The following is a 40,408-nucleotide window of genomic DNA, read 5'->3' on the forward strand; positions in this document are numbered from 1 at the left end:
CGGCGAACGCGGCCTCGCGGTCGGGCCTGACGACCATCCGGACGGTGCCGTCCCACGGGTACCGCGTCTCCTGGCGCACGGTCACGGTCGGACCGTTCTCCAGGGCAATGTCGGCGGATCCGGCCGCGAAGAGGTTGACGAAGATCGTCGAGCCGCGCCGCGCGTAGACGTACCCTGGAACGGACGCCATGAAGCGGGTCATGTTGCCGGGGCAGCAGGCGACGCCGAACCACGGGCTGCGGCCGTGCTGTCCCGCGGATTCGAGCGGGTTCGGGTAGAAGAACGATTTGCCGTCGAGCGAGACGCCCGAGATGAGGCCGTTGTAGAGCGTGCGCTCCATGACGTCGATGTACTTCGCGTCGGCGTGCAGCAGGAACAGCCGGTGGTTCCAGAAATCGTTGCCGATCGCCGCGCATGTCTCGTTGTAGGCCGTCATGTTCGGCATCTCGTAGTCGGCGCCGAACGCCTCGCCTCTGCCGGTCGCACCGATGCCGCCGGTGATATAGAGCTTCCTGGCGACCAGGTTGTTCCAGATCGTATCGACCGTCTTCAGGTAGGCGGCGTCGCCGGTGAGCGCGGCCACGTCGGCGATTCCTGAGTACATGTAGGTCGCTCGCACCGCGTGGCCGACCGCCTCGGTCTGCTCGACGATCTTCGTCTGCGACTGGTTGTAGGTGCGGCCGCCGCCCTTATCGCCGTCCGGGCCCCGCTCATCGAGCAGGAATCTCGCGAGGCGGAGGTACCGCTCGTCGCCTGTCACCCGGTACAGCTTCACCAGTCCCATCTCGGTGATTTGGTGGCCCGGCCAGATCGACCGCTTGCCGGGGCCGAAGGTGCCGACCAGCAGGTCGGCCGTCTTCAGTGCGATGTCGAGCAGCGTACGCTTGCCGGTCGCCTGGTAGTGCGCGACCGCTGCTTCGTAGAGATGCCCGAGGTTGTAGAGTTCGTGGCTGTTCACCTTCTCGAGCTGCCACCTGTTGGCGCCGGCCCACGGATGCGGGTGCGCGGGATCGATCGTGCGCGTGGTGTAGAGGTACCCGTCCCTCTCCTGCGCCGCACCGATCTTCACGATGAGTGCGTCCACGTAGGCATCCAGTTTCGGGTCCGGATGCACGCTGAGCGTGTACGACGCGCCTTCGATGACCTTGTAGAGGTCGGTGTCGTCGAACGGATAGCCGGGCGGCTTGCGGTCGATCAGTTCCTCGCCGCGCAGGGCCTTGGCTGCGCGCTCGAAGTTGTCCACACGGCCCGACAATTCGCACTGCTGAAACGCGAACGGGACGCTCACCTGGCGGTTGGTCTCGATTCGCGGAGTCCAGAATTCGTCGGTCAGGTGAACGGCAGTGAAGGGCACCGGCTGCACGGGGTAGTCGTGGGCGGGCGCTGGCTGAGTCTGAGCCACGCCGAGCAGGGGTCTCGACGCCACCCAGCATCCGATCACCGCCGCCGCGAGTGCCGCCGCGATCGGTGTTCGCAGTCGAGGAGTCATGGGTCCACCTTCCATCTGGCCGAGCGTCTTGGGCCGAGCGCCCTTCCGTTGTCCTGCCGACCGCGGATGTGTATTATACGTGAACGTTCACGTACGTCGACCCCCCGGCTCCGGGCGCCTGACTGCTGAATTCCGACTCCTGGCTTCTGGTTCCTGGCTTCTGTCCAAGGAGACAGCCGTGACCCTCTGGCGCTCCAGCCACTCGTCCATTCTGTTCACCACCGTGACCGCGGCTGCAGTACTCGTTGTGGCGCTGTCGATGTCCGGATCCACGCAGGCTCGCGGATCCAGGGCGGACATCGTCGCCTACCGGGCGGAACCATTTCCGCTCCAGGACGTCCGCCTTCTCGATGGTCCCTTCCGCGAGGCGATGCTCCGCGACCAGAGGTATCTGCTCGATCTCGACCCCGACCGACTGCTCCACAACTTCCGCGTGAACGCCGGCCTTCCGTCGACGGCACAACCGCTCGGCGGTTGGGAGGCGCCCGATGTCGAGCTGCGGGGCCACTCGGTCGGTCACTACCTGTCGGCGCTCGCGCTGATGTACGCGAGCACGGGTGACGGACGATTCAAGGCACGCGGCGACATCATGGTCACCGAGCTGGCCAAGGTACAGGATGCGCTCGCCGCCAAGGGCGCGAACAAGGGCTACCTCTCGGCGTTCCCAGAGGCGTTCATCGACCGCGTGGACGGCCGCCGCAAGGTCTGGGCGCCGTATTACACGCTCCACAAGATCATGGCGGGGCTGCTCGACACGTATCAGCTCTGCGGCAACCAACAGGCGCTCGAGGTGGTGACGAAGAGCGCCGACTGGGTGAAGTTCCGCATGGACCGGCTCACGCGCGAGCAGCAGCAGGCCATGCTGATGACCGAGCACGGCGGCATGACGGAAGTGCTCGCAAATCTGTCGGCCGTGACCGGCAACCCGGAGCATCTTCGGGTCGCCCGGCTGTTCGACCACGCGTTCCTGATCGACCCCCTCGCCCGACACGAGGACACCCTGAACGGCCTCCACGCGAACACGCAGATCCCCAAGGCCATCGGTGCCGCGCGCGAATACGAGCTGACCGGCGAGCCGCGCTACCGGGAGATCGCCACGTTCTTCTGGGAACGCGTCGCGCTCCGCCGGTCGTACGCGAACGGCGGACACAGCGACGACGAGCTGTTCTTCCCTGTGGAGAACTTCTCGGAGCACCTGGGCGCGTCGAGTTCCGAGACCTGCAACACCTACAACATGCTCAAGCTGACGCGCCACCTGTTCTCCTGGTCGCCGTCGGCGCGGTTGATGGATTTCTACGAGCGGGGACTGTTCAATCACATCCTGGCGTCGCAGGATCCGGCCACGGGCATGATGATCTACTACTGTCCGCTGCTGCCGGGCGGATTCAGGTCGTACTCCACGCCGGACGCCTCGTTTTGGTGCTGCGTCGGCACGGGCATGGAGAACCACGGGAAGTACCCGGACACCATCTACTTCCACGATGACAAGTCCCTCTTCGTGAACCTGTTCCTCGCGTCGGAGCTGAACTGGCGCGCCAAGGGGCTGCGCGTGCGCCAGGACACGAAGTTCCCGGAGGATGACTCGACGAGACTGTCGTTCACAGCCGACAGACCGATACGCCTGGCGCTGAAGATCCGATTCCCGTCGTGGGCGACCAACGGCATGACCCTCGCCGTGAACGGCGCGCCGCAGACGATCTCCGAACAGCCCGGGTCGTACGTCTCGGTCGATCGTGAATGGAAGAGCGGCGACACCGTGCAGGTCCGCCTGCCGATGGCGGTGCACACCGAGGCAATGCCGGATAATCCGAACCTCGTCGCCGTCCTGTATGGTCCGATCCTCCTGGCCGGAGACCTCGGCAAGGACGGTCTGACGCCCGCCGTGCGGTACGGACCCAGTGCGCCGCCGGTCCGCCGAATGGCGGTGCCCGCCGTACCCGCATTCGTCACGACCGTGGCAGCGGTGGCCTCCGCAGTCAAGCCAGTGCCCGACCACCCTCTGACGTTCCGCACGTCTGGCATCGGCCGCCCCACCGACGTGACGCTGATTCCTTTCTATCGCGCGTCCGACGTGCGCTACACGGTGTATTGGGAAGTCATGAACGCTGCGGCGTGGGAGAAGCGATCTGCCGAGCGCGCAGCGGCCGACGCGCGGCGCGCGCAACTGGGCACCCGGACGATCGACACCGTCGACACCGGCAAGCCGGAGAGCGAGAGCACGCATCACTTCCAGCACCAGGGCGCCGTGAAATCCGACTTCGACGGCCGCTTCGGCCGCGAGGCAACGGGAACCGGCTGGTTCAGCTACGAACTGAAGGTCGTTCCGGATCAGCCGCTGAAGTTGGTCTGCCTGTACCGCGGGAGCGAGGGCAGTACGCGAACGTTCGATGTCCTCGTGGACGGCGAGAAGGTGGCATCGGAGACGCTGCCATACCATCCGACCGAGTTCCTCGACGTCGAGTACGCCGTGCCGATCACGCTGACGCGCGGCAAGACGCGGGTGACGGTCAGGTTCCAGCCACGGCCGGGCGCGGCGACGGGCCAGGTGTACGAGATCGCGGTGGTGTCAGCCGGCAAGTGAACGCGAACGGCTCCGTGCCGCGGCTGGCGCGGTTGCCGTTCCCTGCGCGAGCGAGGTTCTCCGATGCCGTTCTTCCTCCTGGGTCTGTCGTTGGAATCGCCGTCCCGCCTCATCGTGCTGTCGCCGGTGGACATCGCGATCATCGCCATCTACTTCGCGATGGTGCTCGGGATCGGCTTCTACCTGAAGAGATACACGAAGACCGGTGACGACTTCTTCCTGGCGGGCCGCGAGATGACGGCCTGGGTGGCCGGGCTGAGCTTCCTGGCCGCCAACCTGGGCGCGCTCGAGTTGATGGGCTGGGCCGCGGCGGCCTATCAGTACGGCATCCTCGCCACCCATTGGTACTGGATCGGCGCGATTCCCGCGATGCTGTTCCTCGGCATCGTGATGATGCCGTTCTACTACATCTCGAAGACGCACTCGGTGCCGGGCTACCTGAAGCTCCGCTTCGGCGAGCCCTCGCGCGCGCTCTCGGCCGTGACCTTTGGCTTCATGACGGTCCTCATGAGCGGCATCAACATGTACTCGATGGCGCTCGTGATGAAGGTGGTGCTCGGCTGGGATATCAACTTCAGCATCTGGGTCTCGTCGATCACCGTGGCGATCTACGTCGGCCTCGGCGGCCTGCGGTCGGCCATCTTCAACGAGGTGCTGCAGTTCGTCCTCATCTGGCTCGGCGCGATGCTGATCTCGATCATCGGCCTGATCGAGACGGGCGGCTGGAGCGGGATGGTGGCGCGCATCCACGCCAATTTCCCCGGCGGTGACTACACGCACCTGTGGCGGACGATGGGGTCGTTCACCGACAACCCGATGGGCATCCACTGGACGGGGATCGTGCTCGGCCTCGGATGGGTGATCTCGTTCGGCTATTGGACGACCGACTTCCTCGTCGTCCAGCGCGTGTTGAGCGCGAAGGACCTGCGATCGGCGAAGATGGCTCCGATCATCGGTGCCGGCTTCAAGATGATGGTGCCGTTCATCGTCATCCTGCCCGGCCTGCTCGGCCTGGCGCTCCTCCAGCCGAAGCTGATGGGCGAGGCACAGGCGGTGGCGACCGGAGGACACAGCTACAACGAAGTGCTCCCGCTGATGCTCGCGCGATACTGTGGGCCCGGCCTCCTCGGCCTCGGCATCACGGCGCTCATTGCCGGGTTCATGTCGGGCATGGCGGGCAACGTCAGCGCGTTCGCCACGGTCTGGACCTACGACATCTACAAGGCGCTGATTCGGAAGGAAGCGCCCGACGCGCACTACGTGTCGATGGGACGCTGGTGCACGGTCCTCGGCGTCCTGGTCAGCATCGGGACGGCCTACCTCGTGATGCAGTTCCTCAGCATCATGGACTACGTGCAGGCGCTGTTCAGCTTCTTCATCGCGCCGCTGTTCGGGACCGTCCTGCTCGGCATGCTGTGGAAGCGGTGCTCGCCTGCCGGCGGGTTCTGGGGGCTGCTGGCGGGCACGGTCTCGTCGGTCGGGATGTGGGCGTGGGTGAAACTCGATCCGGCGGCGGTGCGCTACATCGCGCTTTCGTCGAACGCGCGTGACATGGCCGAGAACATGTACCGGGCGTTGTGGTCCTGGATCATCTGCGTCGTCGTCACCGTGGTCGTGAGCTTGCTGACGCGCCCGAAGCCAGACAGCGAACTGACTGGCCTCGTGTACGGCTGCACCGACGTGCCGTCCGAAGGCCATCTGCGGATCTACCAACGGCCGATCTTCTGGGCTGGCCTGGTCGGCGTCGTGTTCGTTGTACTCAACGTCCTGTTCTGGTAGCAGGGAGGAGGGGCCATGCATCGCCCAGGCTTGATCTCGATCTGGTTCTTCATCGGCGTGCTGCTGCTGGCGTACGGCGTGCTCATCACCGGCAGCGGTCTCTACGAACTCGTGGCGCCGCCCGAGCGGACCGTCGTCCTCGCCAACCTTCACGCCGGCATCTGGTGGGGGGCGCTGACCCTCGTGCTCGGCGCGTTCTACACCTTCCATTTCTCTCCATGGAGACAAAAATAGATGTGCGCTGCTGACGCTCGCATGACGCTGGGTCTGATTGTCGGCAACCGGGGATTCTTCCCGGACCATCTCGCGAGGAGCGGCCGCGAGGACATGAGTGCCGTCCTCGAGAAGGCGGGCATCTCGGTGGTCGCGCTGACACCCGGGGAGTCGAAGTTCGGGGCGGTCGAGACGCGCGAGGAGGCGGGGAAGTGTGCGACGCTGTTCCGCCGGCATCGCGACTCGATCGACGGCGTGCTCGTCACGCTGCCGAACTTCGGCGAGGAGCGGGCGATCGTCGACGCGCTCCGGATGTCCGAGTTGAACGTTCCGGTGCTCGTCCAGGCGACACCCGACACGCCGTCGCTGATGACCATCAGCGACCGCCGCGACAGCTTCTGCGGCAAGATGTCCGCCTGCAACAACCTGAAGCAGTACGGCATCAAGTACTCGCTGACGTCGCTCCACACCGAGACGCCTTCGTCCGACGAGTTCCGCCGCGACCTCGACTGGTTCACCGGGGTCTGCCGCGTCGTCAAGGGGCTCCGCCGCCTGCGCGTGGGCGCCATCGGCGCGCGGCCCGCGGCCTTCAACACCGTGCGCTTCAGCGAGAAACTGCTCGAGACCGCCGGCATCTCGGTCGAACCGATCGACCTGTCGGAGATCGTCGGCCGTATCGGCCGGATGAAAGACGACGACCCCGCCGCACAGGCGAAGCTGGCCGCCATCGAGGCCTACGTGGCGACATCTGGCGTTCCGGCGCCCGCACTGCTGAAGATGGCGAAGCTCGGCGCGGTCATCGACGGCTGGATGCGGGAGACCGAGGTGGCCATCAGTGCCGTGCAGTGCTGGACCTCCCTCGAGGAGTTCTTCGGCGTGGTCCCGTGCACGGTCATGAGCATGATGAGCAACGAGCTGATGTCCAGCGCGTGCGAAGTGGACATCTGCGGCGTGATCGCGATGCACGCCTTGCGGCTGGCTTCCGGCACGCCGAGCGCGCTGCTCGACTGGAACAACAACTACGGCGACGATCCCGACAAGGCTGTCTGCTTCCACTGCAGCAACCTGCCGAAGCACTTCTTCGAGGACGTGCGGATGGACTACCAGGCCATCATCGCGGGCACCGTCGGCCGCGACAACACGTACGGCACGTGCGTGGGCCGCGTGAAACCAGGCCCGATGAGCTTCGCGCGTTTCTCGACCGACGATGCGACGGGGCGGATTCGCGGGTACCTGGGAGAGGGCGCGTTCACCACCGACTCACTGCAGACCTTCGGAGGCGCGGGCGTCGTGCACATTCCCGGGATGCAGCGCCTGCTGCGCCACATCTGCGAGAACGGCTTCGAGCACCACGTGGCCGCGAATCTCTCGTCGGTCGCCGCCGTCGTGTACGAGGCGACGACGAAGTACCTCGGGTGGGACGTGTACTATCACGGGAAGTAGGCGGGCAGACTGGCAGGCGGCGGGCCGGATCGGTCCCTGGTCTGCCGCCTTTCCGCCTGACTCTGTTTGGGGGCGCGATTATGTCCATCGTGGCCGGCGTGGATTTCGGCACCTTGAGCGTGCGGGTGTCGGTTGTCGACTCGACGAAGGGCCGCCTGGGCTCCGGGGTGGCGGAGTATCCGCTCAATCGGAGGAAGAACGACCCCGACCACGCGACACAAAGCCACGACGCTCACATGGACGCACTCGTCCAGGCGACGCACCGGGCGATCGAGGCCGCCGGCGTGGACGGCCACCACGTGGAGGCCATCGCGCTCGACACGACGGGCTCGAGCGTGATCCCGGTGGGCGAAGGCCTCGTGCCGCTCGACGACTACTACCTCTGGTGCGACCACCGGGCGTGGCGCGAGGCGGCGCGCATCACCGAGGTCGCGCACCAGACCGGCCTCGACGCCATCCACTGGTGCGGTGACGTCTACTCCAGCGAGTGGGGCTGGGCCAAGCTGCTCCATTGGCTCCGCAACAACCCGGACAAGCGGCCGCGGTTCGTCACGGCGCTCGAGCACTGCGACATGGTGGCTGCGGTGCTGACCGGCGTCACCGACCCGGCACGTATCCCGCGCAGCATCTGCGCGATGGGACACAAGTGGCTGTGGAACGAAGCGCTGGGTGGGTTGCCGCCCGAGTCGTTCCTCGCCGCCGTGGACCCGTTGCTCGCCGGCGTACGCGACAAGATCGCCGGGGTGTACCAGACCTCGGACCGGCGCGCCGGCAGCCTGACGCCGTCATGGGCCGGACGGTTGGGGCTGAGCGCAGGCATCCCGATCCCGGTCGGGGCGTTCGACGCCCATTGGGACGCGGTCGGCGCCGGCGTCCGGCTCGGCGACATCGTGAACGTGATAGGCACGTCGACGTGCATCATCGCGGTGGGCGACAAGGCGGCGTGCATTCCCGGCCTGTGCGGCGTGGTTCCCGGGTCCGTGATCCCGACACTGACCGGCATCGAGGCCGGCCTGTCGGCAACCGGCGACATCTTCGATGCGATCGCGCGTCGCGCGCAGACAACGGTTGCCGCACTCAGCGAGGGACTCGAACGGTACCGCGCGGGAGAGACCGGGCTGTTGCGCCTCACATGGGACAACGGCGACCGGACGGTGCTGGTGAACCCGGAGCTCGGCGGCGTGACGCTCGGCTGGAACCTGTCGCACTCGCCGCAGGACGATCTGTTCGCGGCCATCGAGGGAACCGCGTTCCATACACGAATCATCCTGGAGCGGATGGAACAGCACGGCGTGCCGATCCGCCGCGTGATCAACGGCGGCGGCATCCCACGGAAGAACACGACGCTCAATGCCGTGTATGCCAACGTGCTGAACAAGCCGATCCTCGTCCCGAGGACCGAGGTCACCAGCCTCGGGTCGTCGATCTTCGCGTTCCTCGCCGCCGGCACCTTCGCCACAATCGAGGACGCGCAGGATGCGCTCTGCCCGGCATTCGACGTGATCGAGCCCGACCCGAAGCAGGCAGCCGTCTGCGAGCAACTGTTCTCGCTCTACCGCCGGCTGTACTTCGGGTTCGGCCGCCAGACGTCAGAGGCGATCCATGTCGGCGACGTGCTGCCGGCGTTGCGGCGCATCGCCGCGGAAGTGAGGCAGGCATGAGTACGATCGGACTGTTGCGCGGCGAAGTCCACGATGCCAACCTGGAGCTCGTCAGACGCGGCCTCGTCGTGCAGGCGTTCGGCAACGCCAGCGCGATCGACCGCGACACCGGTCTGGTCGTCATCAAGCCGAGCGGTGTGCCGTACGGGGATCTGTCGCCGGACCACCTCGTGGTCACGGACCTCGACGGGAAGATTGTCGAGGGGCCGTTCCGTCCATCGTCCGATCTGCCCACGCATCTGGCGCTCTATCGTGCATTCCCGGACATTGGCGGTGTCGTTCACACGCACTCCCGGTTCGCCACCGTGTGGGCGCAGGCCGGTCGCGAGATTCCCTGCCTGGGCACGACGCACGCCGACTACTTCCGGGGCGCCGTGCCGATCACCGATCCGATGACGCCCGACGAGATCGGGTCCGAGTACGAGTGGAACACCGGCCAGGCCATCGTTCGACGGTTTGCCCCACTCGACCCGGCAGAGATCCCGGCCGTCCTCGTGTCGGGCCACGGACCGTTCTGCTGGGGAACCTCCGCGGGATCGGCGGTGGACATCGCCGTCGTCCTCGAGGAGGTTGCGTGCATCGCCTGGCACACGATGGCGATTCGCCCCGACGCCGAGCCGCTTCCGACGCCGCTCCGCGACAAACACTTCCTGCGGAAGCACGGCCCCAAGGCATATTATGGGCAAGGTTGACGCGGTCACGATGCCCCTTACAGGAGATACGCATGACCATTGACAGGCGGAGGTTTCTTCAGACGTCGGCGGTGGCAGCAGGCGTTGGGCTGACAGGCGACGCGTTCGCCACCGCGCAGGCGTCCTCCGGACAGGCGTCGTCCGCAAGTCCCTTCGGGCACCTGAAGCCGATGATCGACGGCATTTCCAGAATCACCACGGATGACCGCAAGGCGCGTGTCGAGCAGGCGCGGCGGCTGATGGGCGAGAACAAGATCGACGCGATCATTCTCGACTCCGGGACGAGTCTCGGCTATTTCACGGGCGTCAGGTGGTGGGCGAGCGAACGGACGTTCGTCGCGATTCTCCCGGCCAAGGGCGAGGTGGCCTATGTCTGCCCGAAATTCGAGGAAGGCCGCGCGCGCGAGCTGATCGCGATCGGCAGCGATGTGCGCACGTGGGAAGAGCACGAGAGCCCGTTCGAGCGGATCGCGCAGGTGTTGCGCGATCGCGGCGCGTCGACGATTGGCTTCGAGGAGTACGCGCGCTTCTTCGTCTTCGACGGTCTCCGCCAGGCCGCACCGACCCTTCGGTACGTGAGCGCCACGCCGATCACCGCGGGATGCCGCGTGATCAAGTCGCCCAAGGAAATCGCGCTCATGCAACGGGCGACGGACATCACCATCGAGGCCTACCGGGCGCTCATTCCGCTGTTGCGGGCCGGGATGGCCGAGGACGAGGTCAGCGCGCTGGCGACCGCCGCTCATCGGGCGCTCGGCGCCGACGGCGGCATCGGCGCGAGTTTCGGCGAGATGACGTCTTCGCCGCACGGCAGCATCAAGCGGCGGCCGCTGAGGGAGGGCGACGTCGTGCTCATGGACGGCGGCTGCAAGGTGGATGGCTACAGCTCCGACATCAGCCGGACGGTGGTGCTCGGCAAGCCGACCAAGCGGCAGATGGAGATCTGGGATCTGGCCAAGCGATCGCAGGCGGCGGCCTTTGCCGCAGCAAAGCTCGGCGCGACGTGCGAGGACGTCGATGCCGCGGCGCGGAAGGTGCAGGCCGATTTCGGCTTCGGACCGGACTACAAGCTGCCCGGTCTGCCGCACCGCACCGGGCACGGAATCGGCCTCGACGGTCACGAGTGGACGAATCTCGTGCGCGGCAACACGACGAAGCTCGCGCCCGGCATGTGCTTCTCCAACGAACCAATGGTCGTCGTTCCCGGCGAGTTCGGCGTCCGAATCGAAGACTGCTTCCACATGACCGAGCAGGGACCGAAGTTCTTCAGCACGCCCAGCCCGGCCATCGACAAGGCGGTGGCGTGAACACCATGAAGAACCGACTCATTCTCTCCATCATCCTCGTTGGCCTTGCCGCAGCGGCCGTCGGCCTCCTGGCTCAGACACCAGCGCCCGCGGTTTCGGAGTCCAGCCTCGCCGGCTTCACGTACCGCAACCTCGGACCGTTCCGTGCCGGATCGTGGATTGCCGATATCGCGGTCCCCGACACGCCGCTCAAGTCGCACCTCTACACGTTTTATGTCGGCGTGCGCTACGGCGGCATTTGGAAGACGACGAACAACGGCACCACCTTCCAGCCCGTGTTCGACGGGCAGGACGTCACCGGCATCGGGTGCCTGACAATCGCCCCCTCCAACGAGAACATCGTGTGGGTCGGGACCGGGGACGCCGCGAGTGTCCGCGTGGCTTACCCAGGCGACGGTGTCTACAAGTCGGTCGACGCCGGCAAGTCGTGGCAGAAGATGGGGCTCGGCGACACCCAGCACATCGGCCGCATCGTCGTACACCCGACAAAGCCGGAGATCGTCTACGTTGCGGCAATGGGACGCCTGTGGTCACCGAACGAAGAGCGCGGCGTCTACAAGACGACCGACGGCGGCAAGACGTGGAAGAAGGTCCTCTACATCAGCGACACGACCGGCGCAATCGACATCGTCATCAACCGTCGCGACCCGAACACGCTCTATGCGGCGACGTATGACGTGCAGCGGCGTCCGTGGAAACTCATCGAAGGCGGCGCCGGAAGCGGCATCCACAAGACGACGGATGGCGGCAAGACGTGGACGAAACTCGCGGGCGGATTCCCCTCAACCCCACAGGGACGCATCGGCCTCGACATCTACCAGAAGAATCCGAATGTCCTCTACGCCGTGACCGAGAACTTCGGCAAGCGGCCGCCGACCGAGGAAGAGGCCAAGCGCGACCGCGCACGGAAGATCGAGCCGCAGGAGCGGAACATCGGTGGCGAGGTGTACCGGACCGACGATGGCGGCCGGGCGTGGCGAAAGGTGAACGCCGCGAAGGACGACGTCAGCTCGAAGGCCGGCTATTCCTTCAACCAGCTTCGCGTCGACCAGAACAACGACAAGCGTCTCATCATCAACTGCGACTCCCTCCTCAGTTCGGACGATGGCGGGAAGACGTGGGCCGGCCTGACCTGGAATTCACGGAGCCTGTTCGGGAAGGGATTCGGCGATTTCCGCACGATGTGGATCGACCCACAGAACTCCGACCGGTGGATTCTCGGCAGCGACGGCGGGGTACACATCTCGTACGACGCCGGGAAGACGTGCGATCACTACGCCAACATCCCGGGCGGCGAGATCTACTCGATCGATGTGGACATGGACAACCCGTACCACATCTACGCCGGTCTCCAGGACCACGACTCCTGGCGCGGACCGATCAACGGTCCAGCCGGCCGGGTCGGCCCCGAAGATTGGGTCACCGTCGGCGACAACGACGGGATGTACAACCGTGTCGATCCGACCGACAGCCGCTGGGTCTACAACACGTTCCAGTGGGGCGGCCACTACCGGGCCGATCAACGCACGCATACGCGGAAATCGATCGCGCCGACGCGGCCGGCCGGCCAGCCGCCCCTGCGCTACAACTGGACGCCGCCGCTCGCGCTGTCGCCCTTCAACAGTCACATCCTCTACACCGGTGCGCAGGTTCTGTTCCGATCGCTGGATCAGGGCGACCACTGGGAGGAGATCAGCCCCGATCTGACGACGAACGACGCGTCGAAGATTTCGCCGCCGGGGAGCACTGTTCAGTACTGCACCATCACGACGATCTCGGAGTCGCCCATGACCGCCGGCGTAATCTGGGTGGGCGCCGACGACGGCAAGGTGCAGGTGACGAAGAACCACGGCGCGACCTGGACCGACGTCACACCGAAGATCGCCGCCGCCGGGGGACCCGAGAACTACTGGGTGACGCGCGTAGTGGCCTCGCGCCACGCGCCGGGAGCCGCCTACGTCACGAAGTCGGGCCGCCGTTTCGATGAGTTCCGTCCCGTGGTGATGAAGACGACGGACTACGGTGCAACGTGGACGTCGATTGCGGCAAACCTCCAGCAGCGCGCGGTGGATGTCATCGTCGAGGACGTGAAGGACCCGGAGATCCTGTACCTGGGCACGAACCGCGGTGTCTACGTCTCGCTCGATACGGGACGGTCGTGGACGGCGCTGAAGGGCAACATGCCCACGGTGCCCGTGACCGACATGCTCATCCACCCGCGGGAGCGCGACCTCGTTGTGGCGTCGTACGGTCGAGGCCTCTGGGTGGCGAACACCTCGTGGCTCGCCGAGGTGAAGCAGGGCGCGCTCTCCGGGGACTCCCACTTCTTCGCCGTGATCCCCCGACCGCTCCCGGGAGACGGCGCCTGGGGCAACTACGAGCTCTATGGCGACCGCCACCTGGTCGTACCGAATGACGACGGGTTGAACTTCGACTACTTCCTCAAGAACAAGGCGGAAGGGAAGATCACGGTGAGCGTGAGCGACGCCGCCGGCAAGGAAGTCCGCGCGCTCGAAGGCACGGGTGCGGCGGGGCTGAACCGCGTCAGCTGGGACATGACGACCGGGCGGAACCGGCAGGCACAGCCGGGCGAGTACACGGTGACGCTTCACGTGGGGGACAAGACACTGACGCAGAAGGCCCGGATCCTGGTGGCAGGCCATCGATAGGGACCGTGGACGAGACTCGTTCTCACGCCGGGATCGCGAAGATCGCAGGGACACGATCTGCAAGATACACAGATACAGCTCTCTGCGGCCTGGGTGCCCTGTGTTGAATGACAGAAGGAGCGCTATGTTCGACCGTGAGATCTACACAGCGAGACGGGCGGCTCTTCAGAAGCAGTTCAGGAATGGTCTGCTGTTGTTCATGGGCAACAACGATTCGCCGATGAACTACACGGACAACACGTATCACTTCCGCCAGGATTCGTCGTTCCTCTACTACTGGGGCGTCGACGATCCCGAACTGGCGGCGGTGATCGATGTGGACGCCGGCCGGCACACGATCTACGGCCACGACTTCACCATCGACGACATCGTCTGGCGGGGACCGCAGCCGACCATCGCCGAACGCGCGGCCAGGGCCGGGGTGACGGGCACCGGCTCACGTGACGAACTGGCGAAGGCGCTGAACGAGGCGGTCCGTCAGGGACGCCGAATTCACTACCTGCCGCAGTACCGCGCCGACAACGTGCAGTGGCTGACGCACCTGATTGGGATCAGGGCGGAGGCCATCAATCAGCACGCGTCGGTGTCGCTCATCAAGGCCGTCGTGGCACAGCGGGCGTACAAGGGCGCCGAGGAAATCCAGGAAATCGAGACCGCCCTCGAAGTGTCCCACGACATGCACGTCCTGGCGATGAGGATCGCCCGGCCGGGCATGTACGAGCGCGAGGTTGCCGGCGCGATGACCGGGTTGGTGGAGTCGCGCGGCGTGCAGCTCGCGTTCCCGATCATCTTCTCGGTGCACGGGGAGACGCTGCACAACCACTACCACGGCAACCGGATGGAAGCCGGGCAGATGGCGGTGAACGACTGCGGCGCCGATTCTCCGCTGCACTACGCCAGCGACATCACGCGCACGGTCCCGATCGGCGGGAAGTTCGTCGGCCGGCAGCGCGACCTGTACCAGGCCGTGCTGCGCGCGCACAAGAAGGCGCTGGCCGCCGCGAAGCCGGGCGTGAAGTGGATGGACGTCCACCTGCTCGCGTGCCGCAGCCTGGCCGAGGACCTCAAGACGATCGGCTGCATGAAGGGCGATCTCGACGCGGCGGTGCAGGCCGGTGCGCACGCGATGTTCTTCCAGTGCGGCCTCGGCCACATGATGGGCTATGACGTGCACGACATGGAGGGGCTCGGCGAGCAGTACGTCGGCTACGACTCCACCGTCACGCGGAGCACGCAGTTCGGCCTCAAGTCCCTCCGCATGGGGCGCGCACTCGAGCCGGGCATGGTGATGACGGTCGAGCCGGGCATCTACATGATCCCGACGCTGATGGACAAGTGGCGGGCCGAAGGGAAGTTCACCGATTCTCTGAACTACGACGCGATCGACCAGTTCCGCACGTTCGGCGGGATCCGTGTGGAAGACGATGTCGTCATCACCGAGACTGGTTGCCGCGTCCTCGGCAAACCGATCCCGATCGAGATGGAGGACGTCGAGGCGCTGGCGGGGTAGTCCGGCCCTCGTGTCCCGCAATCCGTCCAGGCGGCCGGGGTGTTGCCAGCCGAGAGCCGCTCAGTCGATGCGGTAGTGGCACCCCCGGCTTTCACGCGACTCGATCGCGGCGAGGAGCACCGCCAAGGCCGTCTGGACTCCGTTGCGCAGGCTGATCAGCGGGTCGCTCAGCTCGGACCGCGCGTAGAACCGGCCGATCTCGAGCTGCAACTCCCTCAGGATCTGATGCGCGCGGTCGAGGCGCCGCCGGCTTCGCACCAGGCCGACGTAGTTCCACATGGTCTGGCGAATCGTCAGCCAATCCTGTGCGACGAGCGCCGGATCGACCGGCTCGTTCTCGTTCTGCCAGGGCGCGATCTCCGGCATGTAATAGCCGGCCTTCGACGTGACGTTCTGCGCCGCATCCCGCCCGGCCCGTGTCCCCCAGACGAGACACTCGAGGAGCGAGGTGCTGGCCAGCCGGTTGGCTCCGTGCAGGCCCGTGCACGACACTTCGCCGACCGCGCGGAGGCGGTGCATGCTCGATCGACCCCAGCCGTCCACGGTGATACCCCCGCAGCTGTAGTGCGCGGCGGGCACGACCGGAATTGGCTGGCTCGTGATGTCGATCCCCACCTCGCGGCACTTGCCGTAGATGAGCGGAAAGCGGTGGCGGATCCAATCGGCGGGCTTGTGGCTGATGTCGAGATAGGCGCACGGCAGGCCGGTCTCGTGCATCATCTGATGGATGCCGCGCGCGACGATGTCGCGGGGGGCGAGCGAGCCGTCCGGGTGGTACGCCGACATGAACTCGCGCCCCGTGTCATCGACCAGACGCGCGCCTTCTCCCCGCAGCGATTCCGAGATCAGGAACCGTTCGTCGCTGTGGAAGAGCGTTGTCGGGTGGAACTGCACGAACTGCATGTTGAGGCAGTGTGCGCCCGCACGATAGGCCATCGCGACGCCGTCACCGCACGCCCCCGGCGGATTCGTCGTGTGCAGGAAGATCCGGCCGAGGCCGCCGGTGGCGAGGATCGTCTCTTTCGCCATGAGCGAGCGGACGCGGCGGCTCTCGTGGTCGAAGACGTACGCGCCGACACACGTTGGCTCCCGGTACACGTCGAGCGGGTTGCGCGAGTGGTGCGAGAGGGACAGCAGGTCGATCGCCGAGTGCCTGGTGAGGATCGTCACGTTCGGCTCGCGACGGACCGCCGCGAGCATCGATTCCTCGATCGATCGGCCCGTCCCGTCCGCGCGGTGGATGATTCGCGGGACGGAGTGCGCGGCTTCGGCGGTCAGATCCAGATCGCCGTTCGGCGTGCGGTCGAAGGGGACGCCGGCGTCCTCCAGCAGAACCTCGCGAACGAGCGTCGGGCCCTCTTCCGCGAGCAGGGCCACCGCGGCGGGATCGCACAGCCCTGCACCAGCCGTGATGATGTCGGCGGCGAGACGATCGGGCGAGTCGTTCGCGCCGCGGTAGATGATGCCGCCTTGCGCGTCCCAGGTGTTGCACTGCTCGGGGCGCTCCGCCTTGGTGAGCATCAGCACCTGTGCCCCGGTCCGCGCTGCAGCCAGCGCCGCGGCGCATCCGGCCAGTCCGCTTCCGAGCACGAGCACGTCGATCTGGTCGTTGTTGGCCATGGTCTGATCAGACGTCGAAGTCCAGGGCAATGTCGACTGACGGGGCCGAATGTGTCAGGGCGCCGACCGAGATCGTGTCGACGCCGGCCTCGCCGTACGCCCGGATGTTGGCCAGGGTGATCCCGCCGGACGCCTCGATCCAGCACGAGGCGCCGGCGGGCGTCGAACGAATGCGAGCGACCGCGGCTGCCACCTGCGCGGGCGGCATGTTGTCGAGCAGCACCGCGTCCACGCCGATGTCGAGGGCCTCGGAGAGCTGGTCGAGCGAGTCCACCTCGATCTGCACCGGCACGTCACGGTTGCGATGCTCCAGAACCGATCGAAGCGCGGAACCGATCCCGCCGGCGGCCGCGATGTGGTTGTCCTTGATCAGCACCGCGTCGAACAGTCCGACCCGATGGTTTCGGCCGCCGCCCATGCGCACCGCGTACTTCTCGAGTTGTCGCAGTCCAGGTGTCGTCTTGCGGGTGTCGGATACCGACGCACCCGTTCCGGCGAGGGCCTCGACATAGCGTCTCGTGACGGTCGCGATCCCGGACATCCGCTGCAGCAGGTTCAGTGCGACGCGCTCGCCGGTGAGGATTGGCCTCGCGTCACCGGCCAGGCGCAGGAGCCTCGCGCCGGCTTCAACGGCAGCACCGTCTGCCATCTCGGCCGTGGCCGCGAGGCGACCGTCGAGTTCGTGGAACACGAGACGCGCGATGTCGAGGCCGGCCACCACACACGCCTCCCGCGCCACAATCCAGGCCGTCGCGACGGCGTCCGCCGGGACGGTCCACTCGGTGGTGATGTCGCCCGTGCCGACATCCTCCGCGAGGAAACGGCGGGCCTCCTCGCGAAGCGCGGCGGGTGAGAGCGCATCGGTCGCCATGGTTTCCGGACCCCTACCCGCAGTCGAGCATCCGCTGGAGCGGCACGAGACATTGCGCCCGCAGGGTCTCCGGGAGCGTGATCTCCGGTCGCCGGTCACGCATGCAACGGTACACCTTCTCCAGCGTGTTCAGCCGCATGTGCGGGCACTCGTTGCACGCGCATTGGTTCTCGGGCGGCGCCGGGATGAATGTCTTGTCCGGGCACGCCTTCATCATCTGGTGGATGATGCCGGGCTCGGTGACGACGATGTAGGAGGAGGCGGGGCTGGCGGTCGCGTAGTTCAGGATCGAGGTCGTCGATCCGATGTGATCCGCCAGGCGCAGGATGCGCTCCTCGCACTCGGGATGCGCCAGGACGAGCGCGTCTGGATGCTCGGCTTTCAGCCGCAGCAGCCGGCGCTCGGAGAACGTCACGTGAACCGAGCACGACCCCGGCCACAAGAGCATCTCGCGGCCCGTCTTCTTGATCAGGTACCGACCGAGCTGCTGATCCGGTGCGAAGATGATCGGCCGATCGGCCGGAACCTGCCGGATGATCCGTTCGGCGTTGCTCGACGTGCAGATGATGTCGCTCAGCGCCTTCACGCCCGCGCTGCAGTTGATGTAGCTGATGACGGTGTGCCCCGGGTGCGCTCGCACGAACCGCTCGAACTCGGGCGCCGGGCAACCGTCTGCCAGGGAGCAGCCGGCGGCCAGATCGGGCAGCAGGACCTGCTTGTCCGGGTTGAGGATCTTCGCGGTCTCGGCCATGAAGTGCACGCCGCAGAAGACGATGACGTCTGCCTGCGTCTTCGCGGCCGACTGCGCGAGTGCGAGGCTGTCGCCGATGACGTCCGCGATGTCCTGGATATCGGGTTCCTGGTAGAAGTGGGCGAGGACGATCGCGTTCAACTCGCGCTTGCGCCGGGCGATCTCCTCGAACAGATCGAGCGTCGGTGAGGTACCGCCTTCATCCTTCATCCTACCGCCTTCATCCTTCAACCTACCGCCTTCATCCTTCAAAAAGTCTGTTGCTGCGGCCTGCTTGTAGTCTAACGTAAACTCGAGGACTGTTGGAGCCAGCAGCTGGAGTCCCGGAGCCGTCTTCGTGATCTTCTCGACCCGCGTGCCGTCCAATCTGACGCACAATCGGCTCACCGAGGTCGAGCTCGGCCTTCGTGCGCGCGGCGTCGCGCTCGTCGATCTCACCGAAACCAACCCGACGCGCGTCGGCCTGGCCTACCCGGACGGATTGCTCCAGCCGCTCGGCGACCCGGCATCGCTCCGATACGAGCCTCAGCCGTTCGGTCTTCCCTCGGCTCGCGAAGCGGTGGCGCGCGAGTACCGCGGACCTGGCGCCACCGTCGAGCCGGCCCGCGTCATCCTGACCGCCAGCACGAGCGAGGCCTATTCGTTCCTCTTCAAGCTCCTGTGCGAGCCCGGCGATCAGGTTCTCGTCCCGGTGCCGAGTTATCCGCTCTTCGAGTACCTGACGCGCCTCGACCTCGTCGATGTCCGGCCCTACCCGCTCGAGTACCACGGCACCTGGTCGGTGGATCTGCCGGCACTTCGATCGCTGGTGACGCCGCGGACCCGGGCGATTCTGGTCGTCTCGCCGAACAACCCGACGGGATCGGTGCTCGGTCGCGCCGATCTCGACGGCCTGGCGGGGATCTGCGCCGAGCTCGATCTGGCGCTCATCGGCGACGAGGTGTTCGCCGAGTACCTGATCGATCCACGCGCCGATATGGTCCGGGTTCTCGACCAGGAGCGGGCGCTGACCTTCAGCCTTGGCGGCTTGTCGAAGTCCGGCGGCCTGCCGCAGGTGAAGCTGGGCTGGATGATCGCGGGCGGACCCGAGGCGCTCGTCGACCGGGCGCTGGCCCGGCTCGAAATTGTCTGCGACGCGTATCTGTCCGTGTCCACGCCGGTCCAGCAGGCAGCGGGCGCACTCCTGGCCGCGTCGCGCGACGTCCGCCAGCTCATCGCGGCCAGGACTATCGAGAACCTCACGACGCTGACGCGTCTCGTCCTGGCGTACCCCGCGTGCAGCCTGCTGCGCGTCGAAGGAGGGTGGTCGGCGGTCATCCGGGTGCCGGCCACGCAGAGCGAGGAGCAACTCGTCGTCGATCTGCTCGAACACGATCACGTGCTCGCACATCCGGGCTACTTCTTCGATTTTCCGCGCGAAGCCTACGTGGTCGTCAGCCTGCTGCCGCGGCCCGACGAGTTCGGCCGCGGCGTGAGGTGCCTGCTGGCGCGCGCATGCCCATGATCAGCCCCTCCGCTCACCTCCGTGCCGGCCGCCATGCCGGCCTGCTCATCCCGTTGTTCTCGATGCCCTCGCGTCAGAGCTGGGGCATTGGCGAGATCGGTGACATCCCGCTGATGGCCGCCTGGCTCCGCGGGGCGCACCAGGACCTCCTGCAGTTGCTGCCGATCAACGAGATGGCCGTGGGGCAGCGATCGCCGTACTCGGCGATGACGGCGATGGCAATCGATCCGATCTTCATCAGCGTGCATGCGGTCGAGGAATTCCGGGCGATCGGCGGGGAGGCCGGGATGACGCCCGATTGGCGCGACCGCCTGATGGCGGCCCGCCGGGCGCCAGCCATCGACCACGCGACCGTGCGGAGCGTGAAGGCGGAAGCCCTCCGGGCCGCCTTCGCGCGGTTCAAACGCGAGCACTGGGCGCCCGCATCGTCGCGCGCGGCCGCTCTCCGCGCCTGGAGCGAGGACCAGTCGTGGTGGCTCTCCGACTACGCTTTGTATCGGGCGCTCCGCGCCGCCGACCGCGATCGGCCGTGGCTGGAGTGGCCCACGGCGCTGCGCGATCGAGAGCCGGGAGCGCTCGCACTCGCCCGCCGGGACCTGCGCGACGAGATCCTCTACCGCCAGTGGCTCCAATGGATCGCAGACACGCAGTGGTGCGAAGCCAAGGAGCTGGCGCGGCCCGTTTCGCTCATGGGCGATCTGCCCTTCATGGTCGACGGCGACAGCGCTGACGTCTGGGCCAACGCGGAGGCGTTTCGACTCGACGCGTCGGTGGGCGCGCCGCCCGACGCGTTCAGCGTGACTGGCCAGAACTGGGGGATGCCCGCGTATCGCTGGGACGTGATGCAACGCCAGGACTACCGGTGGCTGCGCGAACGCGCGCGCCGGAGCGCGGCAATCTTCGACGGCTACCGCGTCGACCATCTCGTCGGTTTCTACCGCACGTACCAATTCCCTCTGGACGGCAGCCCGGCTCACTTCTCGCCGGCCCTCGAAGATGAGCAGTTGCGCCTCGGCGAAACCGTGCTGACGATCTTCGCCGAGCCTGGCGCGCGCATCATCGCCGAGGATCTCGGCACCGTGCCGGACTTCGTGAGGGCTTCGCTCGCGCGGCTGGACGTGCCCGGCTACAAGGTCTTCCGCTGGGAGCGCCATTGGTCGAAGGATGGCCAGCCCTACCGCGATCCGGCCGCATATCCGGCCTCATCCGTGGCCACCTCCGGTACGCACGATACCGAGCCGACGGCGGCTTGGTGGGACGGCCTCGACGACGTGGAGCGCAGGAAGGTGCTCGAGGCGCCTGGAGTGGCCGAGCGCCTGGCGGCAGCGGGCGGGCGGGACGCCCGTCCCACTCAGTCATCGCAGGACACCGGATCCACGCAGGCCTTCACGCCCGCCCTGCGCGACATCTTCCTCGAAGTCCTGTTCGCGTCCGGGTCCGACTTCCTGCTCCTGCCGATCCAGGATGTGTTCGGATGGCGCGACCGCATCAACGTGCCCGGGAGCCAGGGCGACCGCAATTGGACCTGGCGCCTGCCCTGGCCAATCGACGATCTGGCGTCCCAACCGGACGCGCGTGAACGATGTCGGGCCCTCCGTGCCTGGACGGAGCGCTGCTCGCGGCAGATCACAGCTTTTGGTGCGCCGGACCGAAAACTGTAACCACCCGCTCGCGGGCCCCGGCCTGCCCTTTTTTTCGATCGCCTGAAATCTCCTGTTTTCAGTCAGCTTCGCCTTGTCTTCGCGCCTCGACCTTGGAGCCGGTCTTGCACAACGTCCGTTCGGTTCCAATGCCCGGACCTATGAACACTTCATTCTTCGACGATGGATTCGGACGACGGTCTCGCGGAACGGACGCTGACGGCGTCCAGACGGAATCACTCCGCCTGTGTCGCGAGTTGTCCGATTCCCCGACGACCGAAGCAGCGCTCGTCGAACGAGCGGGCCGCCTCGCCGGCTTCTCGCACCCGGCGTTTCCCGCGGTCAGGCGGATCGAGCGCGTGCAGGCACCGTCCGGCGGTCTTGTGATCGTCGCGGATGCCGTCGGGGGAGTGAGGCTGTCGGACGTGCTGCGTGGAGCCGAAAGGCGATGGGCCGAGCCGAACCACGACGCGGCCGTCGAAGTGGTCCGCCAGGTGACCGCCGCGATTGCGGCGCTCCATCGCCATTCACGTGACCTGGCCCACGGCGCGATCGGCCCCGAGCGAATTGTCCTCGGGCCCGACGGCAGGTCATCGGTCGTCGATGGCGTCCTCGGTCCGGCTCTCGAGGGCCTGCAGAAGGGACGCACGCCGCTCTGGACGCAGTTCCGGGTGCCCGTCCCCTCGGTCGCCGGTTTCGCGCGATTCGATCAACTGACTGACGTGATGCAGATCGGCGTGCTCGCGCTCGCGCTCGTGAGCGGCAGGCTGCTGGGCCGCGACGAGTTCCCACGCAGCCTGTTGGACCTGCTCGCACAGGCGTCGACGGCCGATCCCTTGACGGCACGTCCGGTGCTGTCGCGGTCGATGCGTTCGTGGATCACGCGGACGTTCCAGCTCGAGCCGCGTTCGTCGTTCCGCACGGCGATCGAGGCGGAGTCCGCGCTGACCGAGATCCTCGGGCGAGAGCCTGGCTGCAGGCCGTCGCCCGCCGCTGTTCGGCAGTACCTCGAGGCCTGCCTGCCCGAATCGAACGCGGCGCCGACACCGGCCGAGGACGACGGCCGCGCGGGAGCGCCGCCACGCGACGGGCGTCGCGGCGAGTCGGCCAGCGAGACCGCCCGCCAGGCCGAGCGGTTCGCGACCGTCCGGATCTTCAACGCGACGGTGCCTCATCCGAAGCCGACCGCCTCGCGCACGGTGGCGATGCTGCCGGCTGCGGCCCCCGCCGCCTCGTCAGCCCTGGACAGACGGGCCACGCGGGCGGTCAGGACCGGCGCGGTGTCTCTCGATGCCCTTCAGTCGGTCTTCCGCTGGATGGCCGGGCAGATGTCGTGGTTGAACTGGATGTCGGTACGCGCGGCGCTCCGTGTCGCCGTGGTCGCGTGCGGGCTGATGGCGCTGTTCGGCGTCACCTACCTCGGCGCACGCGGATACCTCGGGTTGTCCGGGATCGCGGGCGGCACCGGCACCCTGGTCGTCGAGTCACGACCCTCCGGCGCCAGCCTGATCGTGGATGGCTTTGCCAAGGGAGCGACTCCGGCCACGCTTCAATTGAGCGCCGGCGACCACACGATTGCGCTCCACACATCGCGCGGCACCACGCTCGTTCCAGTGACCGTCGTCGCCGGGACGCGCAAGGTCGAGCGCGTCGAGATTCGCCAGCGTGGCCGCTCTCCGAAGTCGGGATTGACGCCAGCATTGCCTGCGGCTCGACTCCAGCAGTAGCATGGTCCTTTGCGGGTCCACCGCCAAAGGAGAGTCGAGCCATGAAGCGTTTGCTGCCGCTCGTCCTGTTCGCCGCACTCCTGGCCCTGCCTGCCGCCGCGCAGACCGCACCGCCGGCCGGCGCCGCGGCGCCGAGCCCCGACGGTTTCACCAAGATCATCAAGACCTCGTTCGACGGCATCACGCGGTTCCTCGCCGCGTCGGCCGAGAAGATGCCCGAGGCGCAGTTCGGGTTCAAGCCGACGCCCGAGGTTCGGAGCTTCGGGGAGATCCTCGGCCACGTCGCGAACTCGCAGTTCAGCTACTGTGCGCGGATCAAGGGCGAGAAGAACCCGAACGAGGGCAATGACATCGAGAAGAAGACGGCCAAGGCGGACCTCGTCAAGGCGCTGAACGACTCGATCACGTACTGCTCCACGGCGTATGCCGACATGACCGACGCGAAGGCGCTCGAATTGCTGCCCGTGCCGCCCGCGCCGGCTGGCGTGGCCGCGAACCGACCCGCCCCGGCGCCGGCTCCCAAGGTCAGGCTGCTACTCGGCAACATCACCCACGACTGGGAGCACTACGGCAACCTGGTGACCTATATGCGGCTCAAGGGCATCGTGCCGCCGTCGAGCGAGCCCAGGCGCTAGCGGCGTTTGTTGGCCCAAGTAAGTTCTACACACTGCATTGACGCGATGCGGCCGTGAGCGTCCGGGCCTCGGCCGCCCGGTCGCCGCCCGGCTCGCGATCCCACAGGATTTCCGACACTCTCACGTACCGCCGCGATCGTCCGCGGCTGGCGTGTCTTTCGCTCTGATCGTGCGGCGTGAGGGAGGGCTTTCCCGTCAGCATCGCCGACCTCGTGGCGTCGGGACAGCGGCCGAGCCCGGCGGAAGCGGTCGCGGTCGTCCTCGAAATCTGTACGCAGGTCGTCTGTCACGAGCCCAGCCACGCGGTTGCGCGTCCCATCTCCTCGAAGACGACATTCCTCGACCCGAGCGGCGCCGTGATCGTCGCCGGTGGAGCGCCCGGGGAAGACGACCAGACCGTGCCCCTGCTGGGGCACCTGTTGCGTGAGATGCTCCCTGGGTACGACGGGGACGAGGCCGTGCCACCCAGGCTCCGGGAGATTGTCTCGGAGACCACGCGGGCCGGGCTGGCGTCGCGGGCAAGGTATCGCTCGGTAACCCTGCTGGCTTCGGCGCTCGCGCGCCTCGGCCCGAACCAGCGCCACGCGGCGGTTCGGGCGCTCTACGAGCGCTGTCGCACCGCGGCGGCGAGACCGGGCGAGGAGACCGGCGGCCAGCCGCGCGTTGAGACCGCACGGCCTCCGCAGCGGGGTCGCCGCCCGTCGGCTCGCCGGCGGGCGGCCACGGCGGCATTCGTCGGTGTGCCGCTCCTGATGCTCATGGGCGCTGGCGCTGCCTACTGGTGGTCCGACGAGCATCCCACGAGGCTGCCTCAGCGGCCCGGCCTCACGCGTCCCCAACTCACCGCACCGCACGGCCAACCTGGACGGGAGCTGTTGCAGGCGCCGATCCAGGCCCCGGCGCGATCCGCCCGCAGGTCATAGACGCCCCATTCGCCTTTTCGATACACTGACCCCGCATGCGTTGTCCAGCGGCCAGCCGGTTCTGTTTCGGCCTCGCTCTGCTTCTCGGCGTCTCAGGGTGTGTTCAGGACGCCGAACGGCCGCGATCCGGGCGGCCCGACATCTTCCTGGTATCGGACACCGAGACGATCGAGGGGCGGATTCCGCGCGCGGCAACGCTGGCGAGCCTGCTCCACGACGTCCGCCTGCGCGACGATCTCGTCCAGCGGATGGTCGCCCTCTCGAACGCGCTCTTCGACCCGCGACGCCTCAAGGCCGACAACCGGTACCGTCTCGAACGCACGGTGGACGGCCTGCTCCGCAGCTTCGAGTGCCAGATCGACACTGACCGGTTTCTGCGGATCGTCGGCCAGTCCGACGAGCGGCCGGTGGAGCTGAAGGCCGAGTTGGTCGCGTATCACAAGCAGCGCGCCCTCGTCTCGCTTCGCGGGGAGATCAACGAGTTCGCACCATCCCTCTTCGCGGCCATGGAAGAAGCCGGGGAAGGTCCGGACCTGTCCGTCGAACTGGCGGACATCTTCGGTGGCGAGATCGATTTCAACTCGGAACTGCAGCCAGGTGACGAGTTCAGTCTGACCTTCGAGAAGATCTATCGGGAGGGTCAGTTCTCGGGCTACGGCGGCATTCTGGCGGCCGAGTTCAGCAACAGCGGGCGGGTGCTCAGGGCGGTCCGCTATACGCTGCCCGGCGGCAAGCCCGGTTACTACGACGCCGACGGGCGGTCGTTGCGGCGGTTCTTCCTGAAATCCCCGCTGAAGTTCGCGGCGTCGGTCAGTTCCGGGTTCTCCAGGGCCCGCCAGCATCCGATCCTCCGCATCGTACGGCCGCATTTTGGCGTGGACTACCGGGCGCCAGCCGGCGCGCCGGTCGTCGCGGTGGCGAACGGGACAGTCGTGGCGGCGGGCTGGAGCGGGGAGGCCGGCCGGCTCATTCACTTGCGGCACGCCAGCGGGTACGAAACGCTCTACATGCACCTGGCATCGATCTCGGCCGGCGTGCGGGTCGGCGCGCACGTGAGCCAGGGAGACGTTATCGGCCGGGTGGGGATGACCGGCCTGGCGACCGGCCCCCACCTCGACTACCGCGTGAAGAAGGGCGGCAGCTATCTCAACCCGCTGGTCGTGCACCGGTCGCTACCGCCAGGCGAACCGATTCCCCCGGCACTTCTCGCGCAGTTCAGGACCGCACGCGACCGAGTGCTGGCGTGGCTCGTGCCCTCCACCCGGGCGGCGACGGCCGACGGCCACTGATTCGGAATCGGCCGGCCATTCAACGGCCTCGCGGGTTGGCGCGTCTTCAGGAAGACTTCACGAAGCCTCACTTGCCTAACGTCATTTGGTTCGTTAGGCTATTCAGCGGCCGTTTATTCGGCCCCGCCCCGTGTTCAGGCGTGTAACCCTCTGCGCGACCCGACGTGCGGGTCGCCCGCCGCGAGCCAACAGATGTCTACCATTCGTCCGTTCAACGCACTGAGACCACTTCCGGCAAACGTCGATCGCGTGTCGGCCGTTCCATACGACGTCGTGAACACCGAAGAAGCGCGCGCGATGGCCGCCGGCAATCCTCTGAGCTTCCTGCACGTGTCGCGCGCAGAGATCGATCTGCCCGCGGCGACGGATCCCTACTCGGATGCCGTCTACAACCGTGCGCACGCGAACTTCAACGCGCTCCGCGCGAACGCCCCGCTGGTGGTGGAGGAGACGCCCGCCGTCTACTTCTACCGTCTGAAGATGGGCGACCACTACCAGACCGGCCTGGCGGCCTGTTACTCGGTTGACGAGTACGACCGCGACTTGATCAAGAAACACGAGAAGACCCGCCGCGACAAGGAGGACGACCGGACGCGCCACATCAGCACGCTGCGGGCGCAGACGGGGCCGGTGTTCCTCACCTACCGCGCGTCGAAGAGCGTCGACGCGATGGCCGCGAAGGTGACGTCCGGAGCGCCGCTGTTCGATTTCGAATCCGCCGACAAGGTGCGCCACACGATCTGGGCAGTGACTGGCGCCGACCTCGACGCCGTGATCGAGGCCTTCGGCGAGCTGCCGTGCCTGTTCATCGCCGACGGTCACCACCGTGCGGCGAGCGCGGGCCGCACGCGGAAGTACCTCGCGGAGAAGTCGCCGGACACGAACAACGCGGAAGCGGACTGGATGCTCGCGGTGGCGTTCCCCGACAACCAGACGCAGATCCTCCCGTACAACCGCGTGGTGAAGGACCTTGCGGGTCACACGCCCGAGACGTTCCTGGCGGAGTTGAACAAGCGCGTGTCGGTGGCCGACGGCGCGGCGACCCCGACGAAGAAGGGCGATGTGTCGATGTACCTCGACGGCCGCTGGTACGCGTTGAAGCTGCGGACGCCCGCAGGCAGCAAGGACGTCGGCAGCACGCTCGACGTCAGCCTGCTGCAGGATCAGGTTCTTTCCCCGCTGCTGAACGTCGGCGACCCGCGCACCGACAAGCGGATCGATTTCGTCGGCGGGATTCGTGGCACCGGCGAGCTGGAGAAGCTCGTGAAGAGCGGCAAGGCGGCGATCGCGTTCTCGCTGTTCCCGGTCGGCGTGGACGACCTGATGCGGATCGCCGACGCCGGCGAGATCATGCCTCCCAAGTCCACGTGGTTCGAGCCCAAGCTTCGTGACGGTCTCCTAACCCATCTCATCTAACAGGACCGCGGCCGGCCGCGGACCAAGGATGCGCAGCCATGAAAGTGCTCGTAGCTGACAAGTTCGAGAAGAGCGGAATCGAGGGACTGAAGGCGACCGGGTGCGAGGTCATCTTCGAACCGGACCTCAAGGACGCGACACTGACCGAGGCGATCGGCAAGACGGGTGCTGAAGTCCTCGTCGTGCGCTCCACACAGGTCACCGAGCCGATGATCGATGCGGGCAAGCTGAAGCTGATCGTCCGCGCGGGTGCCGGGTACAACACGATCGACGTGAAGGCCGCGAGCAAGCGCGGCGTCTACGTGTCGAACTGCCCCGGCAAGAACTCGATTGCCGTCGCCGAGCTGACGTTCGGGCTGATCACGGCGCTCGATCGCCGGATTCCGGACAACGTGGCGGAGCTCGCGCGCGGCAAGTGGAACAAGAAGGAATACTCGAAGGCCAAGGGGCTCTACGGTGCCACGCTCGGCATCCTCGGCTTCGGGAAGATCGGCCAGGAAGTGGCCAAGCGCGCGATGGCGTTCGGCATGAACCTGGTGATCTGGAGCGAGATGGGCGTCACGGTGGATCGCGACGCCATCCCGGTTGACCTGCCGCTGCTGCTCCAGGTGCGTCCCGGTGCGGGCGCCCTCATCGAGGAGCGCATCACCGTCGTCAAGACACCCGGCGAAGTGGCGGAGAAGTGCGACATCCTCACGATCCACCTCGCGTCGAGCCCGCTGACCAAGAACATCGTCAACGCCGACGTGCTCGGCCGCCTGAAGCCCGGCGCGTATGTGATCAACACCGCGCGTGCGGACGTGGTGGACTACAAGGCGCTGGCGAAGGTCGTGAAGGAGAAGAACGTTCGCGCGGGCGTCGACGTGTACCCCGGCGAGCCGGCGGGCGCGACGGCCGATTTCACCACCGAGATCCTCGGCCTGCCGGGCGTGTACGGGACGCACCACATCGGAGCGTCCACCGACCAGGCCCAGGAAGCCATCGCGGCCGAGACGGTCCGCATCGTCAAGACGTTCAAGGAGACCGGCCGCGTACCGAACGTCGTGAACCTGGTGAAGAAGACCCCCGCCAGCTACACGATGATCGTGCGCCACAAGGACCAGCCCGGCGTGCTGGCGTGCGTGTTCGGCAAGCTCGGGTCCGCCGGCATCAACGCCCACGAGACCGAGAACATCGTCTTCGAGAGCGCCGAGGCGGCGATTGCCCGCGTGAACATCGACAAGGAACCGCCGGCCGACATGGTCGAATCGCTCAAGACCTGCAACGGCATCATCGAAGTGAGCGTGGTCGCCCTGTCGGCGAAGTAATCACTGTCGCGCGGGTCCCCGGACCCGCGATCTCAGGAGTTCAGCTGTATGTCCACAACCGCCCGCATCTTCAACTTCGCCGCCGGCCCCGCCGTCCTGCCGCTGCCCGCCCTCGAGGAGGCACAGCGTGATCTGGTGGCGCTGCCCGGCGTCGGCATGTCCGTCCTCGAGATCAGCCACCGCTCGAAGGTGTTCGAGGCCATCATCGGCGAGTGCGAAGCGAACATCCGGAAGCTCGCGAACATCCCCGAGAACTACCACGTGCTGTTCCTCCAGGGCGGCGCGACGACGCAGTTCTCGATGGTGCCGATGAACCTGCTCCCGGCCGGCCAGTATGCCGACTACATCGTGACCGGCGCGTGGTCGTCGAAGGCCGTGAAGGAAGCCAGGAAGGTTGGCGCCGTCAACGTGGCGTTCGACAACAAGGCCGAGAACTACCTCCGCCTGCCGAAGAAGGAAGAGGTCAAGCTCACGCCGAACTCGGCCTACGTGCACATCACGACGAACGAGACGATCCACGGCGTCGAGTTCCACAAGCTGCCGGACTATTTCGGCGACGCCACCGTCGTGGCCGACACCTCGTCGCACATGTTCAGCCGCCCGCTCGACATCCAGAAGTACGGGATGATCTACGCGGGAGCGCAGAAGAACATCGGCCCCGCCGGCGCCACGCTCGTCATCATCCGTGACGACCTGGTGAAGAAGGCCGCCGAGCGGCCGTCGTACGCCAACCTGCCGGTCATGCTGCAGTACGGCACGCACGTGCCCGAGAAGTCGCTGTACAACACGCCGCCGGTCTTCACGATCTACATGGTCGGCCTCGTGATGAAGTGGCTGGTGTCGCTCGGCGGCCTCGACGCGATCGACAAGATCAACGAGCGCAAGGCCGGCAAGCTCTACGCCGAGATCGACCGCACGGGGTTCTTCAAGGGGCACGCGGCGAAGGACTGCCGGTCGCGGATGAACGTGACGTTCCGGCTCCCGAACGAGGAGCTCGAGGCGAAGTTCGTGAAGGAGTCGAAGGCGGCCGGGCTCGACGGCCTCAAGGGCCACCGGTCGGTGGGCGGCCTGCGCGCCTCGATCTACAACGCCTTCCCCGAGGAGGGCGTGGACGCCCTCGTGTCGTTCATGAAGGAGTTCGAGAAGAAGAACGGGTAGCGGACCGACTGGTTGCGGGCCTGCCGCCTTCGCCGGACGGCTCCGGCGAGGCAGGCCGCGCCCGCGGTCGGATTCTCAGGGGCGGGTCTTCGGGCCCGCCTCTCTTCTTGTACGCCCGGGCCGGGGGGAACGCACCTGTCCCGCGAGGGCAAGTGATGGGCACGCTGCGGATCGAAAAACGATGGAGTAGAGGGACGAAGGACAGAAACGCCGGCGGAAATCATGCAGCCGTTTTGACGCCCCGACCAAGGCGATCCAGCCGCTGATAGTGGCCACGTTGCGTTGAACGTTTCTTGATTCTTGTACTACCCTTCGTACATGAGCCACACGGTCCGAGCCGTGATATACGCCAGGGCCTCGACACTCGATCGGGAGCCGGGGGATCAATCACAGGAACTTCGGCGCCAGGCTGAAGCGCGCGGTTGGACGTGATGCGAAGCGCCGTCGTGTCGAAGTCCGAAGGCATCGGCGCCACCCCGCCAGCAGGGTAGCCGCAATTGCACAGCCTCGGCGCCATCGTGGAGATCCAGCCGGAACGTGCCGCAAGCAGGCCCACGCCGGGCTCGCGGGGCGAGGGCGCAGGCCACCCGACTCGGGCGACATGTCGCGGTTGGCAGCCCGTGGTGGAAGTCGCGGCGCAGCACCGAGGGCGACGATGCGCCCAGCCGGCCAGGAGCGACGACCGAGAATATCGGGCCATATTCGAGGGAGGAGCAACGCAGCCGGGTGGGATGCAGCGTCGGCCGAATGCCGGCGGGACTTTCACCATGCTGTTAGGCCTGTCGAGCGCATGCCGTCGGCGAAAAGGCCCTCCGTACCGCAGGCTGCCGAGCAACGAGGTGTCTCACAATCCACGGCGCAACGGTCGCTGGTGTCCCAGAAGACCCTGTCGTCCGGTGCTGCCGTTCCGCCTGCTCCGTCGAACGGTCTCTATACCGGTGATCACACGAGTTGACGAGGAACCGTTCAGGTGGTGGGATGCCGCAAGTGGCGACTGCCCGAACAGGACCCGCCCGGACGTCAACTCGAGTGAGATGGAGTACCGTCACGTCGGCAAGCCGGTCTCCATCATTTCTTCACAACTTCCATGTAACCTGTCTGCGTTGGAGGTACAGGTCGATGATGAATGGACGCAGGGTCGGGATCGTGGAAGTGCTGGTGATCGCCCTGACGGGCGTGTTGATGACCACGCTCGGAGCGCAACAGGCGCCGCCGCCTCTCGCGACCGGCGCGGAGCCGCCCGCGCAAATGCGCGAGAGGGCGAACGCTTTCTTCGAGGCGCTGGCCAGCGGCGACGCCGGACGATTCGAGAAGATGGCGCAGGAGAACTTCACACCGGAAGCGCTCGCGCAACGCTCGCCCGAGAACCGGAAGCAGCTCGTTCAGCGGGTCGCCTCCGACTTCGGCAAGCTGACGCTCGCCAGCGTCGCGGTGGACGACCAGAACCCGGTGAAGATGGCCGTGACGGGCGCCACCGGCATGGAGGGGACCATCGAGTTGACGCTCGAGCCGGCACCGCCGTACCGCATCGTCAAAGTGGGGATGAGGGTCGAGGCGGGAGGCGGGCGCCGAGGTGACCCGCGTCCGGATCCCGAGCCGGCGGGCCCACCGCCGCCTGTCAACGGTGCGATGACGACCGCGCAACTCTCGCAAGCTCTCGATGGACACCTGGCGAAACTTGCAGACGCTGGAGCGTTCTCCGGAGCCGTGCTCGTCGCGAAGAACGGCACGACCGTCTACGAGAAGCCGTTCGGCCTCGCAGAGCGAGACAAGAAGGTCGCGGTCACGCCGGCGACCAGGTTCAACCTCGGATCGATCAACAAGAGCTTCACCAAGGTCGCAATCGCCCAGTTGATGGCGCAGGGCAAGGTCGCCCTGACCGACACGATCGGGAAGCTGCTGCCCGACTACCCGAACGAGAAGGCACGCGCGGCGACAATCGATCAACTGCTGCATCATCGGGCCGGCATCGCGGACTTCTTCGGCCCCGACTTCGCCAAGGCCCCGAAGTCCGGGTTCCGGTCGAACAACGACTACTTCCGCTTCGTCGCGGCCAAGCCGCTGCTCTTCGAACCGGGCGCCCGCATGCAGTACTGCAACGGCTGCTACATCGTCCTCGGTGCTATCATCGAGCGGGTTTCCGGCATGCCCTACGAGGACTACATCGCCCGGCGCGTGTTCGAGCCTGCCGGGATGAAGAGCGCGGCATTCCTTCAGACCGACCGGTCTCCCGCCGACATGGCGGTCGGCTACACACGCCGCGGGCCCGACGGACCCGTCGACCTGCACAGCAACGAACAGATGCACGGCGCCGCGGGCAGCGCTGCCGGCGGCGCCTACGCGACGGTTGCCGACCTCCTGGCGTTCGACAACGCCCTCCGGGAGAAACGGCTGATCGACGACAAGATGACCGCGTGGGTGCTCGATGTCGATGGCGTCGGTGGGGGGCGGGCCATGGGCTCGCTGGGGATTGCCGGCGGGGCGCCTGGCTGCAACGCCGTGCTCGAGTCCGACGGCACCTGGACGGTTGTCGTGCTCGAGAACGCCGACCCTCCGGCCGCCGAGCAGTTGGGCGCCGCGATATACCGGCAACTCGCGGGCGGGAACAAGGGATAGAGCCGCAGTGTCGCTGGTGCTGATCGTGGAAGACGACGAGGTGGTGGCCAACACGCTCGTGCTGTATCTCGAGCACGCCGGCCACACCGTGGCCACCGCGCGGGACGGCATCTCGGGACTGGAACGGGCCACGCAGTCGGACGTCTCCCTCGTCGTGCTCGATTGGATGCTTCCCGGACTGAACGGCTACGAGGTGTGTCGTCGCCTTCGCGCGGTGTCCAACGTGCCCATCATCATGCTGACGGCGCGGACGTCCGAGGAGGATCGCGTCCGCGGCCTCGATGGCGGCGCCGACGACTACGTGCCGAAGCCGTTCAGTCCCAGGGAAGTGGTAGCCCGCGTGCACGCGCTGCTCCGCCGCGCGGGCGACCCCGGCGCCGAGCCTGCCGAACCGACCCGCGTCGGCGACCTCGAAGTGGATCACTGGCGGCGCGAGGCCCGCCTGGCCGGCCAGGCGGTCGGGCTCACACCGACCGAGTTCCGACTGCTCGAAACGCTGGCACGGCATCCGGGTCGAACGTTCACGCGCGAAGAACTCATCGCGAGGACCTTCGGGCCCGACTACGAGGGACTCGATCGCACGGTCGACACGCACGTGACCAATCTGCGGCGGAAGCTCGAACCGCAGGGCGGACATCGCTACATCGTCACGGTTCACGGGCTCGGGTACCGCCTGGCGCTGTCCGATGACGACTAACCTCCGGACCAGGCTGCTCCTGACCGTCGGCGGCCTCGCGCTCGCCGCGCTCGTCGCGGTTGCGCTGGCCGCCCGGCAGGGCGCCCGTCAGGAATTCATCCGATTCCAGGAAACCGAACGGCGTGCCGAGTCCTCTGGACTGCCGGATCTGGCACGCGAGCTGGCACACGAACTCGACGGCCATTGCTGCGCTCCGGTGCCCATGGCGGCAATCGGGCGACGCGTGCCGGCGACGGCGCTTCTGGTCGTGACCGGCGCCGACGGCGGGTTGGTGGCGTCCGCCGGGAAGGCGGTCGCCCAACTCGAAGACCTGTCAGTTCACGTCGCGGGAGACGTCATCAGCCTCGACGCCACCCGACGCGGGGGGCGGATCGTGAACCGGATTGGCCTTCGGTTCCGGCTCAGCCCGCTGCCCGTTCGGCTTGGCGATGGCCGACCGGCCTTCCTGTTTCTGCTGCCACTCCCGGACGAGCAACGAGATCGAAATGCGAGCGCGTTTCTCGGCTCGCTCGATCGACGTCTGCTCGTGGCGACGGCGGTCGTGGCCGTGCTTGCCGTGTTCCTGACCTGGCTGCTGGCCCGGGGAGTCGTTCGCCCGCTGCAGGAGTTGCGTGCAGCGACGGGGGCCCTGGCGCGCGGCCACCGCTCGCATCGCGTGGTGCCTCGGGGCAGCCGTGAGACCCGAGATCTCGCCGCGTCGTTCAACGACATGGCGTCGGCACTCGAGCGCGAGCACCAACTGCGGCAGGATCTCGTGAACGACGTGGCCCACGAGCTTCGCACGCCTCTCACGGCTCTCCGCTGCCGCCTCGAGACCGTGCTCGATGGCCTCTCGCCCGATCCCGCCGCGGCCATTCGCGACCTGCACGAGGAAGTGCTCCACCTCGGCCGCCTGGTTGACGACCTCCAGGAACTGGCCACCGCGGAGGCACGCGAACTCAGGTTGCAGATCCAGGACGTCGGCGTCGATGCGGTCGTACGGTCGGCGGTGCGGGCGGCTGGTCTCGACGAGGACAGCCGCGTGCGCCTTCTTCTCGCACCAGGCCTCGTCGCCCGCGCGGACGCCGCCCGTCTCCGGCAGGTCGTGTTGAACCTGCTCACCAACGCCGTCCGCCACACGCCCCAGACCGGGCGCATCGAGGTTCGAAGCCGCGCCGACGGCAGCGAGGCGGCGATCGAGGTTGAGAACACCGGCAGCCATCTCGACGAGGACCAGCTGAAGAGGATCTTCGATCGCTTCTATCGTGCGGATCCGGCTCGCCAGCGCGTGACCGGCGGCTCGGGGCTCGGCCTGGCGATCGTGAAGCATCTCGTCGAGGCACAGGGCGGCCGGGTCCGGGCCGCGAGCGGCCGGGACACTGTCACGGTTGGCATCGCCCTGCCCGCGGCGCGCGAGTAGCCGCACGAGCGCGTCCTGCCTCTCCTCGCGACGGACCGTAGTTCTTGCAGCCGGCCCCGAAGCTCGTCAGAATGGGCACGCGACACGGTTCAGGGGACTGGCGCTCATGTCTCAACCAGGGCAGACAGCGCGCGATCGCGCTGAAGATTTTCTGACGATCGCCGCCGAATTCCACCTCGGCGACCTCCTCACCGAATCGTCACATCCGCGTTCGGCCGGTCTCTGCGGCGTCGCACGAGAGAACGCGGCGGCGGGTCTTGGCGTGCTCTTCGACGTGGACCGCGACGTGGTGGAGACGTACGACACGTGGTCGCGATCGAATCAGCCGGAACAGATCGTCCAGGAACTCCTCGGGGCTCTCCTGGGCGGCGGCCGCGTGTTCTTCACGGGCTGCGGCGCCACCGGCCGTCTCAGCATTCAACTCGACGCCGCCTGGCGCGCGTTCTGGCAGGAGCGGCGCGCGTGCGGCCGGGCCACACCCAGTCCCGACCGCTGGGAGAATCGTACCCGCAGCGTGATGGCCGGGGGTGACTACGCGCTGATCAAGTCGGTGGAGGGGTTCGAGGATTTCGCCCCGTTCGGTCGCAAGCAGATTGGCGACCTCGGCGTGAAAACCGGCGACGTCGTCTTCGCAATCACGGAGGGCGGCGAGACATCATTCGTCATCGGCACGGCCTGGCAGGGGCTGGATGCCGGCGCTCGCGTCTTCTTCGTCTACAACAACCCCGATGACCTGCTGCGTGCGCACGTCCGCCGAAGCCGTGAGGTGCTGGACGAGGCGCGCATCCAGAAGGTGAACCTGACGACCGGGCCGATGGCCATCACCGGATCGACGCGCATGCAGGCGACGAGCATCCAGCTCGCGGTGATGCTGACGATCCTCGAGATGGTGCTGCGGGAGATCCTGGCCCGGGAAGGCGCGCTCGATGCGGGTTTCGGCGCCGCCGGCCAGGTCCCGGGCGCGGTACGGGCGGCGCTCGCAGACGTCAACGCGGAACTGGCCAGCGCCCGGGTGCGGGAGGCCCTCGGGCGCATCGTCGAGACCGAAGAGCGGGTCTACCGGTCTGGCGCGCGCACGTCGTACTTCGCGGATTCGCTCGGCATCGATGTTCTCACCGACACCACCGAGCGAAGCCCGACGTTCTGCACGCCGTCGTTCCGCAAGTGGGACGATCACGATGCGTCCGAGTCGTGGGCGTTTCTCTTCACTCCGGTCGAGTCCACCGGCGAGGCGTGGACACGCCTGCTTCGCAGGCCGCCGCAGACGATCGAGTGGAGCGATCGGGACCTGGCGGCCCTTCTCGACGCGGAGGCCGCGGTTCGGCAGAAAGCCGTCGTTCGGGAGATCGGCTGCCGCGAACTGATGCGGTTCCGCATTGGCCTGGACGGACTCGTCCAGCGTCCGACACGACCGCAGGACGCCGTGCTCGCAGTCGTGTGCGAACGCGACATGGTGCTGATGGGCGATGCCGACTCGACATTGTCGTCCAGGCTGGCGGAGGCCCGCGAGGTCGGTGCCGCGGCCCTGCTCGTCGCGATCGGTCGCGCGGCCTTTCTCGAGGAACTCGAGCGGTCAGCGGCGTTTCAGTTGGCTGGTTTGACGGTGACGCTTCGCATTCCCGACGGCCGGTTCCTGCTCGACCCGCTCACCCGCGTGGGAGCCAAGATGCTGCTGAACGCGCTATCCACCTGCACGATGGTGCGGCTGGGGCGCGTCATCGGCAATCGAATGATCTGGGTGGTGCCGAGCAACCTGAAGCTGATTGACCGGTCCGCGCGCTATATCCGCGACCTGGCCAACGTGAGCTACGAACGGGCGTGCGAGGCGCTGTTCGAGGTCATCGACTTCATCGAGCCGCGTCGCCGTGCGGGGAAGGCCTACCCGCCGCCCGTCGGTGTTGCCACGATGTGTCTGCGTCACGGCCTCGACCTCGAGGCCGCTGAGGCGCGCCTGCACGAAGAATTGGCGTGACCGAACCCTCGACGTCGCGGCGGCTCACGCCCTGATCTTCTTCCGGGCTGTCGGGCGCGCGGGCGTCTTGCTCGTCGCGGCGGCCGCGCGGCGCCGAGCCCCGGCGGTGCGGCGGCGCCCCGCCTCGTACTGGCTGACGTACTCGTCCACCGACACGCTGCCAATCGTTTCTTCGATGACCTCGATGGGCACATCCTCCAGCGTGCGGAAGCGGAGACACGCTTTGCCCTTGTCGAGTTTCTTGCCGGCCTTCCTGAAGCCGCTTTGCAGCGCCTTCTCGGCGGCCGGGTTCATGTAGACGGACATCAGGTGGAGCGCGACATAGCCCTTCTGAGAAGCGAGCGCCGCGTAGCAGAGCGGCTGACCGTTGTAGGTCTTCGGATAGCGGCTGAGCGGGATGGCATAGCTGATCATGCCGTAGCCCATCGACTCACGGTAGCCCTTCGGCAGGCTCCGGACGATGGCGTTCCTGAGCGCGGCCACAAACTCGCGGCGCTCCGGGGACAATTCGGCCAGGTACTCCTTCACGTTCGCCGCTGTACTCTTCGCCATCAGCGCCTCCACTGGCCCTTCAACGGATCCCGCCCGAATCGAACGTGCCAGCCAACTGGATGGACATCCCGGTTCGGACCGCTGTCGCGTGTGACGGTGGAAGCATCTTAACAGAAAGAAAAGGCCGCCCGTCCCGAAGGACGAGCGGCCGAGCGATCACGAGGCGGGCACGGCCTGCCTACTTCTTGACGAACTTCTTCACGAACTGGCCAACCGTCTGGTCGAGATTCGGCGTGCCGATCTCCTGCAACTGGTAGGTGACGCGCACGGTGGGCTTCTTGATCTTGATGATCCGGTTCAGATCAATCGGGGTGCCGATCACGACCACGTCGCACGGAACCTTGTTGATCGTCTCTTCCAGGTCCCTCACCTGGCCGGCTCCATATCCCATCGCGGGCAGCAGCGTGCCGATGCCGGTGTACTTCTTGAAAGTGTCGGTGATCGACCGGACCGTGTACGGACGCGGGTCGACGAGTTCTCGGGCGCCGTACTTGTTGGCCGCCACCACGCCGGCGCCGATCTTCATCTCACCGTGCGTGAGCGTCGGGCCGTCCTCGACCACCAGGGCGCGCTTGCCGGTCAGGCGTTCGGGGTGGTCGATGAAGATGGGCGACGCGGCATCGATCATCACCGCCTTCGCATTGACCTTGCGGATGTTCGCGCGCAACTGATCGACGGCCTTCGGCTCCGCGCTGTCGATCTTGTTGATGATCACGATGTCGGCCATCCGGAGGTTGGCCTCGGCCGGGTAGTAGCTCAGTTCGTTTCCGACCCGCAGCGGATCGGCCACGACGATCGCGAGATCCGGCCTGTAGAACGGCATGTCGTTGTTGCCGCCGTCCCACAAGATGACGTCCGCTTCGGCCTGCGCCTGCTCGAGGATGGCGCCGTAGTCCACACCGGCGTAGATGATGATGCCCTCGACGATGTGCGGCTCGTACTCCTCCATCTCCTCGATCGTGCACTTGTGCTTCTTGAGGTCGGCGAGGCTGCCGTACCGCTGGACCTTCTGCTTCTCGAGGTCGCCGTAGGGCATCGGATGCCGGATCGCCGCCACCTTGAGGCCGTGCGACTGCAGCAGGTGCGCCACGCGCCGGCTGGTCTGGCTCTTGCCCGATCCCGTCCGAACCGCGCACACCGAAATCACCGGCTTCGTGCTCTTGATCATCGTCGGCTGCGCGCCGAGGAGCTTGAAGTGGGCGCCGGCGGCATTCACGACCGAGCCGCGGCTCATCACGTAGTTGTAGGCGACGTCGCTGTACGCGAAAACCACTTCCTCGATCTGGTGCTTGCGGATGAGCTTTTCCAGCTCGTTCTCGGCGACGATCGGAATGCCCTTCGGATAGAGCGTCCCCGCGAGCGATGCCGGGTACTTGCGGCCGTCGATGTTCGGAATCTGGGTGGCGGTGAAGGCAACCACGTCGTACCGCTCGTTGTCGCGGTACACAGTATTGAAGTTGTGGAAGTCGCGCCCCGCGGCTCCCATGATGACGGTCTTGATCCGATGCATGCGGTTCCTCTCTGAGAGTGAAGTAGGAGTCAGGAGCCAGGATTCAGGAGCGAGGTACGCGACGAATTCCGAATCCCGATGCCCGATTCCCTTGTGATGACGCCGTAATGACCTTCTCGATACGCTCGATCGCCCAGTCGATATCCTCTCTTCCTTCAGCCTCTCGCAGCCGGGACGCGCAGGCCCGCTCGATGTAGTCCTGCACCTGCATCGAGCGGATCTCCTTCACTGACCGTCCCACAACATGGTGAGCAGCGCCATCCGGACGTACAACCCGTTTGTCGCCTGCCGGAAGTACATCGCGCGCGGATCGGCATCAACAGCCTTGTCGATCTCGACCGTGCGCGGAAGCGGATGCAGGATCAGGGCATCTCGCTTCATGGTCTGGAGGACGGTGCTATCTATCGTATAGCGTCCATGTGCGCCACGATCGGCCATTCGCTCCGGCCTGATCCGCGTCTGGTAGACCACATCCACCTGCGGCAGCACCTTGCCGGCTTCCCGCTCCAGCGCGAACCAGACGTCGTGCTCGTCGAGGTGCTCGAGGATGTCCGCCTTCATCTGCATCTCGGGCGGACTGACGAAGTAGATCTTCACCCGCTCGAACTTGCTCAGAAGGTAGGCGAGCGATCGCGCCGTGCGCCCGCGATCCAGCTCGCCGATGAACGCGATGCTCAGCCCCTCGATCGGCCGCTCGCGGTAGATGGTGTAGAGGTCGAGCAGCGCCTGTGTCGGATGCTGGCCGCCGTTGCCGTCGCCGGCGTTGATCACCGGCACCGCCGAGACCTGTGCTGCCCGGCGCGCGCCGCCCGCCTGCGTGTGGCGGATGACGATCACGTCCGAGTAGCCGCCGATGATCCGGATCGTGTCCTCGAGCTGTTCGCCCTCCACCTCGGACGAGAAGAACCCCGCCTGCTCGGTGGACAGCACGCGACCGCCCAGCCGGTACATGGCAGCCTCGAACGAGAAGCGGGTCCGCGTGGACGGCTGGTAGAACAGCGACGCCATGATCTTGCGCTGGTAGTCGAGGGTCCCGCCGCGCGCGGCCACCTTCTCCATCTGGCGCGTGCGGTCGAACAGCTCCATCAGAAGCGGCACGGTGAACTGCTGCGACTCGACGACGTGGTCAAGCTTCATGGCGGTCTTTCAGGCTCCTGAACCCGGGCTCCTGACTCCTGGCTTCCCTGACGGCACGATGTGCGTGCCCGCCTCCCCGTGCACGGCAGCCCGAAGGTAGTTGTACGACGTGATGATGACTTCCTTCCCGCCGTTCCTCATGAACCGGAGCGCCGACTCGATCTTCGGCCCCATGTTCCCCGGTGGGAACTGGCCGGCCGCCTGGTAGGCCTCCATCTCCGCGACGGTCGCGCGGTCGATCGCGCGCTGCGTTGGCTTCCGGTAGTCGGTGTACACCTTGTCCGCGTCGGTCGAGATGATGAAGTAGTCCACAACCAGTCGGCTGGCAACCAGCGCCGAG

General features: G+C 66.8%; 30 protein-coding genes (1 of these 30 running past the window's edge). 22 read left to right on the top strand and 8 right to left on the bottom strand.

Annotated features, from left to right (window positions below):
* A protein-coding gene (locus VGK32_18230) for a glycoside hydrolase family 127 protein (protein HEY3383706.1) crosses the window boundary here: on the bottom strand, positions 1 to 1,489 show its 5' portion. The gene continues 977 nt to the left of window position 1, outside the view; only the first 1,489 of its 2,466 coding nucleotides appear in the window; it begins with the start codon at positions 1,487 to 1,489; its stop codon lies off the left edge, out of view.
* A 178-nt stretch (positions 1,490 to 1,667) separates the two neighbouring features.
* Here VGK32_18230 and VGK32_18235 point away from each other — a divergent pair, with 178 nt between their 5' ends.
* The 9 genes from VGK32_18235 (at position 1,668) to VGK32_18275 (ending at position 15,344) form a co-directional block, all read left to right on the top strand.
* Entirely contained in the window at positions 1,668 to 4,070 is a 2,403-nt protein-coding gene (locus VGK32_18235; GenBank protein ID HEY3383707.1) for a beta-L-arabinofuranosidase domain-containing protein, read from the top strand.
* A gap of 63 nt (positions 4,071 to 4,133) precedes the next feature.
* The gene (locus tag VGK32_18240; GenBank protein HEY3383708.1) at positions 4,134 to 5,849 is read left to right on the top strand and encodes a sodium:solute symporter family protein; all 1,716 of its coding nucleotides are present in this window, start codon (positions 4,134 to 4,136) and stop codon (positions 5,847 to 5,849) included.
* Positions 5,850 to 5,864: 15 nt separating this feature from the next.
* On the top strand, positions 5,865 to 6,083 hold the full coding sequence (locus tag VGK32_18245; protein ID HEY3383709.1) for a hypothetical protein: 219 nt from the start codon (positions 5,865 to 5,867) through the stop codon (positions 6,081 to 6,083).
* Positions 6,084 to 7,505, top strand: coding sequence for an L-fucose/L-arabinose isomerase family protein (locus VGK32_18250; protein ID HEY3383710.1), 1,422 nt, complete (start codon positions 6,084 to 6,086; stop codon positions 7,503 to 7,505). It abuts the gene before it with no gap.
* A gap of 80 nt (positions 7,506 to 7,585) precedes the next feature.
* A complete protein-coding gene (locus VGK32_18255) occupies positions 7,586 to 9,166 on the top strand; it encodes a ribulokinase (GenBank protein ID HEY3383711.1) in 1,581 nt (526 codons plus the stop codon).
* Positions 9,163 to 9,858, top strand: a complete 696-nt coding sequence (locus VGK32_18260) for an L-ribulose-5-phosphate 4-epimerase (GenBank protein HEY3383712.1) — start codon at positions 9,163 to 9,165, stop codon at positions 9,856 to 9,858. Before VGK32_18255 ends, VGK32_18260 begins: the two co-directional genes overlap by 4 nt.
* Before the next feature lie 32 nt (positions 9,859 to 9,890).
* Positions 9,891 to 11,165 carry a Xaa-Pro peptidase family protein gene (locus VGK32_18265; GenBank protein ID HEY3383713.1) on the top strand — a complete coding sequence of 425 codons (1,275 nt, stop codon included), beginning with the start codon at positions 9,891 to 9,893 and terminating at the stop codon, positions 11,163 to 11,165.
* Between the two features lie 5 nt (positions 11,166 to 11,170).
* Positions 11,171 to 13,834, top strand: coding sequence for a FlgD immunoglobulin-like domain containing protein (locus VGK32_18270; GenBank protein HEY3383714.1), 2,664 nt, complete (start codon positions 11,171 to 11,173; stop codon positions 13,832 to 13,834).
* Positions 13,835 to 13,958: 124 nt separating this feature from the next.
* Complete coding sequence (locus VGK32_18275) at positions 13,959 to 15,344, top strand: Xaa-Pro aminopeptidase (protein ID HEY3383715.1); 1,386 nt, start codon at positions 13,959 to 13,961, stop codon at positions 15,342 to 15,344.
* A 60-nt stretch (positions 15,345 to 15,404) separates the two neighbouring features.
* Here the strand turns inward: VGK32_18275 and nadB are convergent, their stop codons facing one another.
* Genes nadB through nadA form a run of 3 tightly spaced genes read right to left on the bottom strand, consistent with a single transcriptional unit; the run spans position 15,405 to position 18,796 of the window.
* A complete protein-coding gene (gene nadB, locus VGK32_18280; GenBank protein HEY3383716.1) occupies positions 15,405 to 16,964 on the bottom strand; it encodes an L-aspartate oxidase in 1,560 nt (519 codons plus the stop codon).
* Positions 16,965 to 16,971: 7 nt separating this feature from the next.
* The gene (nadC, locus tag VGK32_18285; protein HEY3383717.1) at positions 16,972 to 17,835 is read right to left on the bottom strand and encodes a carboxylating nicotinate-nucleotide diphosphorylase; all 864 of its coding nucleotides are present in this window, start codon (positions 17,833 to 17,835) and stop codon (positions 16,972 to 16,974) included.
* 13 nt (positions 17,836 to 17,848) lie between these two features.
* A complete protein-coding gene (gene nadA / locus VGK32_18290; GenBank protein ID HEY3383718.1) occupies positions 17,849 to 18,796 on the bottom strand; it encodes a quinolinate synthase NadA in 948 nt (315 codons plus the stop codon).
* Positions 18,797 to 18,923: 127 nt separating this feature from the next.
* Between nadA and VGK32_18295 the strand changes: the two genes are divergently transcribed.
* The 13 genes from VGK32_18295 to VGK32_18355 all read left to right on the top strand — a co-directional run bounded on the left by VGK32_18295 (position 18,924) and on the right by VGK32_18355 (position 36,869).
* Complete coding sequence (locus VGK32_18295; GenBank protein HEY3383719.1) at positions 18,924 to 20,090, top strand: pyridoxal phosphate-dependent aminotransferase; 1,167 nt, start codon at positions 18,924 to 18,926, stop codon at positions 20,088 to 20,090.
* Complete coding sequence (gene malQ, locus VGK32_18300; GenBank protein ID HEY3383720.1) at positions 20,081 to 21,751, top strand: 4-alpha-glucanotransferase; 1,671 nt, start codon at positions 20,081 to 20,083, stop codon at positions 21,749 to 21,751. Before VGK32_18295 ends, malQ begins: the two co-directional genes overlap by 10 nt.
* Before the next feature lie 140 nt (positions 21,752 to 21,891).
* A complete protein-coding gene (locus tag VGK32_18305; GenBank protein ID HEY3383721.1) occupies positions 21,892 to 23,457 on the top strand; it encodes a PEGA domain-containing protein in 1,566 nt (521 codons plus the stop codon).
* 41 nt (positions 23,458 to 23,498) lie between these two features.
* Positions 23,499 to 24,092 carry a DinB family protein gene (locus VGK32_18310; GenBank protein ID HEY3383722.1) on the top strand — a complete coding sequence of 198 codons (594 nt, stop codon included), beginning with the start codon at positions 23,499 to 23,501 and terminating at the stop codon, positions 24,090 to 24,092.
* A 176-nt stretch (positions 24,093 to 24,268) separates the two neighbouring features.
* Complete coding sequence (locus VGK32_18315; protein ID HEY3383723.1) at positions 24,269 to 25,015, top strand: hypothetical protein; 747 nt, start codon at positions 24,269 to 24,271, stop codon at positions 25,013 to 25,015.
* Between the two features lie 35 nt (positions 25,016 to 25,050).
* Positions 25,051 to 26,304 carry a M23 family metallopeptidase gene (locus VGK32_18320; GenBank protein ID HEY3383724.1) on the top strand — a complete coding sequence of 418 codons (1,254 nt, stop codon included), beginning with the start codon at positions 25,051 to 25,053 and terminating at the stop codon, positions 26,302 to 26,304.
* 192 nt (positions 26,305 to 26,496) lie between these two features.
* Positions 26,497 to 27,720, top strand: a complete 1,224-nt coding sequence (locus VGK32_18325; GenBank protein HEY3383725.1) for a DUF1015 family protein — start codon at positions 26,497 to 26,499, stop codon at positions 27,718 to 27,720.
* A gap of 38 nt (positions 27,721 to 27,758) precedes the next feature.
* Entirely contained in the window at positions 27,759 to 29,027 is a 1,269-nt protein-coding gene (locus tag VGK32_18330) for an NAD(P)-dependent oxidoreductase (protein HEY3383726.1), read from the top strand.
* A 48-nt stretch (positions 29,028 to 29,075) separates the two neighbouring features.
* The gene (gene serC / locus VGK32_18335) at positions 29,076 to 30,185 is read left to right on the top strand and encodes a 3-phosphoserine/phosphohydroxythreonine transaminase (protein ID HEY3383727.1); all 1,110 of its coding nucleotides are present in this window, start codon (positions 29,076 to 29,078) and stop codon (positions 30,183 to 30,185) included.
* Positions 30,186 to 31,304: 1,119 nt separating this feature from the next.
* A complete protein-coding gene (locus tag VGK32_18340) occupies positions 31,305 to 32,801 on the top strand; it encodes a serine hydrolase domain-containing protein (GenBank protein ID HEY3383728.1) in 1,497 nt (498 codons plus the stop codon).
* A gap of 7 nt (positions 32,802 to 32,808) precedes the next feature.
* Positions 32,809 to 33,498 carry a response regulator transcription factor gene (locus VGK32_18345; GenBank protein HEY3383729.1) on the top strand — a complete coding sequence of 230 codons (690 nt, stop codon included), beginning with the start codon at positions 32,809 to 32,811 and terminating at the stop codon, positions 33,496 to 33,498.
* Positions 33,488 to 34,897: an ATP-binding protein gene (locus VGK32_18350; GenBank protein HEY3383730.1), complete on the top strand. Its 1,410-nt coding sequence runs from the start codon at positions 33,488 to 33,490 to the stop codon at positions 34,895 to 34,897. Before VGK32_18345 ends, VGK32_18350 begins: the two co-directional genes overlap by 11 nt.
* Before the next feature lie 106 nt (positions 34,898 to 35,003).
* Entirely contained in the window at positions 35,004 to 36,869 is a 1,866-nt protein-coding gene (locus VGK32_18355) for a hypothetical protein (GenBank protein ID HEY3383731.1), read from the top strand.
* Positions 36,870 to 36,893: 24 nt separating this feature from the next.
* Here VGK32_18355 and VGK32_18360 read toward each other — a convergent pair whose 3' ends face one another.
* The 4 genes from VGK32_18360 to VGK32_18375 form a co-directional block, all read right to left on the bottom strand.
* Complete coding sequence (locus VGK32_18360; GenBank protein ID HEY3383732.1) at positions 36,894 to 37,421, bottom strand: DUF1801 domain-containing protein; 528 nt, start codon at positions 37,419 to 37,421, stop codon at positions 36,894 to 36,896.
* A gap of 178 nt (positions 37,422 to 37,599) precedes the next feature.
* A complete protein-coding gene (locus VGK32_18365) occupies positions 37,600 to 38,931 on the bottom strand; it encodes a cyclic 2,3-diphosphoglycerate synthase (GenBank protein HEY3383733.1) in 1,332 nt (443 codons plus the stop codon).
* A 225-nt stretch (positions 38,932 to 39,156) separates the two neighbouring features.
* Positions 39,157 to 40,068 (bottom strand): aspartate carbamoyltransferase, encoded by a 912-nt coding sequence (gene pyrB / locus VGK32_18370; GenBank protein HEY3383734.1) that lies wholly within the window; start codon positions 40,066 to 40,068, stop codon positions 39,157 to 39,159.
* A 9-nt stretch (positions 40,069 to 40,077) separates the two neighbouring features.
* On the bottom strand, positions 40,078 to 40,408 hold a 331-nt coding region (locus VGK32_18375), incomplete at its 5' end, for a hypothetical protein (GenBank protein ID HEY3383735.1).

Source organism: Vicinamibacterales bacterium (assembly GCA_036504215.1).
GTDB lineage: Bacteria > Acidobacteriota > Vicinamibacteria > Vicinamibacterales > Fen-181 > FEN-299.

Excerpts from the sequence above, each read along its gene's own strand:
- VGK32_18240 (HEY3383708.1), top strand. The coding sequence starts at position 4,134 with ATGCCGTTCTTCCTCCTGGGTCTGTCGTTGGAATCGCCGTCCCGCCTC.
- VGK32_18245 (HEY3383709.1), top strand. The coding sequence starts at position 5,865 with ATGCATCGCCCAGGCTTGATCTCGATCTGGTTCTTCATCGGCGTGCTG.
- VGK32_18250 (HEY3383710.1), top strand. The coding sequence starts at position 6,084 with ATGTGCGCTGCTGACGCTCGCATGACGCTGGGTCTGATTGTCGGCAAC.
- VGK32_18255 (HEY3383711.1), top strand. The coding sequence starts at position 7,586 with ATGTCCATCGTGGCCGGCGTGGATTTCGGCACCTTGAGCGTGCGGGTG.
- VGK32_18260 (HEY3383712.1), top strand. The coding sequence starts at position 9,163 with ATGAGTACGATCGGACTGTTGCGCGGCGAAGTCCACGATGCCAACCTG.
- VGK32_18265 (HEY3383713.1), top strand. The coding sequence starts at position 9,891 with ATGACCATTGACAGGCGGAGGTTTCTTCAGACGTCGGCGGTGGCAGCA.
- VGK32_18270 (HEY3383714.1), top strand. The coding sequence starts at position 11,171 with ATGAAGAACCGACTCATTCTCTCCATCATCCTCGTTGGCCTTGCCGCA.
- VGK32_18275 (HEY3383715.1), top strand. The coding sequence starts at position 13,959 with ATGTTCGACCGTGAGATCTACACAGCGAGACGGGCGGCTCTTCAGAAG.
- nadB (HEY3383716.1), bottom strand. The coding sequence starts at position 16,964 with ATGGCCAACAACGACCAGATCGACGTGCTCGTGCTCGGAAGCGGACTG.
- nadC (HEY3383717.1), bottom strand. The coding sequence starts at position 17,835 with ATGGCGACCGATGCGCTCTCACCCGCCGCGCTTCGCGAGGAGGCCCGC.
- nadA (HEY3383718.1), bottom strand. The coding sequence starts at position 18,796 with ATGAAGGATGAAGGCGGTACCTCACCGACGCTCGATCTGTTCGAGGAG.
- malQ (HEY3383720.1), top strand. The coding sequence starts at position 20,081 with ATGCCCATGATCAGCCCCTCCGCTCACCTCCGTGCCGGCCGCCATGCC.
- VGK32_18305 (HEY3383721.1), top strand. The coding sequence starts at position 21,892 with ATGAACACTTCATTCTTCGACGATGGATTCGGACGACGGTCTCGCGGA.
- VGK32_18310 (HEY3383722.1), top strand. The coding sequence starts at position 23,499 with ATGAAGCGTTTGCTGCCGCTCGTCCTGTTCGCCGCACTCCTGGCCCTG.
- VGK32_18320 (HEY3383724.1), top strand. The coding sequence starts at position 25,051 with ATGCGTTGTCCAGCGGCCAGCCGGTTCTGTTTCGGCCTCGCTCTGCTT.
- VGK32_18325 (HEY3383725.1), top strand. The coding sequence starts at position 26,497 with ATGTCTACCATTCGTCCGTTCAACGCACTGAGACCACTTCCGGCAAAC.
- VGK32_18330 (HEY3383726.1), top strand. The coding sequence starts at position 27,759 with ATGAAAGTGCTCGTAGCTGACAAGTTCGAGAAGAGCGGAATCGAGGGA.
- serC (HEY3383727.1), top strand. The coding sequence starts at position 29,076 with ATGTCCACAACCGCCCGCATCTTCAACTTCGCCGCCGGCCCCGCCGTC.
- VGK32_18340 (HEY3383728.1), top strand. The coding sequence starts at position 31,305 with ATGATGAATGGACGCAGGGTCGGGATCGTGGAAGTGCTGGTGATCGCC.
- VGK32_18350 (HEY3383730.1), top strand. The coding sequence starts at position 33,488 with ATGACGACTAACCTCCGGACCAGGCTGCTCCTGACCGTCGGCGGCCTC.
- VGK32_18355 (HEY3383731.1), top strand. The coding sequence starts at position 35,004 with ATGTCTCAACCAGGGCAGACAGCGCGCGATCGCGCTGAAGATTTTCTG.
- VGK32_18360 (HEY3383732.1), bottom strand. The coding sequence starts at position 37,421 with ATGGCGAAGAGTACAGCGGCGAACGTGAAGGAGTACCTGGCCGAATTG.
- VGK32_18365 (HEY3383733.1), bottom strand. The coding sequence starts at position 38,931 with ATGCATCGGATCAAGACCGTCATCATGGGAGCCGCGGGGCGCGACTTC.
- pyrB (HEY3383734.1), bottom strand. The coding sequence starts at position 40,068 with ATGAAGCTTGACCACGTCGTCGAGTCGCAGCAGTTCACCGTGCCGCTT.